At 71.5% G+C, this 46,745-nt stretch carries 39 protein-coding genes and 2 pseudogenes; 17 read left to right on the top strand and 24 right to left on the bottom strand.

The window, feature by feature from the left end:
- The first annotated feature begins 436 nt into the window (after positions 1-436).
- Both BMZ82_RS35485 and BMZ82_RS35480 read left to right on the top strand, forming a co-directional pair.
- Entirely contained in the window at positions 437-1,807 is a 1,371-nt protein-coding gene (locus BMZ82_RS35485) for a M14 family zinc carboxypeptidase (protein WP_093781525.1), read from the top strand.
- Positions 1,804-2,277: an SSI family serine proteinase inhibitor gene (locus tag BMZ82_RS35480; protein ID WP_093781524.1), complete on the top strand. Its 474-nt coding sequence runs from the start codon at positions 1,804-1,806 to the stop codon at positions 2,275-2,277. Before BMZ82_RS35485 ends, BMZ82_RS35480 begins: the two co-directional genes overlap by 4 nt.
- 83 nt (positions 2,278-2,360) lie before the next feature.
- Here the strand turns inward: BMZ82_RS35480 and BMZ82_RS35475 are convergent, their stop codons facing one another.
- The 4 genes and pseudogenes from BMZ82_RS35475 to glgX form a co-directional block, all read right to left on the bottom strand.
- On the bottom strand, positions 2,361-3,611 hold the full coding sequence (locus BMZ82_RS35475) for a M14 family zinc carboxypeptidase (protein ID WP_093781523.1): 1,251 nt from the start codon (positions 3,609-3,611) through the stop codon (positions 2,361-2,363).
- Between the two features lie 59 nt (positions 3,612-3,670).
- Positions 3,671-4,204: pseudogene (locus BMZ82_RS35470) on the bottom strand (hemerythrin domain-containing protein); the annotation flags it as partial.
- A 297-nt stretch (positions 4,205-4,501) separates the two neighbouring features.
- A complete protein-coding gene (gene treY, locus BMZ82_RS35465) occupies positions 4,502-6,889 on the bottom strand; it encodes a malto-oligosyltrehalose synthase (protein ID WP_093781522.1) in 2,388 nt (795 codons plus the stop codon).
- 100 nt (positions 6,890-6,989) lie between these two features.
- Positions 6,990-9,134, bottom strand: coding sequence for a glycogen debranching protein GlgX (gene glgX, locus BMZ82_RS35460; RefSeq protein ID WP_093781521.1), 2,145 nt, complete (start codon positions 9,132-9,134; stop codon positions 6,990-6,992).
- 267 nt (positions 9,135-9,401) lie between these two features.
- Between glgX and BMZ82_RS35455 the strand changes: the two genes are divergently transcribed.
- The 4 genes from BMZ82_RS35455 to BMZ82_RS35440 all read left to right on the top strand — a co-directional run bounded on the left by BMZ82_RS35455 (position 9,402) and on the right by BMZ82_RS35440 (position 13,841).
- Complete coding sequence (locus tag BMZ82_RS35455; RefSeq protein ID WP_093781520.1) at positions 9,402-10,235, top strand: Tat pathway signal sequence domain protein; 834 nt, start codon at positions 9,402-9,404, stop codon at positions 10,233-10,235.
- Between the two features lie 93 nt (positions 10,236-10,328).
- Positions 10,329-11,663, top strand: coding sequence for a copper amine oxidase (locus tag BMZ82_RS35450; protein ID WP_093781519.1), 1,335 nt, complete (start codon positions 10,329-10,331; stop codon positions 11,661-11,663).
- Between the two features lie 72 nt (positions 11,664-11,735).
- Positions 11,736-13,004 (top strand): SAV2148 family HEPN domain-containing protein, encoded by a 1,269-nt coding sequence (locus BMZ82_RS35445; RefSeq protein WP_177244818.1) that lies wholly within the window; start codon positions 11,736-11,738, stop codon positions 13,002-13,004.
- Between the two features lie 114 nt (positions 13,005-13,118).
- Positions 13,119-13,841 (top strand): 3'-5' exonuclease, encoded by a 723-nt coding sequence (locus BMZ82_RS35440; protein ID WP_093781517.1) that lies wholly within the window; start codon positions 13,119-13,121, stop codon positions 13,839-13,841.
- Between the two features lie 83 nt (positions 13,842-13,924).
- On the opposite strand, the gene BMZ82_RS35435 is transcribed toward BMZ82_RS35440, so the two are convergent.
- Positions 13,925-14,788, bottom strand: coding sequence for a phosphotransferase enzyme family protein (locus tag BMZ82_RS35435; protein ID WP_093781516.1), 864 nt, complete (start codon positions 14,786-14,788; stop codon positions 13,925-13,927).
- A gap of 184 nt (positions 14,789-14,972) precedes the next feature.
- On the opposite strand from BMZ82_RS35435, the gene BMZ82_RS35430 reads away from it, so the two are divergent.
- Genes BMZ82_RS35430 through BMZ82_RS35420 form a run of 3 tightly spaced genes read left to right on the top strand, consistent with a single transcriptional unit; the run spans position 14,973 to position 18,078 of the window.
- Positions 14,973-15,956 carry a carbohydrate ABC transporter permease gene (locus tag BMZ82_RS35430; RefSeq protein WP_093781515.1) on the top strand — a complete coding sequence of 328 codons (984 nt, stop codon included), beginning with the start codon at positions 14,973-14,975 and terminating at the stop codon, positions 15,954-15,956.
- Positions 15,953-16,786, top strand: coding sequence for a carbohydrate ABC transporter permease (locus BMZ82_RS35425; protein ID WP_093781514.1), 834 nt, complete (start codon positions 15,953-15,955; stop codon positions 16,784-16,786). Before BMZ82_RS35430 ends, BMZ82_RS35425 begins: the two co-directional genes overlap by 4 nt.
- On the top strand, positions 16,786-18,078 hold the full coding sequence (locus tag BMZ82_RS35420; RefSeq protein WP_093781513.1) for an ABC transporter substrate-binding protein: 1,293 nt from the start codon (positions 16,786-16,788) through the stop codon (positions 18,076-18,078). Before BMZ82_RS35425 ends, BMZ82_RS35420 begins: the two co-directional genes overlap by 1 nt.
- 47 nt (positions 18,079-18,125) lie before the next feature.
- On the opposite strand, the gene BMZ82_RS35415 is transcribed toward BMZ82_RS35420, so the two are convergent.
- Positions 18,126-19,142: a DUF3152 domain-containing protein gene (locus BMZ82_RS35415; protein WP_177244816.1), complete on the bottom strand. Its 1,017-nt coding sequence runs from the start codon at positions 19,140-19,142 to the stop codon at positions 18,126-18,128.
- Between the two features lie 140 nt (positions 19,143-19,282).
- Here BMZ82_RS35415 and BMZ82_RS35410 point away from each other — a divergent pair, with 140 nt between their 5' ends.
- The 4 genes and pseudogenes from BMZ82_RS35410 (at position 19,283) to mgt (ending at position 23,358) form a co-directional block, all read left to right on the top strand.
- On the top strand, positions 19,283-19,975 hold the full coding sequence (locus BMZ82_RS35410; protein WP_093781512.1) for a response regulator transcription factor: 693 nt from the start codon (positions 19,283-19,285) through the stop codon (positions 19,973-19,975).
- A 56-nt stretch (positions 19,976-20,031) separates the two neighbouring features.
- The gene (locus BMZ82_RS35405) at positions 20,032-21,507 is read left to right on the top strand and encodes a sensor histidine kinase (protein WP_177244817.1); all 1,476 of its coding nucleotides are present in this window, start codon (positions 20,032-20,034) and stop codon (positions 21,505-21,507) included.
- On the top strand, positions 21,504-22,058 hold the full coding sequence (locus tag BMZ82_RS35400; protein ID WP_093781510.1) for a hypothetical protein: 555 nt from the start codon (positions 21,504-21,506) through the stop codon (positions 22,056-22,058). Before BMZ82_RS35405 ends, BMZ82_RS35400 begins: the two co-directional genes overlap by 4 nt.
- A gap of 12 nt (positions 22,059-22,070) precedes the next feature.
- Positions 22,071-23,358 (top strand): annotated as a pseudogene (gene mgt / locus BMZ82_RS35395) (macrolide-inactivating glycosyltransferase).
- Positions 23,359-23,423: 65 nt separating this feature from the next.
- Here mgt and BMZ82_RS35390 read toward each other — a convergent pair.
- Entirely contained in the window at positions 23,424-25,691 is a 2,268-nt protein-coding gene (locus BMZ82_RS35390; protein WP_093781508.1) for an MMPL family transporter, read from the bottom strand.
- A 450-nt stretch (positions 25,692-26,141) separates the two neighbouring features.
- On the opposite strand from BMZ82_RS35390, the gene BMZ82_RS35385 reads away from it, so the two are divergent.
- The gene (locus tag BMZ82_RS35385; RefSeq protein ID WP_093781507.1) at positions 26,142-26,690 is read left to right on the top strand and encodes a DUF1697 domain-containing protein; all 549 of its coding nucleotides are present in this window, start codon (positions 26,142-26,144) and stop codon (positions 26,688-26,690) included.
- 25 nt (positions 26,691-26,715) lie between these two features.
- The gene (locus BMZ82_RS35380) at positions 26,716-27,726 is read left to right on the top strand and encodes a ketopantoate reductase family protein (RefSeq protein ID WP_093781506.1); all 1,011 of its coding nucleotides are present in this window, start codon (positions 26,716-26,718) and stop codon (positions 27,724-27,726) included.
- Positions 27,727-27,943: 217 nt separating this feature from the next.
- Here BMZ82_RS35380 and BMZ82_RS35375 read toward each other — a convergent pair whose 3' ends face one another.
- The 15 genes from BMZ82_RS35375 to BMZ82_RS35305 form a co-directional block, all read right to left on the bottom strand.
- On the bottom strand, positions 27,944-28,678 hold the full coding sequence (locus BMZ82_RS35375) for a sirohydrochlorin chelatase (protein ID WP_093781505.1): 735 nt from the start codon (positions 28,676-28,678) through the stop codon (positions 27,944-27,946).
- An 11-nt stretch (positions 28,679-28,689) separates the two neighbouring features.
- Positions 28,690-29,571, bottom strand: a complete 882-nt coding sequence (locus BMZ82_RS35370; protein ID WP_093781504.1) for an ABC transporter permease — start codon at positions 29,569-29,571, stop codon at positions 28,690-28,692.
- The gene (locus tag BMZ82_RS35365; protein ID WP_177244815.1) at positions 29,558-30,370 is read right to left on the bottom strand and encodes an ABC transporter ATP-binding protein; all 813 of its coding nucleotides are present in this window, start codon (positions 30,368-30,370) and stop codon (positions 29,558-29,560) included. The genes BMZ82_RS35370 and BMZ82_RS35365 overlap by 14 nt, the downstream gene beginning before the upstream one ends.
- A gap of 28 nt (positions 30,371-30,398) precedes the next feature.
- The gene (locus BMZ82_RS35360) at positions 30,399-31,511 is read right to left on the bottom strand and encodes an aliphatic sulfonate ABC transporter substrate-binding protein (protein ID WP_093781503.1); all 1,113 of its coding nucleotides are present in this window, start codon (positions 31,509-31,511) and stop codon (positions 30,399-30,401) included.
- Positions 31,512-31,747: 236 nt separating this feature from the next.
- Entirely contained in the window at positions 31,748-33,082 is a 1,335-nt protein-coding gene (locus BMZ82_RS35350; protein WP_093781501.1) for a sulfate adenylyltransferase subunit 1, read from the bottom strand.
- A gap of 2 nt (positions 33,083-33,084) precedes the next feature.
- Positions 33,085-34,023: a sulfate adenylyltransferase subunit CysD gene (gene cysD, locus BMZ82_RS35345; RefSeq protein ID WP_093781500.1), complete on the bottom strand. Its 939-nt coding sequence runs from the start codon at positions 34,021-34,023 to the stop codon at positions 33,085-33,087.
- Positions 34,020-34,661 (bottom strand): adenylyl-sulfate kinase, encoded by a 642-nt coding sequence (gene cysC / locus BMZ82_RS35340; RefSeq protein ID WP_093781527.1) that lies wholly within the window; start codon positions 34,659-34,661, stop codon positions 34,020-34,022. The genes cysD and cysC overlap by 4 nt, the downstream gene beginning before the upstream one ends.
- Positions 34,662-34,666: 5 nt before the next feature.
- Complete coding sequence (locus BMZ82_RS35335; RefSeq protein WP_093781499.1) at positions 34,667-35,377, bottom strand: phosphoadenylyl-sulfate reductase; 711 nt, start codon at positions 35,375-35,377, stop codon at positions 34,667-34,669.
- Complete coding sequence (locus tag BMZ82_RS35330) at positions 35,374-35,553, bottom strand: hypothetical protein (RefSeq protein WP_093781498.1); 180 nt, start codon at positions 35,551-35,553, stop codon at positions 35,374-35,376. The genes BMZ82_RS35335 and BMZ82_RS35330 overlap by 4 nt, the downstream gene beginning before the upstream one ends.
- Complete coding sequence (locus tag BMZ82_RS35325) at positions 35,550-37,247, bottom strand: nitrite/sulfite reductase (protein ID WP_093781497.1); 1,698 nt, start codon at positions 37,245-37,247, stop codon at positions 35,550-35,552. Before BMZ82_RS35325 ends, BMZ82_RS35330 begins: the two co-directional genes overlap by 4 nt.
- A gap of 126 nt (positions 37,248-37,373) precedes the next feature.
- Positions 37,374-37,457, bottom strand: coding sequence for a putative leader peptide (locus tag BMZ82_RS42895; protein ID WP_317824784.1), 84 nt, complete (start codon positions 37,455-37,457; stop codon positions 37,374-37,376).
- 125 nt (positions 37,458-37,582) lie between these two features.
- Positions 37,583-38,155 (bottom strand): GNAT family N-acetyltransferase, encoded by a 573-nt coding sequence (locus BMZ82_RS35320; protein WP_093781496.1) that lies wholly within the window; start codon positions 38,153-38,155, stop codon positions 37,583-37,585.
- Positions 38,156-38,168: 13 nt separating this feature from the next.
- A complete protein-coding gene (locus BMZ82_RS35315; protein ID WP_093781495.1) occupies positions 38,169-39,572 on the bottom strand; it encodes a hypothetical protein in 1,404 nt (467 codons plus the stop codon).
- A gap of 223 nt (positions 39,573-39,795) precedes the next feature.
- Positions 39,796-41,073 (bottom strand): GAF domain-containing protein, encoded by a 1,278-nt coding sequence (locus BMZ82_RS35310; RefSeq protein ID WP_371271347.1) that lies wholly within the window; start codon positions 41,071-41,073, stop codon positions 39,796-39,798.
- A 489-nt stretch (positions 41,074-41,562) separates the two neighbouring features.
- Positions 41,563-43,251 carry an acyl-CoA dehydrogenase family protein gene (locus BMZ82_RS35305; RefSeq protein ID WP_093781493.1) on the bottom strand — a complete coding sequence of 563 codons (1,689 nt, stop codon included), beginning with the start codon at positions 43,249-43,251 and terminating at the stop codon, positions 41,563-41,565.
- 131 nt (positions 43,252-43,382) lie between these two features.
- Between BMZ82_RS35305 and BMZ82_RS35300 the strand changes: the two genes are divergently transcribed.
- Positions 43,383-44,636 (top strand): YihY/virulence factor BrkB family protein, encoded by a 1,254-nt coding sequence (locus tag BMZ82_RS35300; protein WP_256252278.1) that lies wholly within the window; start codon positions 43,383-43,385, stop codon positions 44,634-44,636.
- 42 nt (positions 44,637-44,678) lie between these two features.
- Entirely contained in the window at positions 44,679-45,371 is a 693-nt protein-coding gene (locus tag BMZ82_RS35295; protein WP_093781492.1) for an AraC family transcriptional regulator, read from the top strand.
- Here BMZ82_RS35295 and BMZ82_RS35290 read toward each other — a convergent pair.
- The gene (locus BMZ82_RS35290; RefSeq protein ID WP_093781491.1) at positions 45,368-45,760 is read right to left on the bottom strand and encodes a VOC family protein; all 393 of its coding nucleotides are present in this window, start codon (positions 45,758-45,760) and stop codon (positions 45,368-45,370) included. The genes BMZ82_RS35295 and BMZ82_RS35290 overlap by 4 nt on opposite strands.
- A 109-nt stretch (positions 45,761-45,869) precedes the next feature.
- Entirely contained in the window at positions 45,870-46,706 is an 837-nt protein-coding gene (locus BMZ82_RS35285) for a protein kinase domain-containing protein (RefSeq protein ID WP_093781526.1), read from the bottom strand.
- Between the last annotated feature and the right edge of the window lie 39 nt (positions 46,707-46,745).

Raw genomic sequence — 46,745 nt, 5'->3', positions numbered from 1 at the left:
CCTGGCGGTCTGCGCCCGCGCCTGGCGGTCTGCGCCCGCGCCTGGCGGACGAACCCGTCTTTCGTTGGCTGGACGTGCCTTCCTGCGGCCGAACTCGCCTTCCCTTGGCGGGAGCCTCTGGTGGGCGAAGCCTCCTCCCGCTGGCGGGACTTGCCTTCCGGTGTCCCAACCCACTTTCTGCTGGCGGGACTTGTTTTCCAGTGGCCGAACCCGCCCCCCGCTGGCGGGACTTGCCTCCCAGCAGCCCAACCCGCCTTCTGCTGGCGGAACTTGCCTCCCTGCCGCTGAGTCGCCCCCCGGCCCATCGACCCCGGTGCCGGATGCCCATTGCCCCGAACCTCCTCAAGTCCAGCCCCCCGTCGCGGTGTTGACGTACCCCTGGCCCATGACTCACTGTGCGTACACCGGACACGTCAGGTGAACCGACGGTGCCGCTTTGTGGAGGTGTGACCTGTCGCCGCTCCTCCGCTATCCGACCGTCGACGAACTCGCGGCCCGCGCCGCCGCGCTCGCCGTCCGCAGCTCCGGGGACGTCCGGCTGCGTCGCGTCGGGGTGTCCCGCGCGGGTACGCCCCTGTGGCTGCTCTCCCTCGGCCGGGGCAGCCGCCAGGCCCTCGTGGTGGCCGGACCGCACGCCAACGAGCCCGTCGGCGGTGCCACCGTCCTGCGGCTGGCCCGCCGCGTCCTCGACGACCCACGGCTCACCGTCGGCGCCGACGCCACCTGGAACCTGCTGCTCTGCCTCGACCCCGACGGCCTGCGCCGCAACGAGGGCTGGCTGTCCGGCCCCTACAGCCTCGGCCGCCACTTCCGGAACTTCTTCCGGCCCGGCTTCCTGGAACAGCCCGAGTGGCTGCCCGACGGCGCGGCCGCCGCCGCGCTGCCGGAAACCCGCACACTGCTCGGCCTCCAGGACGAACTGAAACCTTTCTTCCAGTGCTCGCTGCACGGCGTCGACATCGGCGGCGCCTTCGTCGAACTCACCCGCGACCTGCCCGGACTCGCCCAACGGGTCGCCCACACCGCCGCCCGCCTCGGCATCCCCCGCGAACTCGGCCCCTACGACACCCTGTACTGGCCGCGCCTGGGACCGGCCGTCTACCGGATCCCGCCGCCGCGCCCGGGCGATCTGGCCGCCGCCATCACCGAGGCCGCCGTCGAGTCGACCTGGTACCACCCGCACCGGCACGGCACCGTCACGGCGGTCGTCGAAGCGCCGATGTGGGGCGTCGCCGCCGTCGAGGACGGCTCGCCGCCCGCTGACCGGGACGCGGTGCTGCGTACCGTGAGCGCCGTCCTGCGCCACGACGCCCAGGTACTCGAACGCATCCTCGCGCGCGTGCGGCCCCACCTCGCCGGCACCCCCGACGCGGCCCGCCTGCTCGCCCCCGTCGACGACTACCTCCTGGTCTGCCCCGGCCTCGCGGACGCCTGGGACCCCGCCACCGCCGACCCCGCCCGCCCGCTCCCGCCGCTCAGCACCGGCCATCTGACCGCGCTGCGCATCGCCGGCCGCCGTATCGCCGTCCGGACGGCGGGTCTGCTGCACCAGCTCGTCACCGGCGCCGGACACGACCCCTGCGGCGCGCTGCCGGAGCTGGACGGGCTCATCGACGCCTGGTGCGCCGGCTACCAGGACGAGTGCGGGGCGCGCTGGATCCCCGTCGCACGCCAGGCGGAGTACCAGACGCGGGTCGTGCTCTCCGCGTTCGCACTGGCCGGCCGGTACGCGGCCGAACCCGCCGGTGCCCGTTCGGGTGAGTCGGACTGGGGTACCCGGCCCGCCGTGCCGATGCACGGGGAATGACGAACTTCCTCAACGGTCTCCGGCAGCTCCGTGATCTCCGGTCCGCGCCCGCCGTACGGCGCGCCCTGCCCGCCGCTGCCGCCCTCCTCCTCACCCTGGGCGCGGCCCCGGCCCTGGCCGCCTCCGACGACGCCCTCTCCGGCAACTGGCTCCAGCTCACCGTCACCCGTGGCGACTCCCGGTCCAGCGACACCCGCGGCACGCTGCTGCTGTGCGACCCGCCCCAGGGCCACTCCCGCGCCGCCGAGGCCTGCGACGTCCTGGCCAGAGCCGGCGGGGACGTGAACTCCGTCGCCGGGGACGGCAGCCGCGTCTGCCCGCTCGTGTACGCCCCGGTGACCGTCCGCGCGCAGGGCCGGTGGGGCGGCCGCCCGGTCGACTACCAGCGCACCTTCGGCAACGACTGCGAACGGGAGGCGCTGACGGGAGCGGTGTTCGCCCTGGACGACGAAGAGGTGCCCGAGGTCTGAGCGGGCCGCTCGCCGGGTCGGCGGGGGACCGGGGCGGCTGCGGGCACGCGCGTGTGCGTGCCCGCAGCCGCCCCATTTCGTCCCTACGCGGCCCGTTCGCGGGCGTGCAGGGCCGCCGCGACGACCGTACGGGACTGGTGCTCGACCTGGTGCTCCAACGGCACCCAGCGGGCCCCGAAACGGTCGGCGAAGGCGTCGCTCCAGGTCTCGACGAGCCGCTCCAGGGGCGGGGCCGCGCGGTCGTCGCTCTCGTGCAGGACCCGCCACAGCATCGCCGCCGCCCGCAGCGGCAGCCGGCGGGCGAAGGCGTCCACGCTGCCGACGTACGCCATCGTCGTGGCGGCGGGCGGCGTGTCCGTCCAGTCCGCGGCCAGCCCCGGCACCAGCTCCAGCGCCCACCTGGCCGCCCGCAGCAGCGGCCCGTCGACGCCCTCCAGCCGCGGCAGCGCCTCTACGAGGATCCGCTCCACCTCCGTCGCGTCCTGCCGCAGTCGCCGTGCCAGCCGCCGGATCGCCGCGGCCGGGTCGGGATGCGGGGCCGGGTCGTCCACCATGTCGCTCGCCCACATCGGCACCTCCACCACCGCCGTCAGGCCGCCGTAACGGTGGGCGTGGTACCAGGTGCTGTGCCGGGCGTCGTCCGGCATGCTCGGGTACGCCGCGTCCGCCCCGGCGGCCGGCATCACGTGCACGCCGGGTCCGGACGCCGGCCAGCCCACCGCGTCGGACGCGCCCGTCTCCACCGGGATGTGCAACTGGGCCGCCGACTTGGCGAACGGCTCGGCGAGCCCCGGTATGTCCTTCGTCAACTGCACCCAGCTACCGCCGAGATCGGTGCCGTGCAGGGTCACCTGGAGGTAGGGCCGCAGCTCGTCGATGACCCGGGTCAGCGCGCGGGTCTCGGGCGGCAGCCGGTCCGGCGGCAGCACGGCGGGGGACCACTCCGGCTGCTCCGGGACGGCGGGCCGGAAGAAGCCGAGGTGGTACTCCAGCAGGCTGCGCGGTGCCGGCGTCACATGCAGACTCGCCCCGTCGGGGTCCGCGCAGAGCAGGAAGTGCCAGGACGTGCCGTCCCTCAACTCCCGCTCGTGCAGCACCCGTTCGGCGAGGGTCAGCAGTGTCGAACCCCCGGTCGGCTCGTTGGCGTGGGCGCCCGCGACGACGAGCACGGCCCGCCGGGCGTGTCCCACGGACAGCAGGTGCAGGGGCCGGCCCGCCCGGGAGACCCCCACCTGTCGCAGCGCGCACATGCCGGGTTCGTGTGTCGTCAACGCCCGCGCAAAGAAGGTCAGTTCGGTCACCGTGGGGTAGCGCAGCTCCGGCAGGAGACTCACCCCCGTACGCGTCCGCCCGGCCTTCGCATCCGCAGTACCCCACGGCCCGCTGCGAACTGTCAAGAACGCCTGGGGGGAGGCTCCGGGGGGCGCTCGGAAGCGCGTGGCGGCGGCCACGGGACGTGTGCCAGAAGGGGGACGACCGTCTTCTCCTCGTGGTCCAGGTGGGCGTTCAACTCCCGCGACATCGCGTCCAGTTCCGTACGGAAGCGCTCGGGGTCGGCGATGGTGATGTCGGCCAGCAGGGCCGTCAGCTCCTCCTGGATGCGGGCGACCGTGCGGTGTTCCTCGGCGAGCCGAGCGAACGTGTCGGCCAGGTCGGGGTGGTGGACCGCCATCGTGGGGAACACATGCTCGTCCTCGCTGGTGTGGTGGAACCGCAGGGCCTGGCAGAACGCGAGGCAGCGCTGCCGGAGCTGCAACCCGAGATTCGGCGCGGGCGGCTCACCGGGTCCGTCGTGGGCCGCGTGCGCGGCGAAGTGGGCGTCGACCTCCGCCCGCACCTGACGCACCTGGCCACGCAGCCAGGTATGGACCTCCATGATCTTGTCGGCGAGGGTGCGCACCTCGCCGGGCGCTTCCCGGCCATCGGGGTCGGGCACAGTGGGCACAGCGGATTGAGTGGGTTCAGTGGGCATACGGATGTGTCTCCGGAGAAGAAAGAGGAGGCGAGACGGGAGCTGAACGGCGACGCGCGTCAGCGCTGCGTCGGGTTCAGATGCGAGGCGCGGAGTGTGAACTCATGGCGTGTCCCTCGAAGAAGGGTGTTCGCCCGATCGCCGACCGGCCCACTGCTCTTTGGTCGGCGTCACGCGACACCGCTTCCATTACATGCACCTGACCGTCACCTGTCAACGCCGATGATCACCTTCCCGACCGGGACCGGGACCTCACTCCACCCGCTCCAGCAGCGCCACCGGCAGCCGCTCGAAAAGTTCCGCCACGCGCGCGTGCCCCGTGAACTCCCGCGCAGGCCCCTGTTCCGGGGCCAGGACGTCGGCCCACCTGCCCGGCGGCAGCGACAGCCGGGTCTCGTGCCAGCCGCCCGCTTCCGCCAGCCGCAGCGACAGCCGCGTCACGGCCGTGACGACCCGCCCGGAGCGCGCGAACGCCAGACAGTGGTCGGCGGCCGCTCCCTCGGCGGGCAGCGGCTCGTACGTCGCCGAGTCGCCGAAGACGTCCGGCCGCCGGCGGCGCAGTCGCAGCGCCGCCGCCGTCACCGCGCCCTTGACGCCGGGATCCTCCGGCGGGAACCGCACCGGGCGCCGGTTGTCCGGGTCCACCAGCGCCCGGTACTCGCTTTCCGTGCCCTGGTAGACGTCAGGCACCCCCGGCATCGTCAGATGCACCAGCGCCGTGCCGAGCACGTTCGCCCGGACGTACGGCTCCAGGGCGGCGCGCAGCGCGGCCACCCGCTCGCCCGGGGCCCCGCACGGCCCCGCCGCCACGAACGCGGCCACCGCCTTCTCGTACGACGGTTCCTGCTCCGTCCAGCTCGTGTACATCCCCGCCTCGCGCGCGTGCTTCAACAGCGCCTCCTGGACGCGCTCCTGGAAACGCTCCTGGGTGTGCTCCGGGGCCGCCGGGCCGAGCCCGAACACCGTCTGCCAGGCCGCCCACGCCACCTGCCCGTCCGCCGTACCGTCCTCCGCGCGCGGGAGCTGTTCCAGGACGTCCGTCCAGCGCTGCGGGCACTCGGTGAGCACGGCGAGGGCGGCGCGTACGTCGGCGCTGCGCTTGGTGTCGTGCGTCGACACGACCGTCCCCGTCGCCGGCCAGTCGCGCTGCACGCGCGCGCAGTACGCGTGGAAGTCGCCGGGGGACACGCCAGGGCGGCCGGGGTCGCCGCCCACCTCGTTCGCCGACAGCAGCGGCACGTACCGGTAGAACGCCGTGTCCTCCACCGACTTGGCCCGCAGCGCGGACGACGTCTGCGCGAACCGCGCCCGGAACTCCGCCCCCGCCGCCCCCTCCCCGCCCAGCACCAGGCCCCACACCACGTCGACCGCGCCCGCCTCCTCCGGCACGGCGAACGCCTCCCGCGCGGCCTCGGCCGCCTCCTCGGTAACGACGGCCGCCGGGTCGCCCGAGGCGTACGGCCGGTACACCTCCAGACGGACGAGCAGCTCCTCCAGAGCCGTGCGCAGCGCCCAGGGCGCCCGGTCCCACAACGCGGGGTCTGTCGACGCGGCGCACACCCGGGACGCCACCCGGGTCAGCCGGTCCGTCTCGGCCGCCAGCTCGTGGCGCAGCACCCCGTACGCCGCCCGCCGCACCGTCGCCGCCCAGTCGCCGCCCCGGTCCGCCTGAGGGGCCGCCAGACGCCGGTAGCGGGCCAGCAGCTCCCCGGCCCCCACGGGGTCGGTGAAAAGGCCGTCCACGCGGCGCAGGGCGTCGTAGCCGGTGGTGCCGGCGACGGGCCAGGAGTCCGGCAGCCGCTCCCCGTCGGCGAGGATCTTCTCGACGACCGTCCAGCGGCCGCCGCTCGCCGCGTGCAGCCGCTCCAGGTAGGCGTCGGGGTCGGCGAGGCCGTCGGGGTGGTCGACGCGCAGCCCGTCGACCACGCCCTCGCGCAGCAGCCGCAGGATCGTGCCGTGGGTGGCCTCGAACACCTCCGGGTCCTCCACCCGCACCCCGATCAGCTCCGAGATGCTGAAGAAGCGCCGGTAGTTCAGCTCGGTGCGGGCCAGCCGCCACCACACCGGCCGGTACCACTGGGCGTCCAGCAGCCCCGGCAGCGGCAGGTGCGCGGTGCCCTCGCGGAGGGGGAAGACGTGGTCGTAGTAGCGCAGGACGTCGCCGTCCACCCGCAGGTGCGCCAGCTCCGCGCCGCCGGGTCCGCCGAGCACCGGGAGCAGCAACTGCCCGCCCCGCGCCTCCCAGTCGATGTCGAACCAGCGCGCGTACGGCGACTTCGGGCCCTCGCGCAGTACCTCCCACAGGGCGCGGTTGTGGCGCGGGGCCATCGCCATGTGGTTCGGCACGATGTCCACGACCAGCCCGAGCCCGTGCTCCCGCGCGGTGCGCGCCAGCGCCCGCAGCCCGTTCTCGCCGCCGAGCTCGGCACGCACGCGCGTGGGGTCCACGACGTCGTACCCGTGCGGGGAGCCGGGCACCGCCTCCAGGACGGGGGACAGGTGCAGATGCGACACGCCGAGCGAGGCCAGATACGGCACGGCGGCCGCCGCGGCCCGGAACGGGAACTCGGGCTGCAACTGGAGCCGGTAGGTCGCCGTGGGCGGCACGGGAACGGAGGCGGCACGTCGCTCAGGGGTCATGACCACCTACGTACCCGCCCTGCCGCGTTTCGTGTCACACCCCCTCCGGCTGAGTCACCGGCCCGCGCCCCCATGTCGGCAGCCTGCATGTCGGCAGGCCCTAGGTCGGCCGTTGCAGGACCGTCATGCTGCGGTCCACCAGCGTCAGCCGGGCTCCGGCCTGCACCTTCGGGCCCGTGCCCGACGCCACCGCTTCCGGGTTCGCCGTGTCCACGACCACCTGCCACTGGCGGCCGTGGTCGACCGGGACCACGAACTCCAGGGTCCTGGCGGAGGCGTTGAACATCAGCAGGAAGGAGTCGTCGGTGATCCGTTCGCCGCGCGAGCCCGGCTCGGAGATCGCGTTGCCGTTGAGGAACACCGACAGCGCGGACGCCTGCGCCCGGTCCCAGTCCCGCTGCGTCATCTCCGCGCCCTCGGGCGTGAACCAGGCGATGTCCGACAGGTCGTCGTGGGTGCCCTCCACGGGCCGGCCGTGGAAGAAGCGGCGCCGCCGGAAGACGGGGTGCTCCTTGCGCAGCCACACCAACGCGCGCGTGAAGTCCAGCAGCTCGCTCCCGGCCCCGCCGGCCTCCTCGGACCCCTCGGCTTCCTCGCCGTCGGGCCACTGGACCCACGCCAGCTCGCTGTCCTGGCAGTAGGCGTTGTTGTTGCCCTTCTGGGTGCGCCCGAACTCATCCCCATGGCTGATCATCGGCACGCCCTGGGACAGCATCAGCGTGGCGATGAAGTTCCGCATCTGACGGGCCCGCAGCCGCAGCACCTCGGGGTCGTCGGTCTCGCCCTCCACGCCGCAGTTCCACGACCGGTTGTGGCTCTCGCCGTCCCGGTTGTCCTCCCCGTTGGCCTGGTTGCGTTTGGCGTCGTAGGACACCAGGTCGTGCAGGGTGAACCCGTCGTGGCAGGTCACGAAGTTGATGGAGGCCAGTGGGCGGCGGCCGTCGTCCTGGTAGAGGTCCGAGGAGCCGGTCAGCCGGGAGGCGAACTCGCCGACCGCGCGGGGCTCGCCCCGCCACACGTCCCGCACGGTGTCGCGGTACTTGCCGTTCCACTCCGTCCACAGCGGCGGGAAGTTCCCCACCTGGTAGCCGCCCTCGCCCACGTCCCACGGCTCCGCGATCAGCTTCACCTGGGACACCACCGGGTCCTGCTGGACCAGGTCGAAGAACGACGACAGCCGGTCCACCTCGTGGAACTGGCGCGCCAGCGTCGCCGCGAGGTCGAAGCGGAACCCGTCGACATGCATCTCCAGGACCCAGTACCGCAACGAGTCCATGATCATCTGGAGGACGTGCGGGGACCGCATGAGCAGCGAGTTCCCGGTCCCCGTGGTGTCCGTGTAGTAGCGCGGGTCGCTCGCCAGCCGGTAGTACGACTGGTTGTCGAGGCCCCGGAAGGACAGCGTCGGACCCAGGTGGTTGCCCTCGGCGGTGTGGTTGTAGACCACGTCGAGGATGACCTCGATGCCCGCCTCGTGCAGCGCCCGCACCGCCGACTTGAACTCCAGCACCTGCTGCCCGCGGTCGCCCCAGGAGGCGTACGCGTTGTGCGGGGCGAAGAAACCGATCGTGTTGTAGCCCCAGTAGTTGCTCAGCCCCATGTCGGCGAGCCGGTGGTCGTCGACGAACTGGTGCACCGGCATCAGCTCCAGGGCCGTCACCCCGAGCCCCGTCAGATGCTCGATGACCGCCGGGTGCGCGAGGGCCGCGTACGTCCCCCGCAGCTCCTCCGGCAGGTCCGGGTGACGCATCGTCAGGCCCTTCACATGGGCCTCGTAGATCACCGTGTGGTGGTACTCGGTACGCGGCCTGCGGTCGTCGCCCCAGTCGAAGTAGGGGTTGACCACGACCGACGTCATCGTGTGCGGCGCGGAGTCGAGGTCGTTGCGCCGTTCGGGGGCGTCGAAGTGGTAGCCGTACACCTCCTCGCCCCACCGGATCGCCCCGCTGATCGCCTTCGCGTACGGGTCGAGCAGCAGCTTCGCCGAGTTGCAGCGCGGGCCGCGACCGGGGTCGTAGGGGCCGTGCACCCGGAAGCCGTAGCGCTGCCCCGGCATGATGCCCGGCACGTACGCGTGCCGTACGAACGCGTCGCTCTCGCGCAGTTCCACCGCCGTTTCCGAGCCGTCGTCGTGCAGCAGACACAGCTCTACTCGGTCCGCGGCCTCCGTGAAGACCGCGAAGTTCGTGCCGGCGCCGTCGTACGTGGCACCGAGGGGATACGCCTCTCCAGGCCAGACCTGCATGGACACGACTCTTTCAGGTGAGCCGCCCTGCCGGGGGCCCCTTGGCGTCGAGTCTCCGGGAAAGTGAGGGAACCACCGGTGACTTACGTCCCTCTTACCGATCGACCAGTGCATACGACGCCATACAACGGGATAGAACGAGATAGGGCGGGATGCGACGGCATAGAGGGGTTCGTCGTAGTACGTCATGGGGCGTCGTATGCCGAACCAGTGGGGCGGACAGGTACTCCCGGGCAGCACGGGGAGTAGGGGGAGTAGGGGGAGATTGTGCGCACGACAGTGCGCCGCCACCTGGGCAAGGTGGTGGCGGGTACGGCCATCGCGGTGACGGCGACGGCCGTGATGATCGGCATCACCCTGCCGGGCACGGCGGGGGCGGACGACACGGGCGGCGGCAAGGGCGGCGCCAAGGGCGCGCAGAGCGCCGGGCAGGCGGCCGGACAGCAGCAGGGCGACGCGGCGGGGGACGTACCGCCAGGCGTCGTCCAGGAGGCCCCCGCCGAGGGCGCGAAGGGGCGGGGCCGCGACCCGCTGACCGACGACGAGATCGCGCGCGTCGAGAAGATAGCGCTCAACCGGCAGCAGCTCGCCGCCGGTAAGGACGTCGACGGCGGTCGTGGCCCGCAGCGCCTCGGCGTGGACCTCGCCGAGCCCGAGGCCGACGAGGTGGACGACCCCGCCGCGCCCCGCCGCGCGGAGGCGTCGTTCTACGACTACAAGGACGACACGCTCCTCACCCGGACGGTCAACCTCGACACCGGCAAGGTGGAGGCCACCGGCGCGCAGCGCGGCGTGCAGCCGCCGCTGAGCGCCGCCGAGCAGACCGAGGCGGCCCGGCTGCTGATCGCCGACCCGCTGGGCGCGGGCCTGAAGGCCGACTTCAAGGACGCCACCGGCAAGGAGCTCACCTCCCCGGACCAACTGCGGCTCGCCAGCATGGTGTACCGGGCGGTGCCGGGGGCCGAGCCCGCCGTCCTCGACAAGTGCGGCGAACACCGCTGCGTACGGCTGCTGCCGAAGGTGAAGAACGGTCCGTGGATCGACGCCCGGTCCCTGGTCGTCGACCTCAGCACCCGCAAGGTCGCCCGGCTCGCCGGCTGAACGCAGGCCCAGCACCGCACCCAAGGGGCTCTGCCCTCAGTCCGTTTTTCCAACTTGCCTCCTGTAGAGGGAGGCAAAGGGAGTCATGTCCTCATGCGTGTCAACAGCATCAGCCGGGCCCGGGTCCGCACAGGGGCGGTCGTCGGTCTCTCGGTAGCCGCGCTGGCCGCCGGGGCGACGGTCGGCGCCGGTCCGGCCGCCGCCCGGCCGAAGGCGGCCCCCGCGGCCCCCGCGGCGGCCGACTGCAGCGCCGCCTACCGCATCGAACAGAAGCTCTCCACCGGCACGACCTGGCGCATGTGCTGGCGCTTCGAGGCCAAGTCGGGGCTCGTCCTGGAGAAGGTCTCCTACCAGCCGCCCGGCGAGGCCAAGCCGATCAGGGTCCTCAACAGCGCCAAGATCGCCCAGATCCATGTGCCGTACGACGACGGCAAGAACGAGTACAACGACATCACCGACTACAACTTCGGCTCGGGCCTGGTGAACATGACGCCCGCCGAGTGCCCCGGCGGCACCATCAGGTCGGTGAAGGTCCCCGACTCCTTCGACTCCGACAGCCCGAACGTGAAGGGCCTGTGCACGACGACCCGCGCGCGGGGCCACGCCTACCGCATGCAGTCCGACACGGGCAACAAGGTCTTCCAGACGCAGGGCAAGGACCTGCTCGTCTACACCGTCAACCAGGTCGGCTGGTACGAGTACATCACCGAGTGGCGCTTCTCCGACGACGGCGCCATCAACATGAACGTCGGCGCCACCGGCAGCCTCTCGCCCTTCGACTACGACGCCGGGGACGGCCGCGGCTGGCCCATAGGCAAGGGCGCCAAGTCCTACGCCACCAGCCACAGCCACAACGTCTTCTGGCGGCTCGACTTCGGCCTCGACGGCTCCTCCCACACCAAGGTGGAGCAGTACGACTCGGTGGTCAGCCCGCCCGCCGGCGGACAGCAGGGCCCGACCAACAAGACCACCCGCACCGCCGTCACCAAGGAACTCGCGGGCGACGCCCGGAACATGCGCTGGTGGCGGGTGGTCAGCGCGACCGGCAAGAACAAGGACGGCCACGCCCGCTCCTACGAACTCGTCCCCGGCGCCACCACCAAGTACCCGGGGCGCTCCTTCACCCAGCACGACGTCTACTTCACGCAGTACAACAAGTGCGAGCAGTACGCCAGCAACAACGTGCGCATCTGCGGCAGTCCGCTGCACGGCGCATCCGTCGACAAGTGGGTCGACGGCCAGCCCCTCACCCACCCCGTGACCTGGGTGAACGTGGGCTTCCACCACATCGCCCGCGACGAGGACCAGCAGCCCATGCCGGTCCACTGGCAGGGCTTCTCCCTCGTCCCCAGGGACGTCACCGCTATGAATCCGCTCACTCCGCCGGCCCTCGCCGGACAGAACGGGCAACCGAACAACGGTAGTTGAGAAACGACCTGTCCATCCGGCTGCACCGCCCGCCGCTCCCGGAGTACCCTTCCTTGATCGTTGGGACGGGGAGTGCTCGGGGGAGCGGAAGGCGGTGCGCGGGTGGGCTCGGGAGGGCTGGAACTGCCCCCTGGTGACGAGGGTCACGGGGCAGGCTCCGCAGACGCCCCGCCCGGCACGGTGTCCCTGGCCCGGCCGATGGAGACGAACGCCATCGGACCGGAGCTGGACTGGGACGCCGACGCCTGGCGGGAGGTGCGCACCCGCGCCCAGCGGGCCGGCCGGGCCTACATCTGGCTGAACCTCGTCGAACAGCGGCTGCGCGCCGTGGTGGCCGCCGTGCTGCGGCCCATCTACGAGCCCGTCAACGGCGACGAGTGGGTGGTCGCCGCCGCCGGTCCCGCCGGACAGGAGTGGGTGCAGCGCGCGGTCGCCGTCCGCGAGGTCAGCCGCCGCAAGGGCTACCTGCTCGACCCGGCCGACGACAACGTGATCTCCTTCCTCACGCTGCCGCAACTGCGCGAGCTGATGGTGCAGCACTGGCCGTGCTTCGAGCCGTACTTCGACGACCGCCGGGACGTCGAACTCGCCCTGGACGAGCTGGAGGTGACCCGCAACGTCGTCTCCCGCAACCGGGCCCTGTCCGAGGCCGTCCTGAACCAGGCCGAACGGGCCTCCTCGCGGCTCCTGGAGATGCTCGGCACCAGCGGCGACGTGCCCTCCGCACGCCGGCTGCCCGTCGACGCCGTCGAGGACCTCATCGGCGACCGGTACGCGGACGTGGTCGCCGTCCACACCGACCGGGTGCGGCTGCTGCGGCAGTTCCCCGCCGAGGACATCTTCGACGGCGCGCGCCGCCTCGACGCCATCGGCATCGGCCTCAACCTGCTCGTGCAGAACTTCTCCGGCCGCCGGCTGGTCCGCCTCGCCGAGGCCGGGGCCCGCGTCCGGCTGCTGTTCCTCAACCCCGCCTCCAGCGCGGTCAAGCGCCGCGAACGCGAACTCGGCATGAAGCGGGGCGAGTTGAGCCGCGCGGTGGAGATGAACATCCTGCACATGCGCCGGGTCCGGGCCCGGCTGCGCGACCCGGGCGCCTTCCAGATCCAGGTGTACGACGAGACGCCCCGCTTCACCGCCTACCTCGTCGACGGCGACGGCACCGACGGCATCGCCGTGATCCAGTCCTACCTGCGGCGCATGCGCGGCATGGAGGCACCGGTGCTGGTGCTGCGCAACGGCAGCCGGGTGGTCAAGTCGGGCGAGGCCGACGAAGGCGGACTTTTCTCGGCATACCGCGAGGAGTTCGAGCTCGCCTGGGCCGATTCCCGACCGGTGTCCTGACCGGCTGGAGACCGGGGTGCGGACCGGGTAATCGGAAGGCGCTCCTCCGATTGTCAGTGGTGCATGCGAGGGTGGAGACCACTGGGGGAAGCACCACCAAGAAGGGGGGCCATCATGGCCTGGTACCGGGAGCTGCTGATCGGCTTCGACCTGGAGACGACGGGCACGGACCCGCGCGAGGCGCGCATCGTCACGGGAGCCGTGATCGAGGTCAGGGACGGACAGGTCCTGGGCCGCCGCGAATGGCTGGCGGACCCGGGCGTGGAGATCCCGGCGGACGCGGTCGCCGTGCACGGCATCAGCAATGAGCGGGCCACCACCGAGGGCGCCCCCGCCGACCGGGTCGCGGACGCGATCGCCGAGGTCCTCGTGGGGTACTGGCGCACCGGAGTCCCGGTCGTCGCCTACAACGCGGCCTTCGACCTCACCCTCCTCTCCGCCGAACTGCGCCGCCACGGCCTGCCCTCACTGAGGGAGCGCCTGGGCGGCCAGGACCCGGCGCCGGTCGTCGACCCGTACACCATCGACCGCTCGGTCGACCGCTACCGGCGCGGCAAACGCAACCTCGAAGCGGTCTGCGCCGAGTACGGCGTCCCGCTCGCGAAGGCCCACGACGCCTCCGCCGACGCCCTCGCCGCGGCCCGCCTCGCCGGCGCGATAGCCGCCCGCCACCCGAAGGTCGCGGCCCTCGGCCCGGCGGAGCTGCACCGCCGCCAGATCGAGTGGTACGCCGAGTGGGCGGCGGACTTCCAGGACTTCCTGCGCCGCAAGGGAGACACGGACGCGGTGGTGGACGGCGCGTGGCCGGTACGAGAGCTGGCCGACGAAACCGTCTGACACGCCCGCCCAAGTACCGCGCGCCCGTTCCTACCGCGCGCCTGACCGTCTCGCGGCGGCACGCCAAGCCCGTAGCGCCCGGATCAGAACGAGTACCACCGCACCGCCTCGTCCCCGTCGCGCAGCGACGCCACCCGGCGGCGGAACTCCGCCAGCGCCTTCGGGTTGGTGGGCGCGTGCTGGGCGACCCAGGCACAGCTCGCGGTCTCCCGGGCACCGCGCAGGACCGAGCAGCCCGCCCACTCCCGCACGTCCCAGCCGTACGCCTCGGTGAAGGAGTCGTACGCCTCGGCGGGCAGGCCGTACCGGTCGCGGGACAGCGCCATGACCACCAGGTCGTGTTCGCGCAGATCGGCGGAGACTGTCTCCAGGTCGACCAGGACCGGACCGTCGGGGCCCAGGTGCACGTTGCGGGGCAGCGCGTCGCCGTGGATCGGGCCGGGCGGCAGGTGCGGGGTGAGCGCGGCGGCGGCCGTGGCGAAGCCGTCGCGGCGCTCGCGCAGGAACGCCGCGTCCGCCGGGTCGATCGCGTCGCCCGCGAGCCGCAGCCAGCGTTCGACCCCCGACAGCAGCTCGCGCGGGGGCAGCCCGAAGGCGGGGACGGGCAACGCGTGCACGAGGCGCAGGAGTTCGGCCAGATCCCGTGGCTCGGCGGGCCGTACCGGGTCGGGCAGCCGGTGCCACACCGTCACCGGGTGCCCCTCGACCAGCAGCGGCTTGGGCTCGGCCGCCCGCACCGCCGGCACGCCCGCCTCGGCGAGCCAGGCCGCGATGTCCAGCTCGCGCCGGGCCCGGTCGAGGAGTTCGGCGTCCCGGCCCACCTTCACCACCAGGTCACCGGCGGCGAACACCGCGTTCTCGCCCAGGGCGAGCAGCCGCGCGTCCGCCGCCGGGCCGGGCAGCACTCCCGCCGCGGCCAGTACGTCCCGCGCCCGTGCCTCGTCCATCGCCCGCCTCCGTGTCGTTGTGCGCGTTAGCCGCCCGGCCCATCGGACGGCGTCGGGATCCGGCCATCCGACCGTCAGTGTCGCATTCGCACAGATCACCGTGTGCGCGTGGTGTCTTGACGGCGTACAGCACCTTCACGACCATGGCGGGGCCCGTGACGACCGCGGGAAGGGGGATGTCTTCGTGTCGTTGGCGACCGAGAAGAAACGGGCGGCGAAGAAGGGCACGGCGAAGAGACGGACGGCGAAGAGAGGCGCACCGAGGGGAGGCACGCCCGGCACCGGCCCACCGCGCGCCACCGCCGGCCCCGGCGCCTGGTTCCTCGTCCTCCCCGCCCTGATCCCCATCCTGGCGCTGAGCGTCGGCCCGCTGCTGTACGGGATCCTGCTGGCGTTCACCGACGCCCAGTCCGGCCGCACCACGGCCACCCGGTGGATCGGCGGCCTCAACTTCTCCGACCTGCTGCACGACACCCTGTTCTGGGAGTCGTTCCGGATCGGCCTGGTCTGGGCGGTCGGGGTGACGGCCGCGCAGTTCCTGCTCGCCCTCGGCCTCGCCCTGCTGCTGAACGAGGAGTTACGGCTGCGCTGGCTGGCCCGCGCCCTGGCGATCATCCCCTGGGCGATGCCCGAGGTCGTGGTCGGCGTCATGTGGCGGCTCGTCTACAACCCGGACGCCGGCATCCTCAACGAGACCCTGCGCGATCTGGGCCTGGGCGACGGACGGGACTGGCTGTCCGGCCTGGCGACCGCGCTGCCCGCGGTGATCGTGGTGGGCGTGTGGGCGGGTATGCCGCAGACGACGGTCACGCTGCTCGCCGGACTGCAGAACACCCCCCGGGAACTGCACGAAGCGGCCGCGGTGGACGGCGCGGGCGCGTGGCGCCGCTTCCGCACGGTCACCTGGCCGGCCCTCAGACCCGTCGCCCTCGCCGTCACGGCACTGAATTTTATTTGGAACTTCAACTCATTCGCCCTGGTGTACGTGCTGACCAGCGGCGGACCCGGCGGCCGCACCCGACTGCCCATGCTCTTCGCCTACGAAGAGGCCTTCCGCTACGGCCAGTTCGGGTACGCGGCGGCGATGGGCTGTGTGATGGTCGCGGTGATCTCGGTGTTCCTGGCCCTCTTCCTGGTGGGCCGGATCAGGGGAGGTGACGACGCGTGAGGACCCGCCCGGCGGCCCGCGCCGGCCAGTACACGGCCCTGCTCGCCTACCTCGTCTTCCTCGCCTTCCCGTTCCTGTGGCTGCTGTCCGTCGCGTTCAAGCCGCCCCGCGAACTGGGCAGCCTGCACCCCACCTGGCTCCCGCGGCACCCCACCCTCGCCAACTTCCGCCAGGCCTTCGACGAACAGCCCCTGCTGCACGCCGCGTTGAACTCCCTGCTCGCCGCGCTCGGCGCAGCCGTGATCGCCGTCGCGCTCGCCCTGCCGATGGCGTACGTCATGGCCCGACAGCGCACCCGGCTCGCGCGGGCCGTCTCCGGGTGGGTGGTGGTCAGCCAGGCGTTCCCGTTCGTGCTGGTGATCATCCCGCTGTTCCTGGTGCTGAAGAACCTGCGGCTGATCGACTCCGTGCCGGGGCTGGTGCTGGTGTACGTGGTGTGGGCGCTGCCGTTCGCGCTGTGGATGCTCGTCGGATACGTCCGCGCCGTGCCCGTAGAACTGGAGGAGGCGGCGGCGATCGACGGGGCCGGGCGGCTGCGGACGCTGGTCTCGGTGACGGCGCCGCTGATCGCGCCGGGGATCGTCGCGACGGCGCTGTTCGCCTTCATCACCGCCTGGAACGAGTTCTTCTTCGCGCTGGTGCTGCTGAAAACGCCGGAGAAACAGACCCTGCCGGTCGTCCTGACCCACTTCATCGGCGCGGAGGGCGTGGCCGACCTGGGACCGCTGGCCGCCGCCGCGTTCCTCGCCACCCTCCCCTCGCTGGTCGTCTTCGCACTCATCCAGCGGCGGATCACGGGCGGCATGCTCGCCGGGGCGGTGAAGAGCTGATGCGGACAAGACTGCTGATCACCGCCGTGGTGCTGCTGCTCCTCGCGAGCTGCTCCTCGGGCTGTTCATCGGATGGAAGCGGGCGCGACGGCGGACCCGTCGTCCTTCGCTTCCAGTCCCTGGCCTGGCAGGAGGAGTCGGTCACGGCCAACAAGGAACTCGTCAAGGAGTGGAACGCCACCCACCCTGACGTCAAGGTCGAGTATGTGCAGGGGAGTTGGGACAGTGTCCACGACCAGCTCCTCACCTCCTTCGAGGGCGGCGAGGCCCCCGACATCATCCACGACGCCTCCGACGACCTCGCCGACTTCGCCTACGGCGGCTACCTCGCCGACCTGACCGACCTGCTTCCCGCCCGCCTCAAGTCGGACATCCCGCAGCACAGTTGGGAGACGACGACCTTCGGCGACGGCGTCTACGGCGTGCCCTTCCTCCAGGAACCCCGGGTCCTCGTCGCCAACGCGACCTGGCTGAAGCGGTCCGGCGTACGGCTCCCGACCCCCGAACGCCCGTGGAGCTGGCCGGAGTTCAGGGAGATCACCAAGCGGCTCAGCGGCGGCGGGAAGTACGGGGTGGCCTGGCCGCTGAAGGAGCCCGTCTCCGCGACCCTCAACCTCTCCCTGTCGGCGGGCGGGCAGTTGTTCCACCGGGGCGCGGACGGAAAGTTCACCGTCCGCTTCCAGGCCGGCGACGAGGTCGTCCCGCGCACCGTCCACGATCAGGTCGGCGTCGACCGCAGCGCCTCGCCCACCACGCTGGGCAGCGGCGGCTCGGACACCCTGCCCGGTTTCTTCGGCGGCAGGTACGCGATGGTCCCGCTCGGCTTCTCCTACCGCCAGCAGATCGTGCAGCAGGCCCCGAAGGGCTTCGACTGGCAGGTGCTGCCCGCCCCGGCGGGCGCCGACGGACTCGCCCAGGGGGTCAGCCCGCAGACCCTGTCCGTCGCCGAGGACAGCCCCCACAAGGCCGAGGCCGTCGCGTTCATCGACTTCCTGCTGCAACCGAAGAACATGGTGCGCCTCGCGCTCGGCGACTGGATGCTGCCCACCGGCACCCGGGCGCTCGCGGACCCCGCCCTGCACACGACGAAGGACGACTGGGCGACCGGCACCGCCCTCGCCGCGCATCTGCGGCCCGCGCCCGCCCAGTCCGTGCGGGGCTACCCCGAGTGGAAGGACAAGGTCGCGACCCCCGCGTTCCAGGAGTACTACAGCGGCGCGATCGGCCTCGGCGAACTGCGCACCCGCCTGGAGCAGGACGGAAACCTCGTCCTGTCCCGCTACCAGCGCTGAACGCCCGTTGTCCGGGGGCTGGTTCAGGGAGGCGTCGGGCGGCCGGTTCAGGGAACGGCGGGGCCGGTGAGGAGCCGGCCCTGTCCGTCGTACGGCCAGACGTTGGGGACGCAGCCGTTCATGCCCTTGATCTGCTGCATCATCGCCGGGGCAGGCCGGCCCGGGCCGGGGCAGCCGACGTGGTTGTGGCCGAGGAAGTGCCCGACCTCGTGGTTGATGATCAGCGCGCGGTAGGCCGTGACGTCCTTGGCGTAGACGGGGGTGGCCAGCAGCCAGCGCTTGAGGTTGACCATGACGTTCTCGGCCACGCTGCAGTTGACCTCGCCGCCGGTGTCCAGCCCGTACTCCCCGCAGATCTTGTCCACGGTGCCGGGGGTCGCGATCCGGACGACGAAGTCGGTGTCGCCGCCGGACACCCGCTGGAACGCCGAGTGCCCGTCGGCCGTCCAGCCGCGCCGGTCGACCAGGATGTGTTCCACCTGCCGTGCGACGTCGGCGGCGGACAGGTCGAGGCCGTCCTCGACGTCCACCCGGTAGCGCAGGGCGGTGCCCTTGCCCACCTTGCCACTCGACCCGGCCGCGGTCGTGAACGTACCCGGCCCGGACTCGGGGATGTCGTCCTTGGCCGAACTCCCCGTCGAACCACCGGACTCACCGCCCGATGAACCGCCCGATGAGCCGCTCGACGAACCGGACGGCGGATCGGCCGGCGGGCTGCCGGACGGGCTGCCGGACGAACCGGCGGACGGACCGGCGGGTGTGCGGGGCGAGGACGAAGGACTGGGCGTCGTCCGCGGGGACGCCGGACCGGACGCCGCAGGCCCGCCGGACGCCGTCGAACGGCCCCCGGCCGACGCCTCGCCCTCGCCCCCGCCCGGAGACGTCCATCCCGCAGCCGCGAAACCGGCGACGCCCAGGAGGCTCAGCGCGGCCAGCCCTCCCCACAGAGGTCCTCCCCGCAGCGGTCCTCTCCGCAGCGGCCCCCTGCGGCCGCGCCCGCCGGCGTGCGCGGGGCGGCTCCGACGGCGGCGGGAGGCGGAGGAATCTGCTCGGTGCGCGCTCATGGTTGTTCAGATTGTGATTGCGATGTGATCGGATCAGGCCCAAATGATAACGAAGAGATAACGACCCGGTCGATGCGGTTTCATGTGATCATCCGGTAACAGTGGCCCGAGGTGGCCGACGGTGTACCGATACTGGGGCCATGCCACGAGTTCTGCTGATCGAGGACGACCGCGCCGTGCGGGACGGCGTCGGCCTCGCGCTGCGCCGTCAGGGTCACGAGGTCGCCGCCGCCGAGACCGGCGAGGACGGCCTGAACCGGCTGCGCTCCTTCCGGCCGGACGTCGTGGTGCTGGACCTGATGCTGCCCGGCATGACCGGCCTGGACGTGTGCCGGCGGATGCGGGACCTGGACCAGACCCTGCCGATCATCATGGCGACCGCGCGGGGCGACGACGAGGACATCGTTGTCGGACTGGAGGCGGGCGCCGACGACTACGTCGTCAAGCCCGTGCAGGCCCGGGTGCTCCAGGCCCGCATCCGCGCCGTCCTGCGCCGCGCGGCCGGCGCGCCCGCCGACGGCGGCATACCGAAGATCGACACCTACGGCGACCTCGCCATCGACCGCGCCGGACTGTCCGTCGCCCGGCAGGGCGCGCCGGTCGCCCTCGCCCCCTCCGAACTGCGCCTGCTGCTCACCCTGTCCGCCTCGCCCGGCCAGGTGTTCAGCAGGCAGCAACTCCTGGAAGCGGTCTGGCAGCACAGCTACCACGGTGACGCGCGGCTGGTGGACGCCTGCGTGAAACGGCTGCGCTCCAAGCTGGGCGAACCCCCGCGCGAACCCCGGCACATCCAGACCGTACGCGGCTTCGGCTACCGGTTCGCCGCCCGGTGAGAGCCCTCGGAACACGGTTTCGCGCCCACCGACTGCGCGGTCTGCGCGTGCGGTTGGTGGTGGCGTTCGCGCTGGTCGCCGCCGTCACCGCGACGACCACCGGCGCGCTCACCTTCCGGGAGGCGCGCACCGGAGTGCTCCAGCAGAGCCAGGACACCGTGATCAAACTGCTGCGCACCCAGGTGACCCGGCTCGCCCCCGAACTCCCCTTCCCGCCGTACGAAGCCGACCTTCAGCGGTTCGCGGTCGACGTGGCACGCGCCGAACCGTCGGGCACCTGGCGGGTGTTGGTCGTCTACCGCGCACTGGAGGCCACCTCCGTGCCCGGCGACCGGTTCGAGGAGCTGACGCCCGCCCTGCGCAAGGCCGTCGACTCCCGCTCCGCCACCGTCTTCCAACGGGTCAACCGCGCCGACCACACGGCCCTCCTCGTCGGCATGTCGGTCGCCTTCGCCTCCTCCGCCTCGTTCTTCGGATCGTCCGGCTCCTCCGGCGTCGGACCCCTCACCGGCGTGAAGGTGTTCCTGACGGTTCCTCAGGTCACCGAACAGGCTTACGTCGACGCCCTGGTGACCGCCGTGGAGCGGGCCGCCGTCCCCGCGCTGGTCCTCGCCGTACTGCTCGCGCTGCTCGCCGCGCGCGGGGTGCTGCGGCCGGTACGGGCGCTGCGCGGCGCCACCCGCAGCATCGCCGAAGGCCGGCTGGACACCCGGCTCGCCGTCGACGGCTCCGACGAACTCGCCGAGCTGTCCCACACGTTCAACGAGACGGCCGCCGCGCTGGAGGAGTCGGTGGCCGAACTGCGCGGCATGGAGGCCAGGGCCCGCCGGTTCGCCGCCGACGTCTCGCACGAACTGCGCACTCCGCTGGCCGCCATGTCGGCCGTCACCGACGTCCTCGACGAGGACGCCGCAGGCCTCGACCCCGACACCGCCACCGCGGTCCGGCTGATCAGCGAGGAGACCGTGAAACTGGCCCGGCTGGTCGACGACCTGATGGAGATCTCCCGCTTCGACGCGGGCGCGGTGGTGCTGCACCTGGACGAGATCGACCTCGCCGAGTCCCTCCGCCGCACCCTCGCCTCCCGTGGCTGGAGCGACACCGTGGACGTCCTGCTGCCCGCGCCGGACGCGCTGCGCGGCCGCGTCGACCCGCGCCGCCTCGACGTCGTCGTCGCCAACCTGGTCGGCAACGCCCTGCGGCACGGGGCCCGGCCGGTGACGGTGCGCCTGTACGAGGACGAGGACGAGGGTGACGGGCCCGGCGGCGGGCGGCGGGCGGTCATCGAGGTGCTGGACAGCGGGCCCGGCATCCCCGACAGCGTGCTGCCCCATGTCTTCGAACGCTTCTACAAGTCGGACGCGGCCCGGTCCCGGACCGAGGGCAGCGGGCTGGGACTGGCGATCACCGAGGAGAACGTCCGGATGCACGGCGGCACCATCAGAGCGGAGAACCGTCCGGCGGGCGGCGCCGTCTTCACCGTCCGACTCCCGCTGCGGCGCGACGAGTCGGCGGCGGAGGCGCGAGCGTGAAGGCCGTACGCCGAGCCGTGCTGCTGTGCGTCCCGGCGCTGTGCGCGCTGGTCTCCTGCGGCATTCCAGCGACCGGTGTGGTGGAGGCGGGCGGCCCCGCCCACGGGATCGCGCCGACGGTACGGGTCTACCTCGTCGCCGGCGGCACCCTGGTCCCCGTCTCCCGCGGGATCGCCGGACCGGTCGACGTCCGGTCGGCCGTGGAGGCGCTTCTGCTGGGCCCGACGGACGCGGAGCGGGCGAAGCGCCTGACCACCCTGGTGCCGCCGCCGTCGCTCGCCGCGACCATGGCCCCGGACAGCGACCCCGCCACCGAGGCCCCGGATTCGTCCGCCGTCCGGGTGGACACCCGGGGCGACAAAGTGGCGATCGAACTGCCCACCGTCGCAGGTGAGTTGACCGAACTCGCCGCGGCGCAGGTGATCTGCACGGCCGCCGACGCCCGTCGCACGGTCGACTCGGACACCGCGACCACGACGCTGACGGTCACGGTCACGAACGGAGTCGGCCACGGCGTCGAAGGAACCGACGAACGCTGCCCCGACCTCTGACCCAGGCCCCCGATTATCGGGTTGCACGAGACGTCTCGTCTCGCCTACGGTCGATGACATGACCGACGCCACGACCAACGCCATTGGCGACGCCACGGCCAGTCGCCCCGCCCATATCGCCATGTTCTCGATCGCCGCCCACGGCCATGTGAACCCGAGCCTCGAGGTGATCCGTGAGCTCGTCGCGCGAGGGCACCGGGTGTCGTACGCGATTCCGCCCTTCTTCGCCGAGAAGGTCGCCGACACCGGTGCCGAGGTCAAGCCGTGGCGCTCCATCCTGCCCTCACCCGACGACGACCCCGCCGCCTGGGGCACCACCCTCCTCGACAACGTGGAACCCTTCCTCGCCGACGCGATCCAGGCGCTGCCGCAGTTGACCGAGGCGTACGCCGGGGACGAACCGGATCTCGTCCTGCACGACATCGCCTCCTATCCGGCCCGTGTCCTCGCCCACCGCTGGGGCGTCCCCGCGATCTCCCTCTCACCGAACCTCGTGGCCTGGGAGGGCTACGAGGAGGAGGTCGGCGAACCGATGTGGGCCGAGCCGAGGAAGACGGCCCGCGGAAAGGCCTACTACGCCCGTTTCCAGGCCTGGTTGGAGGAGAACGGGATCGCCGAGCACCCGGACCCCTTCGCCGGCCGCCCCGCCCGCTCGATCGTCCTGATCCCCAAGGTGCTCCAGCCGCACGCCGACCGGGTCGACGAGAGCGTGTACACGTTCGTCGGCGCCTGTCAGGGCGACCGCGGCGCCGAGGGGGAGTGGACCAGGCCCGCCGACGCCGAGAAGGTCGTCCTCGTCTCGCTGGGCTCGTCCTTCACCAAGCAGCCCGGCTTCTACCGGGAGTGCGTGCGCGCCTTCGGTGAGCTGCCCGGCTGGCACATGGTGCTCCAGATCGGCAAGCACGTGCCCGCCGACGAGCTGGGCACCGTACCGGACAACGTCGAAGTGCGGTCCTGGGTGCCGCAGTTGGCGATCCTCAAGCAGGCCGACCTGTTCGTCACGCACGCCGGCGCGGGCGGCAGCCAGGAGGGGCTGGCGACGGCCACGCCGATGATCGCCGTACCGCAGGCCGTCGACCAGTTCGGCAACGCGGACATGTTGCGGGCGCTGGGTGTGGCCCGACGGCTGGAGACGGCGGAGGCGAGCGCCGAGGCTTTGCGGGAAGCCGCCCTCGCGCTCGTCGACGACCCGGAGGTGGCCCGCCGACTCGAGGGCATTCAGGCGCAGATGGCCGAGGAGGGTGGCACGCAGCGGGCCGCCGATCTCATCGAGGTCCAACTCCGGGTGCAGCGTGCGTGAATGAGGGTCTGTCAGCACCTCAGGGGCGTCAACGAGCCATCTGCTCAAAGCAGTTGATGTGGACGTCAGACCGTCAGACGCTCGCCCTCGTCGTCCCGTGCCGTCGGCGCGACCGGGGCCGGCGGCTCGTCGTGGGTGAGGTCGGGCAGTCGGTGCAGCCACTTCGGCAGGTACCAGTTGCGCTCGCCGAGCAGCGCCATCACCGCCGGGAGCAGCACGCCCCGGATGATCGTCGCGTCGATCAGGACGGCGGCCGCCAGACCCACGCCCATCTGCTTCATGGACTGCATGGACAGCGTCCCGAAGATCGCGAACACGGCGACCATGATGACGGCGGCGCTGGTGACCACACCCGCCGTGGTGACGACACCGTGGTGGATGGCGTCGTTCGTCGTACGGCCCCGCAGCTTCGCCTCGCGGATCCGGGAGACGACGAACACGTGGTAGTCCATCGACAGGCCGAACAGGATCACGAAGAGGAACAGCGGCAGCCAGGTGACGATCGCGCCGACGCCCTCCGCGCCCACCAGCGAAGCGCCCCAGCCGTGCTGGAAGACGGCGACCAGGATGCCGTAAGCCGCGCCCACGGAAAGGAGGTTGAGGACGATCGAGGTGATCGCGATCGTCAGCGACCGGAAGGACAGCAGCATCAGCAGGAAGGCGAAGACCACGACGAACGCGAAGACGGGGGCGACGGCTCCGCCCAACTGGTCGTTGAAGTCCTTCGAACCGGCGACCTGTCCGGTGATCGGGGCCTGGACGCCGTCGACTTTGCCTAGGGTGGCGGGCCGCACCTCGTCGCGCAGCTTGTCCAGGCTGGCGCCCGCCTTGTCCAGGTCGGAGCCGCCGACCAGCGGGACGTACACGTAGGCGATGTTCTGCGCGTCGTGCAGCTTGATCTCGACCGGGCCGCGCGAAGCGCCCGAGCCGACCGCCCGCTCCTTGAACTCCTGGAGCGCCGCCTTCACTTCGGCGGAGTTGATGTCGTCCGCCTTGACGATCATCTCGGCCGGGTCGGAACCGCCCGGGAACGCTTCGTTGAGCCGGTTGTAGGTCTGCACGATGGGCAGCGCGTCGCCGAACTCCTGGTCCAGGGTGAGGTTCTGGGTCTTCATGCCGACCGCCGGAGCGGCGATCGCGAGCAGCGCGCCGGCCGCGACGACCAGCGCGACGGCGGGCCTGGCGAGGACGACCTTCAGGACGGCGCTCCAGAACCGGCTGCCCTCGTGGGCCCGTCGACCGCCCGCCTTCTTACGGCGCTTGTCGGGGTGCAGGAACGGGATCCGCCCCTTCTCCACCCGCTCGCCGAGCAGCGACAGCAGCGCCGGGAGGACGGTCACCGAACCGACCATGGCGACCGCGACCACCATGAGGGAGGCGAGGCCCATCGCCTCGAAGGTGGCGAGGCCGGTGAACAGCATGCCCGCCATCGCCACGCACACGGTGACACCGGAGACGATCACGGCCCGGCCGCTGGTCGCCGCGGCGATCCTGAGAGCGGTCTCCGGATCACGTCCGGCCGCCCGCTCCTCGCGCTCCCGGCGCAGGTAGAACAGGCAGTAGTCGACGCCCACGGCCAGCCCGACCAGCAGCATCACGGAACTCGCGGTGTCGTCCATCGGCTGGAGGTTGCTGACGATGCTCATCAGGCCCATCGTCGCCATGATCGCGGTCATCGCGAGCGCCACCGGCAGCAGCGCCGCCACCAGCGCGCCGAAGGCGATCAGCAGGATGCCCAGCGCGACCGGCAGGGCGGAGTACTCGGCCTGCTGGAAGTCGTCGCCGAACGCGTCGTCGAACGTCTTCATCATGCTGGCGCCGCCGATCTCCTCGATCCGCAGCGAGGAGTGGTCCTTCCCGACGCCCGCGACGGCCTTGAGCACCGGCTCGACCCGGTCGCCCGCGGTGTCGGAGTCGCCCCGCATGTCGAACTGGACGAGGACGCTGCGGCCGTCCTTGGAGATCGTGTTCGTGTCGTACGGCGAGGTCACGTCGGTGACCTTGCCCGTCCCCTCGACCGCCTTGACGACCGCGGCGACGGCGTCCTTGAACTCGGCGTCGGTGGCCTTGAGGGAACCGTCCCTCGCCTGGATGAGGACGCTCTCACCGGCCGGCTCGTCGATCCCGGCGTCCTCGACGAGCTGTGCGGCCGTGCGGGTCTCGCCCGCGAGCTGGTCGCTGTCCTTGACCTTGACGGTGCCCGCCGCCGAGCCGATCCCCATGGCCAGGACGACGAACAGCACCCATATACCGACGGCGGCCCATCGGTGCCGGGCGCTCCAGCCGCCGGCCCGCGCGGCGATGCCCCGCACCTTCGTGTCTTGGTTCCCCATGACGGGCGTGCCCCCTCGAAATGCGGTGACAACCCGTGCCGCCACCCTTTGATTCGAAGGTATGTGCTGGATAAGGCCGTCTCGTCGTGCTGCCCGGTGACGTCCAGGACCCCCGACTCCTCCGGTCGGACCCCGTCGCCTCATTGCTGGGGAGGACGGCAGCCCCTTACATCTATCCGCCGGTCTCGGGGGCGGCGGTCAGGGTGGCGGTCCAGGGTGGAGGCAGCGCCGAGGTCGCGCGGAGGTCGAGCTGAAGGTCGGGGAGGTCGGGGTGCGGGATTGTGGAGGTTTGTTGAAATACGTCGTGGGCTTGTGGAGAAGTGCGTCGGTCGCCGGTCCGCGGTTGATCCGCACCCCGCCGATCGGCCAGAGTTTTCCGCCCGGCCCCCACCTCGGCCGCGGCCGTCGTGCCCACCCCCACGGGGCACGACGGCCGATTAGGGTGTGCCGATGACGACGACGTACGCGGCCCTGCTGCGCGGCATCAACGTGGGCGGCAACAAGAAGGTCCCGATGGCCGAACTGCGCACCCTGCTGTCGGGGCTCGGCCTCGGCGACGTGCGCACCTACCTCCAGAGCGGCCAGGCCGTCTTCTCCTCCGGCCACGGCGACGAGGAGAGCCTCGCCGCCGAGATCGGGGCGGCGATCGAGAAGCACTTCGGCTTCGGCGTCGACGTCATCGTGCGCGACCACGCCTTCCTGAAGGCGGTCGCCGACAACTGCCCCTTCCCGGCGGCCGAGTTGGAGGGCAAGCAACTCCATGTCACCTACTTCTCCGGGCCCGTTGACGAGGAGCGGTACGCGGGCATCGACCGGGACGCCCAACTCCCCGAGGAGTTCCGCCTCGGCGACCGCGTCCTGTACCTGTACGTCCCCGACGGCCTCGGCCGCTCCAAGCTCGCCGAGCAACTGGCCAAGCCCCGCGTCACCAAGGGCCTCATCGCCACCACCCGGAACTGGAACACCGTCGTCAAATTGGTGGAGATGACACAGGCGTGACACCTGCCTGTGCGAGGCTCGGCCCATGCGCTACATCATCATCGGGGCAGGGGCCGTCGGGGGCACGGTCGGTGGCCGGCTGGCCGAGGCCGGGCAGGACGTCGTACTGGTCGCGCGCGGTGCGCACCGGGCGGCGCTCGCGGCGCACGGACTGCGGCTCAGAGTTCCGGAGGGGGAGCTGACGTTCCGGCTGCCCGTCGTCGACGGGCCGGGCGCGCTCGGCACCCTGCGCGCCGACGACGTCCTCGTCCTCGCCGTGAAGACCCAGGACGGGGAGGCGGCCCTCCAGGCGTGGGGGCCGGCCCCGGTCGAGGGTGGCGGCACCGCCGCCGAGCGGCTGCCGCTGGTCTGCGCGCAGAACGGGGTGGAGGGCCCGCGGCTGGCCCTGCGCCGCTTCCGGCACGTGTACGGCGTCTGCGTCTGGCTGCCCGCCGCCCATGTCGAACCCGGCGTCGTCTCCGCCGCCGGCTCCCCGCTCACCGGCATCCTCCACCTCGGCCGGTACCCGCACGGCACCGACGACACGGTTCACCGGATCGCCGCCGACCTGGAGAAGGCGCGCTTCGAGGCACCGGTCGTACCGGACGTCTCCCGCTGGCAGTACGCGAAACTGCTGTCCAACCTGGGCAACGCGCTGGAAGCGGTGAGCGGCCCGGTCGGCGACCCCGAGGCGGTCGCCCTGCTGCGGCGGGTGCGGGCCGAGGGCGAGGCCGTACTGCACGCCGCCGGGGTCGCGTACGCGAGCGTCGAGGAACAGCGGGCGGTACGCGGCGACAAGGTCACTCTGGTTCCCCTCGACGGCGCCCCACGCGGCGGCGGCTCCTCCTGGCAGTCCCTCAGCCGCGTCGCCGGCACCATCGAGGCCGACTACCTCAACGGCGAGATCGCCCTCCTGGGCCGCCTGCACGGCATGCCGACCCCCCTGAACGAACTCCTCCAGCACCTCGCGAACAAGCACGCACAGGAACGAAGGCCCCCCGGCTCCCTGCCGGTGCCTGAGCTACTCCGGCTGGCCGACGAGGCCGCCAACGGTTGAGGGGCCCGGCTGCTCACTGGAGGTGGGTGAGTTGCTCCGGCCGGCCGGCGAGGCTGTCGACGCTTGAGGGGCCTGGCTACTCACCGCCGATGGGTGAGTCGCTTTGGCTGGCGGACGAGGCCGCCAACGGCTGAGCGCACCGACCACTTACCGGTGAGCGTCACCTGTCGTTTACGGCCCCTGTCGCGCACGGGCCCCTCGCTCACGGCCCCGGCGCTCACGCGCCGACAGCCGTCAGTGTCGGCAGCCGGGCCGTGTCGTAGCGGTTCAGGAGTTGTTGGGCGACTTCCGGGGACGGGCCCAGGACGTCGGAGAGGATGTCTGCCTCGGTTGCGCCGTGGGCTATGCGGTCCGGGAGGTGGCCGGGGGCCAGGACGTAGGGGGCGACGGCGACCCGGGCGCAGCCCAGGGCGCGTAGTTCGCGGACCGCGTCCTCGGTGCGGGGGAGAGACGCGGAGGCGAACGCAGGCCGCACGGCACACCAACCGGTGCGCCGCCACTCCCGCGCGATTTCTGCGATCACTGCGATCGCCTCCGGGTCCGTGGACCCCGCCGAGGCCAGTACGACCCCGGTCGAGGACTTGTCGGCGGGCGTCAACCCCGCCTCGTACAACCGCCGTTCGAGGGCGGTGAGCAGCAGCGGCGAGGGGCCGAGCACCTCCGCCTGCCGGATCCGCAACCGCGTCGGCGCCTCCCGCAGGACCGCCGGGATGTCCGCCTTCGCATGGAACGCGCGGGTCAGCAGCAGCGGCAGCGCCACGACGTCACGGACGCCCTCCGCCGCCAGCGACTCCAACACCCCTTGCACGGACGGGACGTTGAAGTCCAGAAAACCCGTCTCCACCCGCACCCCCGGCCGCAGCGACCGGACCCGCCGCACCAGGGCGTGGACGGTCGCGGCGTGCCGCGGATCGCGGCTGCCGTGGGCGATCACGACGAGAACGGGATACATGGGAGTTCGGCTCAGCCCTTCACCAGCAGACCGCGGCTGCGCAGCACCCACCGCTCCAGCGGGCTGAAGATCAGCAGGTCGATGGCGATGCCGACGAACAGGATGAGCAGGATCGCCTCGAACACCATCGACATGTCACTGGCGTTGCGGCCGTTCTCCAGCAACTGGCCGAGCCCGACGCCGAGATCGGGGAACGACGCGATGATCTCCGCCGCCATCAGCGACCGCCACGAGAACGCCCAGCCCTGCTTCAGACCGGCCACATAACCCGGCAGCGCGGCCGGCAGCGTGATGTAGACGGTGCCCTTCAGCCCCGTCGCCCCCATCGTGCGGCCGGCCCGCAGGAACAGCGGCGGCACCTGGTCGACGCCGGACACCAGCCCGTTGGCGATGGACGGCACCGCGCCGAGCAGGATCACCGTGTACATCATCGAGTTGTTCAGACCCAGCCACAGCACGGCCGGCGGCACCCACGCCACCGACGGCAGCGACTGGAGCCCCGACAGGATCGGGCCGATCGCCGCCCGCACGAACTTCACCCGCGCCACCAGCAGCCCCAGCGGGGTGCCGATCGCCAGCGCGAAGAGGAAGCCGAGCAGACCGCGCGACACGCTGGTCCAGATGTAGCCGAGCAGCTTGCCCTCGAGCCAGGCGTCCTGGAGCGTGCGCCAGACGTCCAGCGGCGACACCAGCTTCGTCGGATCGTCGACGACCTTGAAGGTGATCTGCCAGACGACCAGCAGCAGCGCGATCGCGATGATCGGCGGCAGGATCTTGTCGACGAACGTCCGCCGGAAGGGCGTACGGACGACGGGCGCGACCACGTCCAGCGCGTCGAGCCCCGCCTCGACACTTCCCGCGTCCTGGACGGACTTCGTCTCAGTGCTGGCCATGACGGCGGATCTCCCCACGCAGGACTTCGGTGATCTCGATGGACAGTTCCGCCACCGGGGCGTCCTCGATCCGGCGCGGCTGCGGGATGTCGACCGTCCACTCGCGAGCCACCCGGCCGGGCCGTGACGACAGCAGGACGACCCGCTGCGCGAGCCGCACCGCCTCGCGCACGTTGTGCGTGACGAACAGGACGGACAGTCCCGTCTCCGCCCAGATCCGGGTCAGTTCGTCGTGCAGCACATCCCGCGTGATGGCGTCCAGTGCCGCGAACGGCTCGTCCATCAGCAGCAGTTGGCTCTCCTGGGCCAGTGCGCGGGCCATCGCCACGCGCTGGCGCATACCGCCGGACAGTTCGTGGACGCGCTTGCCGTACGCACCCGTCAGGCGGACCAGTTCGAGCAGCTCCTCGGCCTTGCCGCGCCGCTCGCTCTTGGCAACGCCCCTGAGTTTCAGGGCGAGTTCGATGTTCTTGCCCGCGGTCAGCCACGGGAAGAGGGCGTGCTCCTGGAACATCAGCGCCGCGCGGCCGTCCGTCGTGATGGACCCGGCGGTGGGCTCGTCGAGCCCCGCCACCAGGTTCAGCAGCGTGGACTTGCCGCAGCCCGAGGCCCCCAGGAGGGTGACGAACTCGCCGGGGGCGACATCGAGGGTGATGTCGTCCAGGACGAGCTGCTGCCCGCCCGGTCCCGCGAAGGACTTCGAGACGTGTTCGAGACGTGCCGCGTACTCCACTGACTCGGTGGACTCAGCGGCCTTGGCGAGTGTCGTGGCCATGGTCGTCACCTCCTGGGAACTCATCGGACTTCGGTCGTAGGCCGGTCGCCGGTCAGCCGACGCCGAGACCGGCGTCGGCGACCGGGGACTCGCCCTCGGCCTTGAGGACCTTGTTGAGGATCGTCAGGTCGTAGATGCCCTTGAGGTCGGGCTGCTTCAGCAGACCCGCCTTGACCGCGTGCGCCGCCTCGGTGCTGAGGGTGGCGGCCAGCGGGTCGTTGATGAACTGGATCGACGCCCACGCCGGGTCCAGGACCTTCGTCGGCAGCGCCTTGCCGGAGTCCGCAGCCAACTGCTTGTTCGCCGCCGCCTTGGCCGCCGCCGGGTTGGCGTTGATCCACTTGTTGGTGTCGACCGAGCCCTTCAGCACGGCCTCGACGACCTTCGGGTGCTCCGTGAGGAACTTCTGCGACACGATGATGTTCGTGATCACGAACTTCTTGTCGGGCCACAGCGACGCCTCGTCCAGCAGCACCTTGCCGCCCTCGGCCACCAGCTTCGACGCGGTCGGCTCCGGCACCCACGCGCCGTCGAGCGAACCGGCCTTGAAGGCGTCCGGCGTCACCTTGTTGTCGCTGCGCACGACGGTGACGTCACCCTTGCCGCTCTGCGCGTCGACCTTCCAGCCCTGCTCCGCGATCCAGTTGAGGAACGCCACGTCCTGCGTGTTGCCGAGCTGCGGCGTGGCGATCTTCTTGCCCTTGACGTCCTTCAGGGACTTGATCTTGTCCGGGTCGACCACGAGCTTCACGCCGCCGGACGCCGAACCGCCGATGATGCGCAGGCTCTTGCCGTCGGACTTGGTGTAGCCGTTGATCGACGGGGAGGGGCCGATCCAGCCGATGTCGATGGACCCGGCGTTCAGCGCCTCGATCTCCGACGGACCGGCGTTGAAGGTGGCGTACGACGCCTTGGTCGCGCCCAACGCCTTCTGGAAGATGCCCTGTTCACGGCCGACGAGCGCGGTCCCGTGGGTCAGGTTGCCGAAGTAGCCGATCTTGACGGTGTCGAGCCCGTCGATCTTCTGCGAGCCGGCGGCGACCTTCTCGTTGGTGTTGTCGGCCTTGGACTCGGAACCGTAGCCGCAGGCGGCCAGGGTGAGCAGGGGAAGAGCGGCGACGACGGCGAGGCCGCGGCGAAGGAGGGCGGAGCGGTGGACAGGCACGGGAGGAATTCCTCTCGTTGGCCCGGCGGTCACGGGGTTTCAGGTCGTGGCCGGGAGATCGGCAAAGGGTCTTCGTCGCTTCCGGGACGTCGGGTGGGGGGACAGGGCGCGCAGGCGGTGCGCGTACGTCAGAGCGCACATCGGGCCACTCCGCCCTGCCCGCTGCCGAGGGCGCCGCTGCCGATGCGGCCGCCCTCCTTCGCGAACGTCGAGTAGAAATCGGGTGAGTTCATGGCTCAGAAGTCCCAACCGTCGTCGTCGGACTCGTCCTTGACCGGCACCGGCGACGCGAACGACTCGCCGACCATGCCGGCGGTGAGCGTGGTGCCGTCGGCCGGGTCGATCAGGATGAACGAGCCGGTGCGGCGCGAGTCCGCGTAGGAGTCCACCGGCAGCGGCACCGCGGTGCGGATCTTCACCCGGCCGATGTCGTTGGCGACGAGCTGTCCCGGGTGCGGGTGCAGGGACAGGTCGTCGAGCGTGAGACGGGACGGGATGTCCTGGACGATCGCCTTGACCGTACGGGTGCCGTGCTTGATCAGCACCCGGTGCCCGACGGTCAGCGGCTGGTCGGCGACATGGCACACGGTCGCCTCGACGTCCTGCGTGACGGCCGGCGCGTCCTTGGTCGGCACGATCAGGTCGCCGCGCGAGATGTCGACGTCGTCCGCGAGCAGCACCGTCACCGACTGCGTCGTCCACGCCGCGTCCACCGGCTCGCCCAGCAGGTCGATGCCGGAGATCGTCGACGTACGGCCGGACGGCAGGACGGTGACCGCCTCGCCCACCCGGAAGGTGCCGGCCGCGATCTGCCCCGCGTAGCCCCGGTAGTCGGGGTGCTCGGCGGTCTGCGGCCGGATCACGTACTGCACGGGCAGCCGCGCGTGGCAGTGCGCCAGGTCGTGACTGACCGGGACGGTCTCCAGGTGCTCCAGGAAGGTCGGGCCGCCGTACCAGTCCATGTTCGCCGACGGGTCCACCACGTTGTCCCCGGCGAGCGCCGAGATCGGGATCGCGGTGACCTCGGGCACGCCCAGCTCGCTCGCGTACGCCGTGAACTCCTCGGCGATCGCCGCGAACACGCTCTCCCGGTACTCGACGAGGTCCATCTTGTTGACGGCGAGCACGACGTGCGGGACCCGCAGCAGCGCCGCGATCGCCGCGTGCCGGCGGGTCTGCTCCACGACCCCGTTGCGGGCGTCGACGAGGATCACCGTCAGCTCGGCCGTGGAGGCACCCGTCACCATGTTGCGGGTGTACTGCACGTGACCGGGCGTGTCGGCGAGGATGAACCGCCGCTTGAGCGTGGCGAAGTAGCGGTAGGCCACGTCGATGGTGATGCCCTGCTCGCGCTCGGCGCGCAGCCCGTCGGTGAGCAGCGCCAGGTCGGGGGCGTCCTGGCCGCGGCTCGCCGAGACCCGCTCGACGGCCTCCAACTGGTCGGTGAGGATCGACTTGGAGTCGTGCAGCAGCCGGCCCACCAGGGTGGACTTGCCGTCGTCGACGGAACCCGCGGTGGCGAACCGCAGCAGGGTCGTGGCCGAGAGCTCCTCGGCGGTGATCGTGCTCATGGTTAGAAGTACCCCTCGCGCTTGCGGTCTTCCATCGCGGCTTCGGAGAGCTTGTCGTCGGCGCGGGTCGCGCCGCGCTCGGTGAGCCGGGAGGCGGCGATCTCGGCGATGACGTCGTCCAGCGTCACCGCGTCGGAGTCGACGGCGCCGGTGCAGGACATGTCACCGACGGTGCGGTAGCGGACGAGGCGCTTCTCGACGCTCTCGCCGTCCTTGGGGCCGCCCCACTCGCCGGCGGTCAGCCACATCCCGCCGCGCGCGAACACCTCCCGCTCGTGCGCGAAGTAGATCTCGGGCAGTTCGATGCCCTCGCGGGCGATGTACTGCCAGACGTCGAGCTCGGTCCAGTTGCTCAGCGGGAACACGCGGACGTGCTCGCCGGGCGCGTGCCGCCCGTTGTAGAGGTTCCACAGCTCGGGGCGCTGGCGGCGCGGGTCCCACTGGGAGAACTCGTCGCGCAGCGAGAACACCCGCTCCTTCGCGCGGGCCTTCTCCTCGTCGCGCCGCCCGCCGCCGAAGACCGCGTCGAACTTCTCCGACTGGATCTTCTCGGTCAGCGGCAGCGTCTGCAGCGGGTTGCGGGTGCCGTCGGGACGTTCCTTCAGCACACCGCGGTCGATGTAGTCCTGCACGGACGCCACATGCAGGCGCAGCCCGTGCGCGGCGACCACCCGGTCGCGGTATTCGAGCACGTCGGGGAAGTTGTGTCCGGTGTCCACGTGCAGCAGCGAGAAGGGGATCGCCGCGGGGGCGAACGCCTTCAGCGCGAGGTGCAGCATGACGATGGAGTCCTTGCCGCCGGAGAACAGGATCACCGGGTTCTCGAACTCCCCCGCCACCTCGCGGAAGATGTGCACCGCCTCGGACTCCAGGGCGTCCAGATGGCTGAGGGCGTACGGGCCCGCCGTGCCCTCCTTGGCCGTGGCGACGGTCGTCGTCATGCCAGTCCCCTCTCGCTGAGCAGGGCGTACAGCGACGCCGCGGACTCCTGCACGGTCTGGTCCTGGGACTCGATGCGCAGATCGGGCGCCTCGGGCGTCTCGTACGGGTCGTCGACGCCGGTGAGCCCGGACAGCTCGCCCGCCGCCTGCTTGGCGTACAGGCCCTTCACGTCCCGCACCGAGCACACCTCGACCGGAGTCGCCACATACACCTCCAGGTAGGCGGTCCCGCTCTTCTCGTGGCGCTCGCGCACCGCCGTACGGCTGTCCGCGTACGGCGCGATCACCGGCACAAGTGCCTTCACACCGTTGCGGGCGAGCAACTCGGCCAGGAAACCGATGCGTTGGACGTTGACGTGCCGGTCCTCGCGGCTGAAGCCGAGGCCCGCGGAGATGAACTCGCGGATCTCGTCGCCGTCGAGCACCTCGACGAGGTGGCCCTCCGCACGCAGCCGGTCGGCCAGCTCGCGGGCGATGGTGGTCTTGCCGGCACTCGGCAGACCCGTGAGCCAGACGGTGGCTCCGGTCGTCACGTGGTTCTCCCGGTTCGTAGAAGGAGGGAAAGCAGGGGCAGTTGAGAAGGAAGGGGAAGTCTGGGAAGTGCGGGGGGCGGACGGGGTGGTGCCGGTCGCGGTCATCGTGATCAGCCGTGCAGTCCGCACTCGGTCTTCGCACGTCCCGCCCAGCGGCCGGCGCGCGCGTCCTCACCGTCGAGGACCCGGCGCGTGCAGGGGGCGCAGCCGACCGAGGCGTAACCGTCCATCAACAGCGGGTTGGTCAGCACGCCGTGCTCGGCAACGTACGCGTCGACGTCGTCCTGGGTCCATCGGGCGATAGGGGAGATCTTGACCTTCTGCCGCTTATCGTCCCAACCGACGACGGGCGTGTTCGCCCGGGTCGGCGACTCGTCGCGGCGCAGCCCGGTCGCCCACGCCGAGTAACCGGCGAGGCCCTCCTCCAGCGGCTGCACCTTGCGCAGCTTGCAGCACAGGTCGGGGTCGCGGTCGTGCAGCTTCGGCCCGAACTCGGCGTCCTGCTCGGCGACCGTCCGACGCGGGGTGAGCGTGATGACGTTGACGTCCATCACGGCCTCGACCGCGTCCCGGGTGCCGATCGTCTCGGGGAAGTGGTAGCCGGTGTCGAGGAACACCACGTCCACGCCCTTGCGGACCCGCGACGCCAGGTGCGCGACGACGGCGTCCTCCATGGAGGACGTCACGCAGAACCGCTCGCCGAAGGTGTCCACCGCCCACTGGAGGATCTCCAGCGCGGAGGCGTCCTCCAGCTCACGGCCCGCCTGCTCGGCGAGCAGCTTCAACTCGTCGTTCGTACGGCCTTTCTGAGCCGTCGTCATATCCGGTCCCCTCCGTCGTCGGCTCGCTGAACGCCCCGTGCGAGCAGCCCGAGGAACTTCAACTGGAAGGCGCGGTTGCACGCGGCGCATTCCCAGGCGCCGTGACCCTGCTCGTTCGGACGCAGGTCCTCGTCGCCGCAGTAGGGGCAGTAGAAAGGTGCGGCCCGCTCGCTCATGAGAGGGACTCCTCGCTGGCGCGCGAGGCCCAGGCGGCGAACCGCTCGCCGTCCTCGCGCTCCGCCTGGAACCGCTTCAGCACCCGCTCCACGTAGTCCGGCAGCTCGTCCGAAGTGACCTTCAGACCACGGACCTTGCGGCCGAAACCGGCTTCCAGACCGAGCGCGCCGCCCAGGTGCACCTGGAAGCCCTCGACCTGCTCGCCCCGGTCGTCGAGGACCAGTTGGCCCTTGAGGCCGATGTCCGCGACCTGGATCCGGGCGCAGGCGTTCGGGCAGCCGTTGATGTTGATGGTGATCGGCTCGTCGAACTCCGGGATGCGGCGCTCCAGTTCGTCGATGAGCTGGGAGCCGCGCGCCTTGGTCTCGACGATGGCGAGCTTGCAGTACTCGATGCCGGTGCAGGCCATGGTGCCGCGCCGGAACGTGGAGGGCTTGGCGGTCAGGTCCAGCGCTTCCAGCGCCTCGACCAGCGACTCGACCTGGTCCTGCGCGACGTCGAGGACGATCATCTTCTGCTCGACGGTGGTACGGACCCGGCCCGAGCCGTGCGCCTCGGCCAGCTCCGCGATCTTCGTCAGGGTCGCGCCGTCCACACGGCCGACGCGCGGGGCGAAACCGACGTAGAAGAGGCCGTCCTGCTGCCGGTGCACGCCGACGTGGTCGCGCCAGCGGGCCACCGGCTGGTCGGGGGCCGGGCCGTCGATCAGCTTGCGCCGGAGGTAGTCGTCCTCCAGGATCTGCCGGAACTTCTCGACGCCCCAGTCGGCGAGCAGGAACTTCAGGCGGGCGCGGGTGCGCAGCCGCCGGTAGCCGTGGTCGCGGAAGATCGAGATGACGCCCTCGTAGACGTCCGGGACCTCGGCGAGCGGGACCCACGCGCCGAGGCGCTGGCCGATCTTCGGGTTGGTGGACAGACCGCCGCCGACCCAGACGTCGAAGCCGGGGCCGTGCTCGGGGTGGCGCACCCCGACGAACGCGATGTCGTTGATCTCGTGCGCCACGTCCAGCAGCGGCGAGCCGGAGACCGCGGACTTGAACTTGCGGGGCAGGTTCGAGAAGTCCTTGTTGCCGATGATCCGGCGGTGGATCTCGTCGATGGCCGGGGTGCCGTCGATGATCTCGTCCTCGGCGATGCCGGCCACCGGCGAGCCGATGATCACGCGGGGCGTGTCGCCGCAGGCCTCGGTGGTGGACAGGCCGACCGCCTCCAGGCGGTGCCAGATCTCCGGCACGTCCTCGATGCGGATCCAGTGGTACTGGATGTTCTGCCGGTCGGTGATGTCCGCGGTGCCGCGGGCGAACTCCTGCGAGATCTCGCCGATCACCCTGAGCTGCTCGGTGGTGAGCCGGCCGCCGTCGATGCGCACGCGCAGCATGAAGTACTTGTCGTCCAGCTCCTCCGGCTCCAGGATCGCGGTCTTGCCGCCGTCGATCCCGGGCTTGCGCTGGGTGTACAGCCCCCACCAGCGCATCCGGCCGCGCAGGTCGTTCGGGTCGATCGAGTCGAACCCGCGCTTGGAGTAGATCGTCTCAATGCGTGTCCGTACGTTGAGACCGTCGTCGTCCTTCTTGAACTGCTCGTTGCCGTTCAGCGGGGTGAAGTGCCCCGCGGCCCACTGGCCCTCACCGCGGTGACGGCTCACCTTGCGGCGGGGAGTCTCGGCGGCAGGGTTCTGCGGGGTGGCGGCCATGGAAGATACGTCCTTCGGGACAGGCGGGAAGCGGCTCTGACCTGCGCGTACGCACGCATGGAGGCATGCGTGCGCGGCGTTGCGCGGGGAGGAGGGCGGAACGTCGGAAAGCGGCGGCGGTGCGGCTCAGCGCGCCGGACAGATGGCGCTGGACATGCGGCAAAGGTCGACGTGCCGCCGACTCACCAAGGCAATTCCAGTTCCGGACATGACGAAAGCGTGTCACGGCGTTCTGGACACAGTCCAGCTTCGTCCGAGATGCGGACACCCTGGTCTCGATATGCGAGACAGTGGTGGCGTCGATCACATCACGCGCGCGGAGGCTTGTCCACAGGTCAGGACGGGAAGGCACCCGGCCAGGGGCCCGGCGCGGACACCTCGGGTTTCTCCTCGACCTCGGTGTCGAACAGCTTGAAACCGCGCCGCTGGTAGTTGTCCATGGCGTGCTCGCCGTCCAGGCTGCACGTGTGCAGCCACACCCGCTTGGTCTGCGGCAGCCCGGGCCAGCGGTCCGCCAGCTCCCACGCGCGGGCAGCGCCGTACGACAGCAGATGGCCGCCGATCCCCCGCCCCCGGAAGGCCGGGAGCAGCCCGAAGTAGACGATCTCCACGACCCCGTCGTCCTGCGGCTCCAGCTCCACGTAGCCGGCCGGCGTGCCCCGGTCGTACGCGACCCAGGTCTCGACGCCCGGCCGCGCCAGATGCTCCCGCCACTGCGCGTACGTCCAGCGCAGCCGGTCGATCCAGCGGACGTCCCCGCCGACGGACGCGTACAGGAAACGGCTGAACTCGGGGGAGGGGACCTCGGAGCGGACGACCCGGACGTCGCCCTCGGGCGCGGCGGCCGGGAGGAGGTCGGCCGGGTCGGTCTGCTCCAGGGACCAGGTGGTCACGGGAATGTTGGTCATGCCCGTCAGGGAATCATTCACCCGGCTGTTCTGTCGATTGTCCGGTGGACCGGTCGATCGAGGCCAGCGGCAGCGCGAAGAGCGCCCGTCCCGACTGCGTCCAGACGTCGCCGGTCTCCTCCCAGTAGGAGAGGGACTCGGTCTGCGGGCTCCAGCAACTGTGCTTCTCCGCGGTACCGCACACCGCGGCCCGCGCCCGGTCGGCCTTGGCGTCCGCCTTGTCGCCCGCCGCGCCGTACGTGTTCCCGGTGTCGACGTCCGTGTCGGTGCCGTGCGTCCGGTCGGCGGTCTGCCGCCACAGCGTCCCGTGCCCGTCGTCCCGGGGACCGGCGGCGCGGGTCACGTACCAGTGCGCCCGGTACGACAGCACACCCCGTACGCCGGTCAGCTTCGTCTCGTACGCCTCCGAGGCCGCCGCGTGCCCGGTGACGCTCGTGGCGAGCAGCCCCGAGTGCCCGGGGGCGGTGCTGAAGGGGTAGCGCCACAGGTGCGCGCCCCGGTCGCCGCCGTCGAGGGTCCACTCGCCGGCGACCAGGGTGTCCGGCGCGGTGCTGCGGTCCAGGGAGACGGTCGTGGGGTGCGGGGCGTCCGCGTCGCCGCTCAGCTCGTAGGAGCCGACGGCCGGCAGGACGAAGCGGTAGCCGTGCGCCGACCAGCCGCCCGGCACCCGGCCGACCGCGGCGCTCATGACGCTCGCGCGCTGGACGCGGTTCATGTCGTACACATACAGCGCGGTCCGGCCCCCGGCGTCGGCGGTGACCAGCAGTTTGTCCTGGTACCAGACCATCCCGGAGACATGGGAGACGAGCCCCCGGTAGTCGCGTCCGTCGGCGACCGGGACGGCGAGCAGGGCCCAGGTGTAGGAGAGGTGGTTCAGATCGCCCGCGTTCAGGAAGCCGACCCGGGCCAGCCCCCGGTCGGCGACCGCGCCGCCGCTGCGCGACCAGCCGGAGAGGATCACCCGGTTCGCGCCCCAGGACCCGTCGTCGTCCGCGTCCCCCGAGGTGGTGACCGCGCCCGGCTGCCAGCCCGCGGTGTCATCCGTGTTCCAGCAGTACGCGCGGGTGGCCACGGGGGAGACCGGCAGGGCCCCGCGCTCGGCGGGCGAGCAGTCGATCGCGTCCCGCAGGATGCGGTCGGAGTCCTCCAGCACCGCGCCGACGCCGACCGGCCGGCCCATGCCCGCGGCGAGGCGGTCCAGGGTGGCCTGCGGCACCAGGCTCTCCGTCAGCCGCAGTCTCCCGGTCTCGGCCGCCGAGGTGAGCGGCTTCAGCCCACCGGGTCCGTCGTCGGTCACCGTCGCCTGAGAGGCGCTGATCATGGTGGCGGCGGCGGTGAGCGCGAGAGCGGTCCCGGACAGGAACGCCCGCACCGCCCTGCCCCGCCTGCGCCGACGGTGTCGGCCGCGATGTTTCATTCGTCCTCCCGAGGCGGGCCAACTGCGCCTGATGATCCGTACGTTGACCGAGGAGCAGGTGGGGTGACCCGTAGGGGGATGCTACGGCAGCAGACCGCCGTGGCGGACGAAGACCGCGCAAATATGCGGAAGATGCCACCCGAAGGACTTGGGTGAGGCATGGTGACCACGTGCTGTAGCCGTGGTGCCGACGCGCTGTCGTCACGGTGTCGACGCACGGTGCCTACGGTGTCGACGTGCGGTCGCGTACCACCGCGGGCGCGATCGAGTGGGGCAGCAGGCCCTTCGGATCAGCCGGCAGCAGCAGCTCGACCTCGGCTTCCTCGCAGAAACGATACGGCCGGTGTTGCAGTAGTCCCCCCAGATACCGCCGCACCCGGGACAGTTCGGCCCGCACGGTCACCGTGCGGCCCGGGTCGCCGAACATGTCCTCGGCCAGGCCCGCCGCGCTGCGGCCGCCGCGGTGCGTCGCCAGCAGGTACAGCAACTCGGCGTGTCGGGGGCTGAGTTCGTGGCACCACGACCCCGCGCCGCCCGACACCGTCACCGACCAGCTCCGGGGCCGGGTCAGGTCCAGCACGATCCGGGTCGCGCCGCCCGGCAGCGGTTCCGCGCCATCTGTCACCGACCGCACCAGCCAGCCCCCGGCCAGCGGCTCGACCGAGCACAACCCGAGCGCCGGCAGCCATCGGCGGCCCGGGGACGGCGACTTGGGCAGCGCGATCCGGCTCGCGTACGGCATCCCGGTCACCGCGGCCGTCCAGCCGTCGCCGTCCACCACCGCACCCCGGCCGGCGAGCCGGGCCAGCACGGGGGCGGCCACCGCGCGCAGCCGTTCCAGCGAACTCAGGTGTTTCTCCCGCAGCCTGGACTCGGCGAGCTTCGCCACCGCGTCGACCCAGGCGAGGGTGGCCGGATGCATCGTCTCCAGCGGGCCGCTGACGTCGATCACCCCGAGCAGCCGGCCGTTGCGAGGGTCGGTGATCGGCGCGCCCGCGCAGGTCCAGGTCGTGTGCGACCGTACGAAGTGCTCGGCGGCGAACACCTGCACGGGCCGGCGCACCACCGCCGGCGTGCCCACGCCGTTGGTGCCGACCACGGACTCGCCCCAGTCCGCGCCCAGTTCGAAGCCGAGCCCGTCGGCCTTGCGCAGCACGGGGTTGCAGCCCTCACGCCACAGCACCCGGCCCTCCTCGTCGGCGACGACCATGATGTGGTGGGCGGCGTCCGCGACCGACAACAGCCCCTCCCGCAGCACCGGCAGCACCTCCCGCAACGGCGACTCCTCGCGCCGTCTGCGCACTTCGTCGGCGCTGAGCAGCCCCGCCCGGAAATCGTGCTCGGGGTCGACGCCGCTGCGCAGCATCCGATCCCAGGACTGCTCGATCACCGGGCGCGGGGCGACGCGCGCCCGCTGGCCGGCCAGCCGGGCGTCCCGCACCTCGTTGAGCATCCGCGCCGCCCGCGCGGCGTCGGCGGCCGCGAGCTGCGGCACGTTCATCGGTGGCAGCGCCACTGGGCCTCCCGGGGAGCAGACAGGCGGACAACCGGGTGTCAAGCTCCTGCGCCGACTGTTTCCGGTCTTGCTGAAGGCCCTATCTTGCCGTCCGCCCGTGACGGAGGGACATAGTCCGGTCACAACCGCCGAGATGTTGCAACCCCCTGCAACCCTGGTGAACATCCACAGTCTGTTTGAAACTTGAGCCATGCCGTGAGAGCGGCAATTCTGGCCTCGCAGGGCCATTACGGCGGGGGTGGTGCCGTGTCGGCGCAGCACCACCCCTGCCACCTGCTCCGCAGGGTTCGCCGCTCAATACTCCCCGGTTGATCGAGAGTTGCTGCGGGTTTTTGCGGGCGGACGGGGTCAGGCGGGGTTTCCGGGTCGGGTTGGGCGTCTGGGGCAGGCCTGTTGGTCGGTCAGGCGGGTATCCGGGTCAGGCCTGCTAGTCGGTCACGTCGGGTTTCCGGGTCAGGTTGGTTGGTTGGTCGGTCAGGCCGGGGTGGCCGGGTCAGAAGACCTGCTGGCCGGGCAGGGTCGGGGGGCGGCCCGGTCGACGATCGTCGCCAGGTCCAGGGTGTGGGGCAGCGTCCCGAAGGCCGCGCCCGCGTCGCCGCCCAGTCGGGAGGCGCAGAACGCGTCGGCGACTTCCGGCGGTGCGAACCGCACGAGCAGCGACCCCTGGAGCACCAGCGCGAAGCGCTCCGCCAGCCGCCTGGCCCGCGCCTCCACGCCGTCCAGATCCGCCAGTTCCGTCAACAGGCCCTTGATCGCCGCGTCCAGCCGGTGATCGGCCCCGCGCGCGAGCCCCACCTCCTGGAGATAGGCGTTCAGCGCCTGCGGCTCCTGGCGCAGCGCCCGCAGCACATCCAGCGCCTGGACGTTGCCCGCGCCCTCCCACACCGAGTTCAGCGGCGACTCCCGCACCAGCCGGGGCATCCCCGACTCCTCCACGTAACCGTTTCCGCCCAGGCACTCCAAGGCCTCCACCGTCATCGGCGTACAGCGCTTGGTCACCCAGTACTTGGCCGCCGGCATCGCGATCCGCAGCAGCGCCCGCTCCTGCTCGCCCCCGTCGTCGTAGGCGGCCGCCAGCCGCAGCGCGAGCGTGGTCGCCGCCTCCGACTCCAGCGCGAGATCGGCCAGCACATTGCGCATCAACGGTTTGTCGACGAGCTTCCCGCCGAACGCCGCACGGTGCGTGCAGTGATGGATCGCCTGCGCCACCGCCTGCCGCATCAGCCCCGCCGACCCCAGCACACAGTCCAGCCGGGTCGCCGCGACCATGTCGATGATGGTGCGCACCCCGCGCCCCTCCTCACCGACCCGGCGCGCCCACGTCCCGTCGAACTCGACCTCCCCGGAGGCGTTGGACCGGTTGCCCAGCTTGTCCTTGAGCCGCTGGAGGCGGAAGACGTTACGGCTGCCGTCCTCGAGCACGCGCGGCACGAGGAAACACGTGAGCCCGCCCTCGCCCCGGTCGGGTGTGGCCTGGGCGAGCACCAGGAACCCGTCCGACATGGGCGCCGAGCAGAACCACTTGTGCCCGGTCAGCTCGTACGTCCCATCCTCGGCGAGCGCGGTGGCGACGGTCGTGTTGGCCCGTACGTCGCTGCCGCCCTGCTTCTCCGTCATCCCCATCCCGAACAGCGCCCCGGACTTCAGCCGGGCCGGCCGCAGCTCACGGTCGTAGACCGTGGACGTCAGCCGGGGCTCCCACTCGGCGGCCAGCTCCGGGTCGGTGCGCAGCGCCGGCACCGCCGCATGGGTCATCGACAGCGGACAGCCGTTGCCCGCCTCGGCCTGCGTCCACACCAGGAACCCCGCCGCCCGCCGCACATGCCCGCCCGGCCGCCCCCAGGCGTTCGTCAGCCCGGCCCCGACGCCCTTGCCGAGCAGCCGGTGCCACGCCGGATGAAACTCGACCTCGTCGACGCGATGCCCGTACCGGTCGTGTGTGCGCAGTTTCGGCGGACCGGTGTCGGCCTGCACCGCCCACTCCTGCACCTGCGCCGATCCGGCCGCCTGCCCGAGCGCCGACAACTCGCCGCGCGCCTCGTCGAGCAGCTCCGGATCCAGGTGCCGTTCGACGGCGGCCACCAGCGCCTGATCGGTGCCGTAGACGTCGTAGCCGGTCAGGGGTGGGGGCTGGTTGGTCACGGTGTGGGTGCTGCCTGTCATGCCCCTGAACCTACCCCCGGGTACGGCGCTCATGGCCGTCCCAAGCCCGCGGGTCGGGAGAAGAGTCCGAGCCGGGTTCGAAGGTACGTCCGAAGGTGAGTGCAGCCCCGAACGGCGGATACCTTTAGGGCGTGCAGCCAGCAAGTCAGTCCCCCGAGCAACCCGGGAGCCCCACCGGGCGTCTCCACCGGGCGCGTGCCCTTTACCGGAACGTCTCCAAGCGCCGGACCGCCTGGCTGCTGGTGAAGGACACCGTCAACTCCTGCGTCGAGTACCGCATCCTCGGCCTCGCCGCCGAGGCCGCCTTCTTCACGCTGCTGTCCGTGCCGCCGCTGCTCCTCAGCCTCATCGGCCTGCTCGGCTACGTCGACGACTGGACCGGCACCGACTCCATCAGCAGCCTGGAGAGCAACCTCCTGGAGGCCTCGCGCACGGTCCTGTCGGACAAGGGCGTCCGGCAGATCGCCCAGCCGATCCTCGACGACGTGATGCGGGGCGGCCGTCCCGACGTCATCTCCATCGGCTTCCTGTTCGCGCTGTGGTCCGGCTCGCGCGCGGTGAACGTCTTCATCGACACGATCACCGTCATGTACGGCCTCGACGGGGTGCGCGGCATCGTCAAGACGCGGCTGGTGGCGTTCCTGCTGTTCGTCGCGGCCCTGCTGATCGGCTCGATCGCGCTGCCCCTGATGGTCGCCGGGCCGGACGCGGTGGTGCGGATCGTGCCCTGGTCGACGACCGTGGTGCAGGTCCTGTACTGGCCCGTCGTGATCGTCCTGTCCATCGCGTTCCTGACGACGCTCTACCACGTCTCCGTGCCTGTCCGCTCCCCGTGGATCGAGGACGTGCCCGGCGCGCTCGTCGCCCTCGGCATGTGGGTGCTCGGCAGTTTCCTGCTGCGCATCTACCTGACGAACACGATCGAGGGCGCCACGATCTACGGCTCCCTCGCCGCCGCCGTCGCCGTTCTGCTGTGGATCGGCGTGTCCGCCTTCGCCGTGCTGGTCGGCGCCGCCGTCAACGCCGCGATCGACCGCGTCTGGCCGGCCGCCGCGACGGCCGCGGCCCGCGCCGCCAACGAAAGGCTACGGCAGGAGGAGGCCGCGGAGTACGTTGCCCGCGTGGCCGCGATTCGCTCCCACGAGGACGACGACCCCGACGACCCCGACATGCCGTCCGAGTTCCCCGAACGCTGGTCCCGCTTCCTTCCCCCGGAGGACGTGACGGGCCGCTTCCGCACCCATGCGAAGAGTTCCCCGAAGGGGAATGCGGGCAACGGGGGCAACGGGGCCAGCGGGGCGACCGGCGGGAACGGCGGGAACGGCCGCAAGGGTGCGAATGGAGCGAACGGCGGCAACGGGGAGGGTCGGCCCCCGGGGAAGTGAGCCCTTGGCGTGCCCCCTTCGGGGCGGCGTAACGTGGAATACGTGTACGAGGAGCGGCCCTCCCGGCTGACCGGGGCGGTGGTATGGACGAACACGCCGCCGACGAACCCCGGCCCGCTCCCCATGTCACCCATGTCTCCGGTGCTGCCCGACGGCTGCATGGATCTGCTGTGGAGCGAGGGCAGGCTGCTGGTCGCCGGACCGGACACCCGGGCCCACGTCCCCGACGGCCCGCCCGTGCCCTGGGCGGGCATCCGCCTCCACCCCGGCACGGCACCGGCCCTCCTGGGCGTACCGGCCCACGAACTACGCGACCGGCGGGTGGAGTTGGCAGACCTGTGGCCGGCACCGGAGGTACGGCGTCTGAACGCCCGGGTCGCCGCGTCGCCGCAGCCGACGGCGGCGCTGGAGACACTGGCACTGGAGCGCGCGGCCCCGCCCGACCCCGTACTGCGCCGCCTGGTCGCCGCCCTCGCCGCAGGCCGGCCGGTGGCCGCGACGGCCGACGAACTCGGCATCGGCGCCCGCCAGTTGCACCGCCGCTCACTGACCGCCTTCGGCTACGGCCCCAAGACCCTGGCCCGCATCCTCCGCCTGCAACGGGCTCTGGCGCTGGCCCGGTCAGGGGTGCCGTACGCGGACACGGCGGCCCGCGCCGGTTACGCCGACCAGGCCCATCTGGCCCGAGACGTAAGGGAGTTCACGGGCCGCACACTGGGTGAGCTGCTGCGCTAGGCCAGCGGCGCGAACAGGTCGACGCCGTTGCCGTCGGGATCGTGCACGACGGCGTACCGCTGCCCCCAGAAGGCGTCCCACGGCTTCAGCTCGCCATGATGACCGGCACCCACCACCTCCTCGTACACGGCATCGACCTCCCCCGGCGTCTCACAGCGCAGCGCGAGCGAGGCCCGCCCACTTCCGGACGGCCGCCGCCACCCCGGATGGAACGACCGAACGGTGTCCTCGGTATCCAACAACAACCGCAACCCACCAGGCAGTTCAGCCTCCACATGCGGCTCCCGCTCAGCACCCTCACCAAACCCGAACCCGAGCCGGCGGTAGAAGGCGACGGAGGCGGCCATGTCGGAGACGACCAGCCCGATGGCATCAAATCGTGGACTCATACGGCCACGGTAGGCCGGGCCGAGGCAACGGGTCTTGAAGGAAACGGACACAGGCCTGGAATGCTGTCCAGGCTGAGGGGTGGCCCGGTCCTGTGCTGGGGCGTCGGGTTCAGATCAGGGCTTTGATCACCTCGTAGATGGTGGGCCGATTCGCCGGGGCGTGGCTGAGCATGGCGTCGACCAGTTCGCTCAGCTCGCCGGGCATCTTCACGGGCCGACGCCGACCGCTGGCCACTGCTTCTCGCTGTACGGGGCGTGGTGCGTCGTCCGGGTATTCGACCGCCCGCCAGCCGGTGGCGGAGATGAGGAGGGAGGCCCCGAGGGCGTAGATGTCGGCTTCCTGTGTCGGCTCGGCCTGCCCGGTGTCGAGGACGCTGCGGGCGATCTCCGGTGCCTCGTAGTGGACGAGGCAGCCGCGGAACGGGAAGTCGTATCCCTCGGGCACCTGTTCGCCACGGGCAAGGGCGAGGTCGATGAGATGCGTCCGTTGCGGCCCGATGATGAAGTGGGCGGGCTGCACGTCACCGTGAGCCCAGCCCCTCACGTGGAGATCAGCGAGCGCTTCGGCACATCTCCGTGCCACGCTGGCATGGGGTTTGATGGCCGAGCTTCGCTTACGGCACGGCTCCCACAGGGTGTGGAGGTCTGGTCCTTCGTGCCACGGCTGGAAGTTCCAGGTGCCGTGCTCCCATTCGCCGTAGGCGATGGTGTCGAGGCCGAGACGATGCAGGACGGCCCCCTCGCGTGCGGGGGCGAGCGCGGTCCAGGGCTGGGCGGGCCACTCGGCCGTGGCCTCGATCGGATGGCCGACCTTCACGGCGTAGTGGCCCCGGTGGCTCTCCACCTCCCAGACCGTGGAGCCTCGACGATTGATGACCATGCGCTGAGTCGTGGGCATGAGGGCGTCGAGCACCACGATCGGGAGTTCAGGGGTTGGGCCGGACAAGGTCTCTTTCTCCTTCCGGGCGAGCGCGGCCGTCCACGT

Source organism: Streptomyces sp. yr375 (assembly GCF_900110755.1).
In the GTDB taxonomy this organism is placed as follows: Bacteria; Actinomycetota; Actinomycetes; order Streptomycetales; family Streptomycetaceae; genus Streptomyces.
This window is presented reverse-complemented; position numbering and strand designations above follow the sequence as displayed.

What these genes read in the sequence shown, in the direction of transcription:
- BMZ82_RS35290 (WP_093781491.1), bottom strand. Translation starts at nt 45,760, where the DNA reads ATGAGTCCACGATTTGATGCCATCGGGCTGGTCGTCTCCGACATGGCC.
- BMZ82_RS35315 (WP_093781495.1), bottom strand. Translation starts at nt 39,572, where the DNA reads ATGAAACATCGCGGCCGACACCGTCGGCGCAGGCGGGGCAGGGCGGTG.
- BMZ82_RS35335 (WP_093781499.1), bottom strand. Translation starts at nt 35,377, where the DNA reads ATGACGACGGCTCAGAAAGGCCGTACGAACGACGAGTTGAAGCTGCTC.
- cysD (WP_093781500.1), bottom strand. Translation starts at nt 34,023, where the DNA reads ATGACGACGACCGTCGCCACGGCCAAGGAGGGCACGGCGGGCCCGTAC.
- BMZ82_RS42895 (WP_317824784.1), bottom strand. Translation starts at nt 37,457, where the DNA reads ATGTCCGGAACTGGAATTGCCTTGGTGAGTCGGCGGCACGTCGACCTT.
- BMZ82_RS35410 (WP_093781512.1), top strand. Translation starts at nt 19,283, where the DNA reads ATGCCACGAGTTCTGCTGATCGAGGACGACCGCGCCGTGCGGGACGGC.
- BMZ82_RS35480 (WP_093781524.1), top strand. Translation starts at nt 1,804, where the DNA reads ATGACGAACTTCCTCAACGGTCTCCGGCAGCTCCGTGATCTCCGGTCC.
- BMZ82_RS35305 (WP_093781493.1), bottom strand. Translation starts at nt 43,251, where the DNA reads ATGACAGGCAGCACCCACACCGTGACCAACCAGCCCCCACCCCTGACC.
- glgX (WP_093781521.1), bottom strand. Translation starts at nt 9,134, where the DNA reads ATGCAGGTCTGGCCTGGAGAGGCGTATCCCCTCGGTGCCACGTACGAC.
- BMZ82_RS35320 (WP_093781496.1), bottom strand. Translation starts at nt 38,155, where the DNA reads ATGACCAACATTCCCGTGACCACCTGGTCCCTGGAGCAGACCGACCCG.
- treY (WP_093781522.1), bottom strand. Translation starts at nt 6,889, where the DNA reads ATGACCCCTGAGCGACGTGCCGCCTCCGTTCCCGTGCCGCCCACGGCG.
- BMZ82_RS35435 (WP_093781516.1), bottom strand. Translation starts at nt 14,788, where the DNA reads ATGGACGAGGCACGGGCGCGGGACGTACTGGCCGCGGCGGGAGTGCTG.
- BMZ82_RS35370 (WP_093781504.1), bottom strand. Translation starts at nt 29,571, where the DNA reads ATGGCCAGCACTGAGACGAAGTCCGTCCAGGACGCGGGAAGTGTCGAG.
- BMZ82_RS35325 (WP_093781497.1), bottom strand. Translation starts at nt 37,247, where the DNA reads ATGGCCGCCACCCCGCAGAACCCTGCCGCCGAGACTCCCCGCCGCAAG.
- BMZ82_RS35380 (WP_093781506.1), top strand. Translation starts at nt 26,716, where the DNA reads ATGCGCTACATCATCATCGGGGCAGGGGCCGTCGGGGGCACGGTCGGT.
- BMZ82_RS35440 (WP_093781517.1), top strand. Translation starts at nt 13,119, where the DNA reads ATGGCCTGGTACCGGGAGCTGCTGATCGGCTTCGACCTGGAGACGACG.
- BMZ82_RS35310 (WP_371271347.1), bottom strand. Translation starts at nt 41,073, where the DNA reads ATGAACGTGCCGCAGCTCGCGGCCGCCGACGCCGCGCGGGCGGCGCGG.
- BMZ82_RS35350 (WP_093781501.1), bottom strand. Translation starts at nt 33,082, where the DNA reads ATGAGCACGATCACCGCCGAGGAGCTCTCGGCCACGACCCTGCTGCGG.
- BMZ82_RS35420 (WP_093781513.1), top strand. Translation starts at nt 16,786, where the DNA reads ATGCGGACAAGACTGCTGATCACCGCCGTGGTGCTGCTGCTCCTCGCG.
- BMZ82_RS35365 (WP_177244815.1), bottom strand. Translation starts at nt 30,370, where the DNA reads ATGAGTTCCCAGGAGGTGACGACCATGGCCACGACACTCGCCAAGGCC.
- BMZ82_RS35450 (WP_093781519.1), top strand. Translation starts at nt 10,329, where the DNA reads ATGCGTGTCAACAGCATCAGCCGGGCCCGGGTCCGCACAGGGGCGGTC.
- BMZ82_RS35390 (WP_093781508.1), bottom strand. Translation starts at nt 25,691, where the DNA reads ATGGGGAACCAAGACACGAAGGTGCGGGGCATCGCCGCGCGGGCCGGC.
- BMZ82_RS35330 (WP_093781498.1), bottom strand. Translation starts at nt 35,553, where the DNA reads ATGAGCGAGCGGGCCGCACCTTTCTACTGCCCCTACTGCGGCGACGAG.
- BMZ82_RS35375 (WP_093781505.1), bottom strand. Translation starts at nt 28,678, where the DNA reads ATGTATCCCGTTCTCGTCGTGATCGCCCACGGCAGCCGCGATCCGCGG.
- cysC (WP_093781527.1), bottom strand. Translation starts at nt 34,661, where the DNA reads ATGACCGCGACCGGCACCACCCCGTCCGCCCCCCGCACTTCCCAGACT.
- BMZ82_RS35385 (WP_093781507.1), top strand. Translation starts at nt 26,142, where the DNA reads ATGACGACGACGTACGCGGCCCTGCTGCGCGGCATCAACGTGGGCGGC.
- BMZ82_RS35415 (WP_177244816.1), bottom strand. Translation starts at nt 19,142, where the DNA reads ATGAGCGCGCACCGAGCAGATTCCTCCGCCTCCCGCCGCCGTCGGAGC.